This is a genomic window from Caulobacter sp. SRI_008 (assembly GCF_057586355.1).
The window spans coordinates 1-55,991 of the sequence record NZ_JBYCZS010000004.1 but is presented as its reverse complement, the minus strand read 5'-3'; the positions used below and the strand labels follow the sequence as shown (position 1 = coordinate 55,991).

The window sequence follows — 55,991 nt, the reverse complement described above, 5'->3', positions numbered from 1 at the left end:
GCTATCGACGCCCTGGTTGGGGTCGATGCGGCCGCCGGCGCGGGCCAGGCTCTTGCCGTGGTCGCGGCGATCCCAGTGCACGACCGTGAAGTCCTTCTCCCAGCTCTTGAAGTCCTCGGCGAACAGCGAGGTCGCCGCCCCGCCGCCGTGCACGATCAGCAGCACCGGGTTGTCGCGGTTCTCGCCCCGCACCACGACCCACTGCTCGCCGCTGGGCAACTTCACGAAGCCGCTTTCCTGGACGCCCTTCTCCGTGTCGATCCGCAGCCGCTCGGCCGTCTCGTGCTGGAAGAACGCCCGCGTCGCCGCCGCCCCGCCCACGACCGCAACGGCCAACGCCGCCGCCCCGACCGCGCCCCGGCGCAGCCATGTCTTCACCTTGCTCATCTCGCCCCCTCGAATGAAAACTACACGCGTAGTTACATGGGGCCGCAAATGAGATTCTTACAATCGTAAACTTGAAACCTCTCCCATAGGGAGAGGGAGGGGCCCGCCGCGCAGCGGTGGGAGGGTGAGGGGTTACACCGTTGGCCGGAATAAGCGCCGCACAGTCGCGCCATATTCGGTGAGTTTGTTACCTCTCACCCTCCCACGCCTTCGGCGTGGGCCCCTCCCTCTCTCAAAGAGAGAGGGAATAATGTCTTAAGCCCGCTTGGCCTTCGGCTTGGCCAGCAGCCCGTTGACCGCCGTGCGGAAGGCTTCGCCGCGGGCTTCGAAGTCGGCGAACTGGTCGAACGAGGCGCAGGCCGGCGAGAGCAGGACGATGGCGTCCTGGCCGGTGGCGGCGGCGTCGGCATGGGCGGCGGCGACGGCGGTCTCGATGTCGCCGCACTGCTTGACCGGAGCCTTGCCGTCCAGGGTCTTGCCGAACTCGTCGGCCGCCTGGCCGATCAGGTAGGCGCAGGCCACGCGCGGGAACAGGTCCTGAAGGTCCTCGATGCCGCCGGCCTTGGGCACGCCGCCGGCGATCCAGTAGAACTTGGGATAGCTCGACATCGCCTGGCGGGCGGCGTCGGCGTTGGTGGCCTTGCTGTCGTTGACAAAAGCGACCCGCCCGATCTTGCCGACCGTCTCCATGCGGTGGGCCAGGCCCGGGAAGGTCATCAGCCCCTCGACCGCCTGCTGGGGCGGGATGCCGATGGCGATGGCGGCGGCGTAGGCGGCCGCGGCGTTCTGCCAGTTGTGGCGGCCCGGCAGGCTGCGGGCGCGCAGCAGGTCGGCCATCTCGGTGACGCGCTCGCCGGTGGCGTCGTACAGCACGCCCTGCAGGGCGTAGACGCCCCGGCCCATGGCCTTGCCGGCGCTGATCGGCCAGATGGTGCGGCGGTTGGCGGCGGTGATCTCGGTGCAGATCTGCTGGCACCAGGGATCGTCGACCCCGATGATCGCCGTGTCGCCCTTGCCCTGGTTGAGGAAGATGCGGCGCTTGGCGGCGATGTAGCCTTCCATCGAGCCGTGACGGTCGATGTGGTCGGGCGACAGGTTCAGCAGCACCGTGGCGTCGGCGTGCAGGCTGGAGGTCAGGTCCAGCTGGTAGCTCGACAGCTCCAGCACGTAGACAGCGCCGCCGTGCATGTCTTCCAGGCCCAAGATCCCGGCGCCGATGTTGCCGCCGACGCGGGTGTCGCGGCCGGCCTGCTGGCACAGATGGCCGATCAGGGCCGTAGTGGTCGACTTGCCGTTGGTGCCGGTGATGGCGATGATCTTCGGCTTCTTGTGCTCGGGCGCAGCGTTGACCGCGCGGGCGAAGAGCTCGACGTCGCCCAGGATCTCGACGCCGGCTTCCTTGGCCTTGTCGACGGTCCAGTGGGGCTTGGGATGGGTCAGCGGCACGCCCGGCGACAGCATCAGGGCGGCGAAGGCGCTCCAGTCGGCCGTGGACAGGTCGACGACCGGCAGGCCCTCGGCCCGCGCGGCTTCGCGGCTGGCTTCCTTCTCGTCCCACAGCGCGACCTTGGCGCCGCCGGCGATCAGGGCGCGCGCGGCCGTCAGGCCGGTGCGGCCCAGGCCGAACACCGCCACCGTCTTGTCTTCGAACCCACGGACCGGGATCATCGCGCGCCCTCCCCCTTACCGTAGCTTCAGCGTGGCGAGGCCGACGAACGACAGCATCATGGCGACGATCCAGAAACGGACGACGACGGTGCTCTCGGCCCAGCCCAGCTTTTCGAAATGGTGATGGATCGGCGCCATCAGGAAGATGCGCTTGCCGGTCTTCTTGAAGTAGGCGACCTGGATCATCACGCTCAGCGCCTCGGCCACGAACAGGCCGCCGACGATGCCGAGAACCAGTTCGTGCTTGGCGCAGACGGCGATCGAGCCCAGCGCGCCGCCCAGGGCCAGCGAGCCGGTGTCGCCCATGAAGATCTTGGCGGGGGGCGCGTTATACCAGAGGAAGCCCATGCCGCCGCCGATGATGGCGCCGCACAGCACCGCCAGCTCGCCGACGCTCGGCACGAAGTGCAGGTTCAGATAGTCGGCGAACTTGTAGTTGCCGACGAGGTAGGCGATCAGGCCGAAGGTCGAGGCCGCGAACATCACCGGCACGATGGCCAGGCCGTCTAGGCCGTCGGTCAGGTTCACGGCGTTGGAGAAGCCGGCGATCGTGATCGCGGCGAAGGCCACGTAGAACCAGCCGAGATTGATCACCAGGTTCTTGAGGATCGGGAACACCACCGAGGTCTCGAGCCCAGGCGTCATCTGCGACTTCGGGGCGAAGACGATCAGGGCCACGGCGGCGATGATCGAGACGATGAACTGGGCGACCAGCTTCTGGCCGCTGGAAAGGCCGGCGGTCGTCTGCTTGGTGACCTTGGCGTAGTCGTCCATGAAGCCCAGCAAGCCGAAGGCGGCCGTGATGCCCAGCACCACCCAGACGTGGACGTTGCGCAGGTCGGCGAACAGCAGCGAGCCGACGAACAGGCCGGCCAGGATCATGAAGCCGCCCATGGTGGGTGTGCCGGACTTCTCGAGCACGTGGCGCTCGATGCCGTCGGTGCGGATCGGCTGGCCCTTGCCCTGCTTGGCCTTCATCCAGCGGATGAAGCGCGAGCCCATGGCCACGGCCACGATATAGGCCGTCAGCATCGACATGCCGGTGCGGAAGGTCAGGTACTTCAGCAGGTTCAGGACCGGAACGTGCTCGTGACCGCCCCGCGAGAGCCATTCGTAGAGGAAATACAGCATCAGACTTGTTCCCGCCGGCCGAGCGCGGACAGGGCGGCGGCGATAGCGCCGGCCCGAGATCCGTTCGACCCCTTCACCATCACCACGTCGTTCGGCTCTACGGCCGCTACGATCTTTTCCGCCAACTCGGGCGCGGCGTCCGCATAGCCGCCGCGGCGCGTCTGCGGAAGCGCGTTCCACAGCGACATCATTAACGGCCCGGCGCAGAACACCAGATCGATGTCGGCCTGGGCGATCGGCTCGGCCAGCTGCGCGTGGAAGCGCGGGCTGTCGGGGCCCAGCTCCAGCATGTCGGTCAGGGCGACGATGCGACGGCCCGCGACCTTGCGCGCCCCCAGCGTCGCCAGGGCGGCCTGCATCGACACCGGATTGGCGTTGTAGCTCTCGTCGACCAGGGTGAACGCGCCGCCCTCGACGGCCACCGTCTGCTCGGCCCCGCGGCCCTCGATCGGCGCGAACTCGGCCAGGGCCGCCAGGGCCGTGGCGCGGTCGACGCCGAGCGCCTCCAGCATCAGCAGGACGCACAGGCTGTTGGGGCCCCAGTGCACGCCGGTCTGGCGGATCGGGAAGGAAACGGCCTCGCCGTCCAGCTCGGCGACGACGGTCGCGCCGGCGCCCTCGACCACGAAGTCCAGGAGGCGGGCGCTGGTCCCGTCGCGGCCGAAGCTACGGACAGTCGCGCCGGCCTTTTCGGCCTCGCCCTTCAGCAGCTCGAACCACTGGTTGTCGGCGTTCAGCACGGCGACGCCGCAGGGCTCCAGTCCGTCGAAGATCTCGGCCTTCGCCTTGGCCACGCCGATCTCGCCCTCGGCGAAGTTCTCCAGGTGCACCGGGCCGACCGTGGTGATCGCCACCGCGTGCGGGCGGATGAACTTCGACAGCGGGGTGATCTCGCCCGAGTGGTTCATGCCGACCTCGAACACCGCCCGCTCAGTGTGGCGCGGCATGCGGGCCAGGGTCAGGGGCACGCCGATGTGGTTGTTGTACGATTTCACCGAGGCGTGGGCCTTGCCGGCGCGGCGCAGGCCGGCCTCGACCGCGCGGGTGACGCTGGTCTTGCCGACCGAGCCGGTGACGGCGCCGCGGCGGGCCTGGGGCGCGCGCTCGCGGGCGGCGACGCCCAGGGCCTCAAGGGCCGTAAAGGTGTCGGCCACGACGACGGCGGGGCTTTCGACCGGCTGGGAGACCAGCGCGCCGGCCGCGCCCTTGGCGGCGGTCTGGGCGACAAACTCGTGGCCGTCGCGCACCCCGGCCAGGGCGACGAACAGGTCGCCCGGCTCGACCGTGCGGCTGTCGATAGACACGCCGGTCGCGGCGAAGTCGCCGGCGACCTTGCCGCCGGTCGCGGCGGCGATCTCTTCAGCGGTCCAGAGCGCTTCAGGCATCGACGGCCTCCAGCGCGCTCAGGGTCTCGGCCACGTCGTCGAAGGGATGGACGACGCCGGCGACGGTCTGGCCCTGCTCGTGGCCCTTGCCGGCCACCACCAGCACGTCGCCGTCTTCCAGCAGGCTCACGCCGACGCGGATGGCCTCGCGGCGGTCGCCGATCTCTCGCGCGCCCGGGGCGGCGGCGAGGATGGCGGCGCGGATGCTGGCGGGATCTTCCGAACGCGGATTGTCGTCGGTCACGATGGCGACGTCGGCCAGACGGGCGGCGATCTCGCCCATCTGCGGACGCTTGGTGCGGTCGCGGTCGCCGCCGGCCCCGAACACCGCCACCAGCTTGCCCCGCACGTGCGGGCGCAGGGCTTTGAGCACCGTTTCCAGACCGTCGGGGGTGTGGGCGTAATCGACATAGGCCTCGCCCTTGCCGCTGCCCTTGCCGACGCGCTGCAGCCGGCCGGCCGCGCCTTCCAGCTTTTCCAGGGCGGCGAGCACGGCGTCCAGATCCTCGCCGGTGGCTAGCACCAGACCGGCCGCGACCAGCACGTTGCTGGCCTGGAAGTCGCCGGCCAGCGGCAGGCGGACTTCGAACTCGCGGTCCTGGGCGGCGATCTTCAGCAGCTGGCCCCAGGGGGTCGGCTCGCGCGACACCAGCTTCAGGCCCTGGCCCTGCGCGCCCACCGACAGGATGGTCTCGCCCGAGGTCACCGCGGCGGCGGCGAAGGCCGGGAAGGCGTCGCTGTCGGCGTTTAGCACGGCGGTCGCGCCGCGCGGCAGCAGGGCCTCGAACAGGCGCAGCTTGGCGGCCCGGTAGCAGCCCATGGTGCCGTGATAGTCCAGGTGATCCTGGGTGAAATTGGTGAAGCCGGCGGCGCTGATCTTCAGCCCGTCCAGGCGGCGCTGGTCGATGCCGTGCGACGAGGCCTCGACGGCCAGGTGGGTCACACCCATGCCGGCGAGCTTGGCGGCCATCTCGGCGACGTCGGCGGCGTCGGGCGTGGTCAGGCCCGGCGGGGTCAGCTGCTGGTCCGGAACGCCCGGCGCGCTGACGACGACGCCCAGGGTGCCCATGCTGGCGGCGGTCTTGCCCAGCAGGGCGTAGATCTGGCGGGCGAAGCCGGCGACCGAGGTCTTGCCGTTGGTGCCGGTCACCGCGATCACCGTGGCCGGCTGCCGCGCCCAGAACTCGGCGGCGGCCAGGGCGTAGGCGCGGCGGATGTCGCCGGCGTGGGCGGTCGGAACCGACAGGCCAGTCACGTCGTCGGGGGCCAGAACGGCGGCCGCGCCCGAGGCGATGGCGCCGGGAATGAACGTCCGGCCATCGACCTTGCTGCCCGGCAGGGCGGCGAACAGGAAGCCTTCACGCACCTTGCGGCTGTCGGCGGTGACGCCGGCGATGGCCGGGTCCGCGTCGAACGAGCGGTGCAGGATCTGTGAAAGCGTCTTGGTCAAAGTCCCGCCCCTGGCGTCGTGGCTTTCGGCTGTCCGCCGGCGATGGTGAGAAGGTCGGTGCGGCGCTGCACGCCGAGGAACGGCGCGATGCGGTCGATCACGCGGCCGGCGGCCGGCGCGGCGACCCAGCCGCCGGTCGAGAAGCCGAAGGTCTTGGGCGTGCCGTGCGGCTCGTCCATCAGGATCAGCACGAAGTAGCGGTCGGCCTCCATCGGCCCCTCGGTGGGGAACACCGCGGCGAAGGACGAGACCTGGCGCTGGTGGTTGTAGCCGCGGATCGAGGGGTCGTACTTCTCGCCGGTGCCGGTCTTGCCGCCGACGCTCAGGCCCTTGATGTCGGCCGACTTGCCGCTGCCGCCGGTGACGTTGGCTCGCATGATCTGCAGCATCTGCTGCGAGGTCTCTTCCGACAGCACCCGCGCGCCTTCCGGACGCACGCCCGGCGCCAGCTTGCGGATGGTCAGCGGCGGCATGACGCCGCCGTTCAGCAGCGGGCTGAACGCGCGGGCCAGGGCCAGCGGGCTGACGTTCATGCCGTGGCCGAACGAGGTGGAGGCCACCGCGTCGATGTCCCACTTCTTCGGGGTCAGCGGACGGGCCGACTCGCGCAGCTCCACCTTGGCCGGCTTGGTCAGGCCCAGGGCGGCGTAGTACTGGCTCAGGCGCTGGGCGCCGATGCCCTCGGCCAGGCGCGCGGTGCCGATGTTGGACGAGTGCTGGAACACCTCGACCAGGTTCAGGATCTTCCGCGAGGCGTGGTAGTCGTGGATCGTGCGGTAGCCCAGCTTGTAGGGCTCGCGGGCGTCGAAGGTCGAGTTGGGCGTGGCCACGCCGGTGTCGAGGCCGATGGCCACGGTGAAGGCCTTGAAGGTCGAGCCCATCTCGTAGACGGCCGCGGCGGCACGGTTCAGCTTGGCGTCGTCGCTTGCCTTGCCCGGATCGTTCGGGTCGAAGTCCGGATAGCTGGCCAGGCCCAGGATCTCGCCGGTGTGGACGTTGGTGACGATGCCGACGGCGCCCTTGGGGCCGAACTCCAGGGCGGCCTTGCGCAGCTCGTCCTCGAGGGCGGCCTGGACGCGCAGGTCGATCGACAGGGCGATCGGAGCAGCGCCCTCGCCCTTGGCGGCGGCCGTATGGATGTCGTCGTTCAGGGCGCCTTCGGCCCCGGCCAGGCCCTTGCCGCCGCCGTCGACGAAGCCGACGAAGTGCGCGGCCGAGACGCCCAGCGGATAGACGCGGCGGGCCTGGTCCTCGAACTCCACGCCCGGCAGGCCGAGGTTGAAGATGGCGTCCTTCTGGGCCGGATCGAGCCCGCCCAGCAGGAAGGCGCGGCGCTCGCCGAACACGGCCTTGTCCAGGCGCTTGCCCGGCACCTGCGGCAGGGCCTTGCCCAGGGCGGCGCGGGTGGCCTTGGCGTCCCAGACTTCCTTGGGGTCGACGTAGAGGGCGTAGTGGGTCAGGTCGACGGCCAACAGCTTGCCCTCGCGGTCAACGAGGTCGCCGCGCGCGCCTTCCATGGCCGCCAGGTAGCCGCTGTTCTTGTTGGGATTGGAGAACACCGCCGCCCAGGTGGCGCCGATGGCCAGCACCATGAAGGCGCAGGTGAACAGGGCCAGCACGAAGAAGATGCGGATGCTGGTGTCGTCTTCCGGCTTGGCCGCGGCGCGCGAGCGCTCGAAGGCGTGCTCCAGGCGCCAGACGCGCTCGACGACCCAGCGCCAGGCCGGGCCGCCGCCTTGCGGGACGAGGTTGGCGAGGCTCATCGCGGAGCCTCCTCGTTCGGCTGGTCGGCCGCGCCGTCGGGCGCGTCGGCGCCGGCCAGGGCCGCGCTCGGCGCGGGGGCCGGAGCGGCGGCGGTCTTGGACGGCTTGGCCGGGCGGCGGGCGACGTCGATCAGGGCGTCTTCGCTGGTCTCGCGGTCAGCGGCGATCGGGGCCAGCTGCGCGGCCTGGGCCAAGGACTCGATGCGGCGCGGTTGCTCCAGGTGGGCGACCTCAGCCTGCAGCAGGCGCACCTGGACGCGCTCTTCCTCGATCTGGCGCTCGACCGAGGCGATCTCGGCGCGCTCGCGGCCGGCGAAGGCTTTCGCCATGTAGACGCCCAGCACCAGGACCAGCAGCACGCCGACGCCGACCAGGTCGACGACGCGGAAGCCGCGCACGCGGCGATGGAAGACCTCCGAGATCCTCACGCCGAGGCCTCCCAGACGGGGGCCTCGGTGCGGATCGCCGCGCGCAGCTTGGAGGAACGGGCGCGGGGATTGGCGGCCAGCTCGGCCTCGCCCGGCGCGATCGCCTTGGTCGAGATCAGCTGGAAGCTGGGCGGCGCGCCGACGGCGGTCGGCGGCGCGTGGCGCGAGCCGCCCGGCGTGCGGCCGGCGCGCTCGGCCAGGAAATTCTTGACGATGCGGTCTTCCAGCGAATGGAAGGTGACCACGGCTAGGCGGCCGCCCGGCTTCAGCGCGCGCTCGGCGGCGGCCAGGCCCTCTTCCAGTTCGCCCAGCTCGTCATTGACCGCGATGCGCAAGCCTTGGAACGAGCGCGTGGCCGGATGCACCTTGGCGCCCTTGCGGCCGCCCAGGGCGCGCTCGATCACGGCCGCCAGGTCCAGGGTGCGGGTGAACGGCTCTTCAGCCCGACGCCTGACGATGAAGCTGGCCACGCGGCGCGAGGCGTGCTCCTCGCCGTAGACGTAGAGGATGCGGGCCAGTTCGGTCTGGTCCAGGGTGTTGACGAGATCGGCCGCGGTCGGACCGTCATCGCCCATGCGCATGTCCAGCGGACCGTCGCGCATGAAGGAGAAGCCGCGCTCGGCTTCGTCGAGCTGCATGGAAGACACGCCAAGATCCAGGGTTACGCCGTCGACCGACGCATCCCCAAAATAGGCGCTGATTTGCGAGAAACGGTCCTGAATCAGCCGAAAGCGACCATCCGCCGCGGAAAGGTCGGCCGTGAAACGCTGCACCGTCGGATCGCGGTCGAAGGCCGTGACCGAGGCCCCCGTCGCCATGATCGCGCGGGTGTAGCCGCCGGCGCCGAAGGTGCCGTCCAGCACCATGTCGCCCGGCTTGGCGTCCAGCGCCGCGACCACTTCGCCGAGCAGAACCGAGATGTGCGGGGCCGCGCTCATGCCGCGCCTCCCAGGCGCGCGACGCGCTGCTGGGCGCGCAGGGCGGCCAGGCCGTCGCGGGCCAGTTCGCGCTGGGCGGCGCGGTGAGCCTGGAAGGCGTCGCGCGACCAGATCTGGAAGCGCTCGCCCAGGCCGACGACGGTCACGTCGTCGGTCAGGCCGAAGGTGTCGCACAGGACGTCGGGCAGGGTGATGCGGCCAGCGGTGTCGAACGACAGCTTGGCCATGCCGCCCAGGACGCTGGTCTCCAGCGCCGAACGCACAGGATCGCCGAAGGGCAGCTCGTCGATCACCGACTGGTAGCGGTCGAACAGGGCCTTGCCGCCGGCTTCCAGGCAGTCGGCCTCGATGGAGGGGAAGCAGAAGATGCCGTCGAACGGGCCCGAGACGGCGGCGCGGAACTCCTGCGGCACAACGATGCGCCGCTTGCTGTCCAGCTGCTTCTCGAACGTCGAGAGGAACACCCCGCCAACCTCAAAAGCCGTCGCCCCGCCATGGATCGATCCGGCCCGAATGGGTTAACATGGGATGAACTGGGAAACAATGACACCAGGGGCCATTTCGTCAGGAATTCAAAGGCGCTAGCGGTAATATCAGACCGCATAAAATGGTTAATTTCAGAACATACAGACAACCCGATATTTATCCACAGACCCGCGCACAGACGCGGCCCATCCCGGCCCATTTCGGGGCCCGGGGAGTCGCTTGGGATTGCGGTGGAATTAATGGACCAGACGGCCTGTAAGCCGGGTTCTGTGCCGCCCCTGTGTACAGGGACGCGACGATCATTCCTCTTGGCCGTCCATTGCTGGACGGCTCTCGCGACCAACCCGGATCCTCTCGGCCAGTGACGGCCTAGCCGGCGAACCGGCGCGGGATCCCTATTCGGTCTTGCTCCAGGCGGGGCTTGCCATGCCGTCCCTGTCGCCAGGTCCGCGGTGGGCTCTTACCCCACCCTTTCACCCTTCCCGCCCCGTAGGGAGGAGGTTTGCTTTCTGTGGCGCTTTCCCTGGGATTGCTCCCGGTGGGCGTTACCCACCGCCTTGTCACCGTGGAGCCCGGACTTTCCTCGATTCCCGTGAAGGATACCGCGATCGCCCGGCCATCTGGTCCGCGCGCTGTTTGCGGCGCCCAGGCGGCGAGGTCAATCGATCTCGCGCATCCACCCCGCCACCGGGTGATCGCCCAGCGCTTCAATCACGCCCGCGCGCTCGGCCTCGCGCTTGTTCTGACCGAGCTTGAACGTGCCCTCCAGGCGCTCGACGTGCAGCCGGGCGCCGACGATGCCGCGCAGCAGGGCGTCGAACTTGGCGGGCGTCATCTTGTCCCGCGTCCATAGCGGCTTGGGCAGGAGGCGCGCCTCCTCCTGGGCAGACAGGTCGTCGAGCAGGACAATGGTCTCGGCCTCCGACAGCGGCGTGACGAAGCCCTCGGCCTCGACGGAGACGTAGTTCCAGGTCGGGACCTGATCGTCGGTCCCGTACCAGTCGGGGCTGACATAGGCATGCGGGCCCATGGCGACGGCGACGGCGGAGAAGCCGGTGACCACCGCGCCCGCCACGGCGTTCATCCGCGACAGGTGGAAGTCGAGGAACAGGCCGTCGTCGCCCAGGTCGCGCACCACCACCGGAGCGTGGGCCGCGAACGGCCGGCCGGCGACGCTGGCACAGAGGGTGACGAACGAATGCTCGGCGAGGAAGGCGAGCAGCCGCGCGCGATCCTCGACGTGGAAAGCCTTGGCCGGATGCATCAGGCGCCCGCCGCCGCCCGCAGCAGGCCCACCAGCCGCGCCCGGGTCTCGCCGTCGGCGACACCGTCGAAACGGCTCTGCAGCCAGTGGCGCTGGAAGGCGCCGACCACCGTCTCGGTCCACTCGTCGTACTCGCCCGACGGGGCGCAGTCGAAGCCCAGGCGGGTCAGGCCGGCTTGCAGCGCGAAGACGCCCGTCCCCTGCTCGCCCCGGCCCAGCGGCGCGCCCGGCGAGGACGGCGGCTCGACCCACAGGCCATGGCCGCTTTCCGCCAGACGCTTCCAGGGAAACAGCTCGCCCGGATCGATCTTGCGGGCCGGCGCCACGTCGGAATGGCCGATGATGCGGTCGTCGTCGATGGTCCAGCGCGAGCGGATGCCGGCCAGCAGGTTGATCACCGAGGCGATCTGGACGTCGGGAAAGGCGCGGTAGCCGAACTCGTGGCCCGGGTTGACGATCTCGATGCCGATCGAGGACGAGTTGATGTCGCGCACGCCCTTCCAGAAGGCCGCGCCGGCGTGCCAGGCCCGCCGCTCCTCGGCCACCAGGCGAAACACCCGGCCGTCTTCTTCCACCACGTAGTGGGCGCTGACCTTGGCCTCGGGATCGCGCAGGCGCTCGATGGCCGCCTCGCCGCTCTCCATGCCGGTATAGTGCAGCACGACGGTGTCGGGCACGGCCTTGCGGGCGTCGAAATTGGGCGACGGGGCCTCGACGATGGTCATTGCGAGCGGTCCTTGAGAAGCATCAGCAGCGGCGTCACCTGGTTCCTGCGCAGGGCGACGATCAGCACGCCCGCGAGCGCCAGCGCCGCGCCGATCCCCATGCGCAGATCGAAATGGTCGTGGGTGATGGCCACGCCCAGACCGATGGTCATCAGCGGGGTCATCAGGGTGAGCGGAGCGATCAGGTTGGCCTCGTAGCGCTGGATCAGGCCGTAATAGCCGGTGTGGGCGATCACCGACACCACCAGGGCCGAATAGGCGACGGCGGCGACGAACGGCCAGCCGGCCTCGAAGGCCTTGGCCGAGGCGCCGGGCTCCATGGCGAAGCTGGCGGCGGCCAGGATCCACACCGAGGTGAAACCAACCCAGGCCTGAAGCTGCAAGGGCTTCACCCGCTCGATCTGCTTCATCATCACCGCGCCAAGCGAGCCGGCCAGGGCCGAGGCCACGACCAGCCACAGCCCGACCGACAGCGAAAAGCCGTGCGGGTTCCAGATCACGATCATCGCCCCGGCCAGGGTCAGGGCGATGCCGACGCCGCGCCGCCAGTGGATCTTCTCGCCCAGCATCAGCACCGACAGCAGGGTGGTGAACGGCACGCCCGCCTGCACCACCACCGCCGCGGCCGACGGCGAGGCGGTCTTGAAGCCCATGAACAGCAGGGCGAAACCGCCCGCCCCCATCAGCACGCCCACCGCCAGCATCCGCCAGGTCGGCCGCGGCGCGGGCAGCAGCCACGGCAGGGTCACCGCCGCCACCAGACCGAACCGCACCGCCGCATAGAACAGCGGCGGCACGCCCCAGTGGGCGACCACGATCTTGGAGACGATGTTGTTGCTGGCCCAGATCAGGCAGACCAGCACCAGAAGGCCGAAGTCACGCAGGGACATGCCCTCCGCATACTTGGCGACCGGGACCATGCGCAATGAAAACCGACTCGCATTTCGACGCCCCGATTGACGCAGCGTCCAAACGGACGTTTGCTGGTGAACATCGTTCACTTGAAGACAGCGTCCGGACCAACCGGACCGCCATACGGGGACGGAGACACTGATGACGGCTCAAAGCGTCTCGGACTATTTCGACGTCTTGATCGTGGGCGCGGGCCTGTCGGGGATCGGCGCGGCCCATCACCTGACGCGGCGCTGCCCGGGCAAGACCTACGCCATCCTCGAGGCCCGCGACGCCATCGGCGGCACCTGGGACCTGTTCCGCTATCCGGGCATCCGGTCGGACAGCGACATGTACACCCTGGGCTATTCCTTCAAGCCGTGGCGCGAAGCCAAGGCCATCGCCGACGGCCCCTCGATCCTGAACTATGTGCGCGAGACCGCGACCGAGGCCGGCGTCAACGAGCACATCCGCTTCCGCCACAAGGTGCGCCGCGCCGAGTGGAGCAGCGAGACCGCCAGTTGGACGGTCGAGGCCGAGCGGCTCGATACCGGCGAGACGGTGAAGATCACCTGCGGCTTCCTCTATATGTGCGCCGGCTACTACGCCTACGACGCCGGCTACACCCCGGACTTCGAGGGGACGGAGCGCTTCGGGGGCCGCATCGTGCACCCGCAGCACTGGCCGCAGGACCTCGACTACGCCGGCAAGCGGGTGGTGGTGATCGGCAGCGGCGCGACGGCGGTGACCATCGTGCCGGAAATGGCCAAGACGGCCGCCCACGTCACCATGCTGCAGCGCTCGCCGACCTATGTGGTCTCACGGCCCGCCGAGGACGGCCTGGCCAACTGGATGCGCAAGCGCCTGCCGGCCATGACCGCCTACGGCATCACGCGCTGGAAGAACGTGCTGATCACCATGCTGTTCTTCAACCTCTCGCGGAAGAAGCCGGCCAAGACCAAGGAGCGCCTGATCAACCTCGTGCGCGACCAGCTGCCCAAGGACTACGACGTCGAGACCCACTTCACGCCGCGCTACAATCCCTGGGACCAGCGCCTGTGCCTGGTGCCCGACGCCGACCTGTTCGCTGCGATCGGCGACGGCTCGGCCGAGGTGGTCACCGACCATATCGAGACCTTCACCGAGGACGGCCTCCAGCTGAAGTCAGGCAAGACCCTGCCGGCCGACATCGTCGTCACCGCCACCGGCCTGCGCATGCAGCTGATGAGCGGCATGGAGGTGGTCGTCGACGGCCGCGCCGTCGATCTGGCCAAGGGCTTCAGCTACAAAGGCATGATGTTCAGCGACGTGCCGAACCTGGCCTCGGCCTTCGGCTACACCAACGCCTCCTGGACGCTGAAGGCGGATCTCACCAGCGAATATGTCTGCCGCCTGCTGGCCCACATGGACCGCGCCGGCGCCGACTGGTGCATGCCTCACCTCGACGCGCCGGACATGGAGGCCGCGCCCTGGCTCGACTTCTCGTCGGGCTATGTCCAGCGGGCCATGGACAAGTTCCCCAAGCAGGGGACCAAGACCCCCTGGAAGGTGCACCAGAACTACGCCCTGGACCTGGCCGCCCTGCGACTGGGCAAGCTGGAGGACGGGGTGATGCGGTTTGGGCGGAAGAAGGCCAAGGCGGCGGCCTGACCCCCTCCGGCCCTCCGGGCCACCTCCCCCAGAGGGGGAGGATCTTGCCCGACGCCGCGCATAGATGCTCCCCCTCTGGGGGAGCTGTCGGCGAAGCCGACTGAGGGGGTCGCGCAGCGGTGGAACCCAAGGCCCAGCTTGCCGTTCCTGATCAGCGTTCATCGGCCTATGATGGACGATCAGCAGGATGCGGGGGTGCGATGCGCGCGACTTTGACGACGATGGCGGTCCTGGGCGCGGCGGCGTTCATGGCCACGGGCTGCGCGACGGCCCAGCCGAGCTATCCGGCCAAGGCGCCCGTGACCACGACGGCCGGCAAGCCGCCTCCCCCGCCCGCCAAGGACTCTGACGGCGACGGCCGGCCCGACGGCTGGCGCGAGAAGTCGATGGAGATCGGCACCCAGCCGGTCCGCGACGTCGGCCTGTCGAAGAAGAAGATCCCGCCGGTTCTGGAGGAGGCCCTGGCCGATCCCTACAGCCTCAAAGGGCTGAAGAGCTGCGCCAAGCTGACGGTCGAGATCGAGCGCCTGAACGAGGTGCTGGGTCCCGACTACAAGACCGACAACGAGTACACGGAAAACCGCGCCGGCAAGCTGGCCGAGGCCGGCGGCAAGACGCTGATCAACTCGATCATCCCGTTCCGCAGCCTGGTGCGCGAGATCTCCGGCGCGGCTCCGGCCGACCGCCACCTCGAAGCCCTCGGCGACGCGGGCCTCGCCCGTCGCGGCTTCCTGCGCGGCGTGCACCAGAAGCAGGGCTGCAAGCAGCGGTTCTAAATCCCTCTCCCCTTGCGGGAGAGGGTGGCCTCCGAAGGAGGTCGGGTGAGGGGTCTCTCAGAAATCAAACGCCGCGACAGCTGATCGGCCGTCGCGGCGTTTTCATTCGTGCAACCCCTCATCCGACGGCTTCGCCGCCACCTTCTCCCGCAAGAGGAGAAGGCCCCTACGTCAGCCGATAGCCCTTGGCCTCCAGCACCGGCGGCAGGTATTCCCGCCCCAGCGAAAACAGCAGGTCCCGCTCCACGGTGCGGACCATGGCGTCCAGCGGCAGGTCGTTGTCCTCCAGGCCGAACGGGTCCTCCAGCTGGTCGCCCAGGGCGTCGAGGCCGAAGAAGGTGTAGCCGGTCAGCAGCACCAGGACCGGCGTCCACCAGCCCAGGGCATGGGCCAGGGCGAACGGCAGCAGCAGGCAGAAGACGTGTGCCGTCCGGTGCAGCATGAGCGAGTAGGAGAACGGCGGCGGCGTGGTCTTTATCCGCTCGCAACCGCCTTGCACGTGACCCAGCTCGGTCAGCTGGATCTCCAGAACCGACAGATGGATCGGGGTCAGCAGCCCTTCGTCTCGCAGCCGGACGCAGTCGGCGCCGACGGCGGCCAGGATCGCATCGGTCGGATTGGGGGCGGCCGCCAGGGCCGGCAGGTCCCGCCAGCGCGCGATCGCCGCGCGCTCGTCCCCGTCCCTCAGGCGCGCGACCAGTCCGCCGGCGAAAGCGGCCAGACCCAGAAGCAGAGGCTCCCGCGCCGGTTCCGGCAGGCCTTGCGTCTGCCGGGCGAAGCTGCGGGCGGCGATGATCAGCTGCCCCCAGAGCTTTCGCGCCTCCCACCAGCGGTCGTAGCAGGCGTTGTTCCGGAAGCTCATGAAGATCGACAGCGACAGGCCGATCAGGGTGAACGGCACGGCGCTCAACCGCTCCAGCGCCACGGGCCAGCGCTGGGCGACGAGCACCGCCGCGACCGACACCGCCAGCAGCACCACCAGCCGCCCGGCGATCCTGGGCAGGATCGAGCCGCGCAGGGCGAAGGCGATTTCGAACAGGCCCGCGCGGCGGCCGACGATCACCGCCCTACCCCTTCCGCACCACGAACCGCAGCGCCGTGTGCGTGGCAGAGAACCCGCAGACCTTCGTGTCCGACAGGCCCACGCTCCGGGCCGCGCCCAGGACGTCGGTGTCCTTCAGCGGCGCGCCCTTGCCCTTCTGGGAGACGATCCAGATCGCGCCCTTGTCGGCCAGCACGCCCTTGAGGTCCTCAAGGCGATCCAGCTCGGCCAGGTCGTCGGCGGCGAGGAACAGCAGGTCGACCTCTTCGAAGTCTTCCGCCGTCCCCGTCTCAACCTCGACGCGGCCGGCCAGTTCTTCGAGGAATGGCTCGTCGTCGACGCCGTCGACCACCACGCGCATGCCCGGCTTGACGCCCAGCTTGTCCAGCCGCGAGGGCGGGTTGAGGATGGCGTGGACCCACTTCTCGGCCTGGCCGGGATCCAGCGTGAAGCGCGTGCCGTCGCTGAGCACGATGTCGTCGCCCTCGACGCGGATCCCGCGCAGGGCGTGGCCCTGGTAGATGCCGCGCACCGCCCCGCGGAAGATCAGCTTGGGCGGCTCCCACAGGAGCTTGCCGTCGCTTTCGCCGTCGCTGAGCTGGCCCCAGGCCTTGGCTTCCTTACCCATGCCTCAGGCGCCCCGGAACGTGGGCTGGCGCTTTTCGAGAATGGCGTCGACGCCTTCCATGTGGTCCTCGGTGTGGTGGGCGATGGCCTGAGCGGCGGCGCTCATCTCCATCAGGGTGTCGTAGCTCGCCGTCTGGCCGTGCTTGAGCAGACTCTTGGCCATGCGCAAGGCGTGCGGCGGCTGTTGCGCGATCCGCTCGGCCAGCGCCAGCGCTTCGCCCATCAGGTCGGCCGAGGGCACGGCGCGGCTGATCAGGCCCCACTCGGCCGCCTTGGCCGCGTCGATGACGTCGCCGGTGAACAGCAGTTCGGCCGCCCGGCTCATGCCCACGGTGCGCGGCATCAGCCAGGCGCCGCCGTCGCCGGGGATCAAGCCCAGCTTCAGGAAGGTCACCCCGAACTTCGCCGTATCGGCGGCGATGCGGATGTCGGTCATGCAGGCCACGTCGCAGCCCAGGCCGATGGCCGCGCCGTTCACGGCCGCGATCGACGGGACCTCCAGGCCATAGATGGCCCGCACGATCCGGTGGATGTTCTTGCGGTAGCCGTCTCGCACGGCCACGCCGTTGCCGCCGAAGGCGCCCTCGCGGGCCTTCATCGCCTTGACGTCACCGCCGGCCGAGAAGGCCTTGCCGGCGCCGGTCAGGATCACGCAGCGGATCTGCTGGTCGTCATTGATCGCCTCGCAGGCGGCCGCCACCTGGTCGCCGTCGCCCGGCGCGCCCAGGGCGTTCATCGCCTCGGGACGGTTGAGGGTGAGAATGGCGACGTGGCCGCGCTTTTCGGTGAGGACGAGGGGCTGGGACGACATGGGGTTTGGGCGCTCCTGCGGTGTTTTCTGTTTTCCGTTTGAATAGAGGCTTTCGGCTCGCGAGGGAAACCGACCCTGGCGGCTCTCGCGGGACGGGCGGCGCCATCACGCGGCCGTGAGGGTTCGTGCGTGCAGGGACACATTTCTGAAAACCCAAGCGCGAATTCGATTGGCGCGGCCTGAAAGTTCGGGTTGTAGTCTTGTAAGGGACGACAGCGGATTGGCGTAAGTGCAGTGACAAGGTCCCAAGGCCACGCGCTCATCATCGAGGACGAGATCCTCATCGCCCTCGAAGTCGAGGCGCTTCTCGCCGCCCAAGGCTATTCAAGCTTCGACATCGCCGACAGTCCACAGGAAGCGCTCAGTTGCGCCCTGGCCCGCGCGCCCGACCTGATCACCGCCGATTTCCGCATCATCGGCGGCACGGGACTGGAGGCGGTCGAGGCCATCGAGGCCAAGCTGGGCCGCATCCCCACGGTGTTCGTCACCGGCAACGCCGACCAGCTGGCCAACGCCCGCCGGGCCATCGTCGACAAGCCGATCTCACCCCGGCGTCTCGCCGAAGCCTGCCAGCAGGCGCTCGACAGCCGGGCCTGACGAGCCGGACTACGCCTGCTAGTTTCCCTCCCGAATACGGGGAGGACGGCGGATGGCGATCATCGACACCCTAGAGGCGTTGGAGGCGATCTACAGCCCCGCCCCGGTTCCGGCCTCGACGGTCAAGGTCAGCGACCGGCTAACCCCGCACTATCGCGCCCTGGTCGAAGCCTCGCCGTTCCTGGCCCTGGCCACGGTCGGCCCCGAGGGCCTCGACTGCAGCCCGCGCGGCGACGCCCACGGCCTGGTGACCATCGCCGACGACCGCACGCTGATCCTGCCCGACCGCCGGGGCAACAACCGCATCGACAGCCTGCGCAACATCGTCCGCGACCCGCGCGTGGCCCTGCTGTTCCTGATCCCAGGTTCGGGCACCACCTTCCGCGTCAACGGCCGGGCGGTGATCAGCGTCGAGCCCGGGTTGCTCGAGAGCCTGGCCGTCGAGGGCAAGGCCCCGCGCACGGCTCTGATCGTCACCATCGAGGAGTGCTACTTCCAGTGCGCCCGGGCGGTGATGCGCTCGGGGCTGTGGAAGGCCGAGGCCCAGGTCGATCCCAAGTCGCTGCCGACGGCCGGGGCCATGCTGGCCGCCGTCACCGCCGGGGAGGTCGGTGGCGCGGCCTATGACGAGGCCTGGCCCGCGCGGGCCGCCGCGACGATGTGGTGACGACGCAAAGGAACCTCCCCCTGTGGGGGAGGTGATCGCGGAGCGATCGGTGGGGGGGGGCGTGACTGCTGAACTTCCACCAACGCGGAAGCTGAAAACTCCCCCCACCGGCCTTCGGCCGCCTCCCCCAGAGGGGGAGGTTTCCCTCCTACCCCTTCGCCGTCTTCACGTAGCGATCCACCACCTCGCCCAGCACGGTCAGCGGCGTGCCGCCGGTCGAGACCACGGCGTCGTTGAAGTCGCGCAGGTCGAAGCGCGGGCCCAGGGCCGCCTTGGCCTTTTCGCGCAGGCGCAGGATCTCGGTGTGACCGATCTTGTAGGCGCAGGCCTGGCCCGGGCTGGCGCAGTAGCGGTCGACCTCGCTGACCATGGCCGGCTTGGCGCGACCGGTGGTCGAGGTCATGAACTCCACCGCCTGGTCGCGGGTCCAGCGCTTGTGGTGCAGGCCAGTGTCGACCACCAGGCGGGCGGCGCGGAACTGCTGGGCCTGCAGGTAGCCCAGCTGGCCCAGGGGATCGCCCTCGTAGTAGCCGGCCTCGTCGGCGATCTGCTCGGCATAGAGCGCCCAGCCCTCGACGAAGGCGCCAAAGCCCATCAGCGAGCTGATGGTCGGGATCTGGCTGGCCCGCTCGGCCAGGTACGCGCCCTGCCAGGCGTGACCCGGAATGGCCTCGTGGGTGGTCAGGGTCGGCAGGCTGAACTTGGGCCAATTGCCCATGTTTTTCAGGTTGATGTAGTAGATCGCCGGGCGCGAGCCGTCGAGCGAGGCGAAGTTCATATAGCCCTGCGGCGCGCCGTCCTGGATCTCCTTCGGCACGGCCTTGACCATGACGTCGGCCTTCAGGCCCAGGCGCGACAGCTTGGGCATCAGCAGGCGGATCGCGGCGATGCGGTCGTTGAGATAGGCCAGGAGCTCGGCCCGGCCCGCTTCGCTGTCGGCGTAGAGGTAGCGCGGGTCCTTGGTCAGGGCGGTGACGCGCTCGCCGACCGAGCCTTGCGCCAGGTCCTGGCCCTTCAGCAGCACGTCCATGCGGGCGGCGATCTCGCGGCCCTGCTCCAGGCCCAGGGCGTGGATCTCCTCGGCGCCCATGGTCGTGGTGGTGTTGTAGCGCAGGCCCCAGCCGTAATAGGCCTCGCCCTGCGGCAGCTTCCAGACGCCGGCCTTGTCGTCGGCCTTCTCGCGTGCGGCCTTGAGGGCGGCGATCTGGCGGTCGAGCGCCGGATAGACCTCGCCCTCGATGATCTTCGTCGCATCGCCCGCGCGGTCGGCCAGGCCCTTGGCCTTGGCGCGCTCGGCCAGCGAGCCGACCATGCGGCTGTCGGCGGCCTTCTGGGCGCGCATCTCGGTCAGCTGGCCGATGGCGTTGTCGAGGATGAAGCTCGGCGGGATGACGCCGGCGCCGACGTCCTCGGCGATACGGCCGTTCTCCTGGTCGACTACCTTGGCGAAGGCGGCCAGGCGCGAGACGTAGGCGTCGACGTCGGCGGCGGTCTCGATGCCGTGCTGCGAGTTCAGGAACTCCGGCACGAACGAATAGGCCCCGCCCTGCTGGCTGACGACATACGGATTGGCGAAGTCGCCGCCGTAGCTGAAGGCCGCGCCCTCGGCGCCGATCTTCTGGGCCGCCAGCACCGTGTCGCGGATCGTCAGGTCGTGCGGGTTGAGGGTCTTGGGATCGATGGCGGCGATAAGCTTGGCGCGATCCGCATAGGCCGCGACCTGGGCGCGGCGGCCGGCGGCCGAGCTGTCCGACAGCTTGGCCTTCAGGGCCGCGCGGGCGCCCTTGTCGAGGCCCAGGCCCGTGGCGGCCTCGGGCTGGTCGATCAGCATCTCGTCGACGAAGGCGTCGAGCAGCTTGGCCAGCTTCGGGTCGGCGATCGGCCCCTTGGCGGACGTCGCGGCGAAGGCCGGCAGGCCCGAGGCGGCCCCCGAAGCCGCAGTGGCGGCGGCGGCCGAGAGAAGAAGATGACGACGGGACAGGCGCATGGAAGCGGCTCGCTGAAAGGGGCTTTCGAGCGGCCGTAGGCGCGGACCTTCCCCCGCTCAACGACCCTCGACGGGCGGGAGAAGATCATTCCCCCGTCGCCGTGAAAAGCAGCAAGCTTGGACTTAATTCAGGCAGAAACGCAGACGGCCTCGCTCATGAAGCGAGGCCGTCGCAAAACACATCAGGATAAGACCTGCGAGACCTCAGTCGTCGCGGTGAACCCGCTCGCGACGCTCGTGACGCTCCTGGGCCTCGAGGCTCAGGGTGGCGGTCGGACGCGCGTCCAGACGGGCCAGGCCGATGGGCTCGCCGGTCTCTTCGCAGTAGCCGTAGCTGCCGTCTTCGACCCGGCGCAACGCCTGGTCGATCTTGGAGATCAGCTTCCGCTGCCGGTCGCGGGTCCGAAGTTCCAGCGCCCGGTCGGTTTCCGACGACGCCCGGTCGGCGAGGTCGGCATGGTTCTCAGTTTCGGTCTGGAGATGGGAGACCGTTTCGCGAGATTCGCGAAGGATTTCCTCTTTCCAGGTCAGCAGCTTCTGTTTGAAATACTCGAGCTGCCGCTCATTCATGAACGGCTCGTCCTCGGAAGGACGATACGTATTCGGTTCCTTAAGAACAGTGGCCGTCTGCATCAACGCCTCACGCCCCGATGAACTCCGCCCTCAGCGGGCGGTGTGCTTATACCAAAACGATAGCCCCGTTCAATGAACGTCGCATGAGCGGTGCATTCAGGCGCGCGCGCCTGCCTGACACGGCGGCGACGCTGCACGGGGGCGACGAGCTTCGCCGCGCCGGCCGGGGCAATAAAATCGCGGGAATGGGTTCGAGGTTCCATCCCGCCGCTCCTCACGCGCCTTGCGCCACGGAGAGCTTGGCCTCTTCGACGGCCGCGCGGGTCTCGATCTCGTTGAGCAGGCTCTGCAGCTTCGGATCGTCGACGCTCTCGCGGTGCTCGCGGACGGCGCGCTTGAGCTTGTCGATGGTGCTGGAGGAGACCTCCCCGTCCAGCACGGCGATCTTCAGGCCGTCGAGGATGTCCAGAATGTCGTCGGCCCGGCGGATGGCGCGACGCTTGCGCTCCATCGGGTCCATGTTGGCCTGCAGGGCCAGAAGAGCGTCCAGCGAGCCCACCCCGGCCAGGCCGCCGGCCGCGGCCGTCCCGGCCACACCGCTGGCGCCGCCGACGCTGGGCAGGGCGAAGTTCGATCCGCCGCCCGCCGGCCGCGCGCGTGATGCGCCAGCCGCGCCCACGCCTCCCGAGCTCGAAACCTTCATGACGACCGTCGCTCCAAAGCTGGTCTTGAACGCCTACATATAGGGAGTCGGCCTCCCCGATGAGAACTCATATTCGAGATCGGCGCTTGCGGTATGGTTAATGCCGGGCAGAATCTGCCGGACAGGATTGTCGCAGGCTTTTTCGGCCGCCCTTTTCATTGATTTTCCTCACCTTTTCCGTTGGCCCGGTTCTGGCATGGGCCGCGACGGAATTGCGTCCTTCGGTGTGGAAATCCATGCGTCGTTCATTTTTCAGCTCCGTTCTCGCCGGCCTGGCCCTCGCGGCCATGACCGTCGTCGCCGGTCCGGCCGCCGCCAAGTCGCGGATCAAGGACATCGTCTCGTTCGAAGGCGTGCGTGAGAACCACCTGATCGGCTACGGCATCGTCGTCGGCCTCAACGGCACGGGCGACAGCCTACGCAACGCGCCGATGACCAAGCAGAGCATGGAATCGCTGCTCGAGCGCCAGGGCGTCAACGTCCGCGACGCCAACCTCAACGCCAAGAACGCGGCGGCCGTCATGGTCACCGCCAAGCTGCCCGCCTTCGCCGGCGCCGGCTCGAAGATCGACGTCTCAGTCTCGGCCATGGGCGACGCCAAGAGCCTGCAGGGCGGCACGCTGATGGTCACCGCGCTGCAAGGCGCCGACGGCCAGACCTACGCCGTGGCCCAGGGCCAGGTGCAGACCGGCGCCGTCTCGGCCGGCGGCGCTTCTGGCAGCTCGATCAGCCGCGGCGTCCCGACCGCCGGCCGCATCGCCGCCGGCGCCGACGTCGAGCGCGAGACCGGCTTCCAGATGGTGGCCATGAGCGAGCTGCGCATGACCCTGCGCAACCCCGACTTCACCACCGCCCGCCGCATCGCCGACGCCATCAACATCAAGTTCCCCAGCTGCGCCCAGGCCCAGAACCCCACCGTCGTGGCGATCCGCTCGCCGGGCGGCATGGACATGATCAGCTTCATCACCGCCATCGAGAACCTGGAAGTCGAGCCCGACGGCCCGGCCAAGGTGATCATCGACGAGGTCAACGGCGTGGTGGTGATGGGCGACGACGTCCGCATCAGCCAGGTGGCGATCGCCCAGGGCAACCTGACCATCTCGGTCCAGGAGACCCCGGCCGTCAGCCAGCCGGCCCCGTTCAGCCAGGGCCAGACCAAGGTCGTCCCGCAGTCGACGATCAACATCGACGAGGAAAAGGGCAAGAAGCTGATCACGCTGGGCGGCGGCGCGTCGCTGAAGAGCCTGGTCGGCGGCCTCAACGCCCTGGGCGTCACCCCGCGCGACATGATCACCATCCTGCAGGCCGTGAAGGCCGCGGGCGCCCTGCAAGCCGACATCGAGGTGATGTGATGAGCGCCCTCTCCTCCGCCGCCAGCGCTGTGGACGCCTACTCGGCCATCTCCGGGACCGGCGCGACCTCGGCCGCCGAACTGGCCAAGCGCGGCAAGATCAAGGAAACGGCCCAGAAGTTCGAGGCCTCGTTCCTGTCGTCGATGATGCAGTCGATGTTCGAGGGCGTGAAGACCCCCGAACCGTTCGGCGGCGGCCAGGGCGAGGAGATGTTCCGCTCGCTGCTGACCGACGCCATGGCCAAGGAAGTGTCCAAGGCCGGCGGCGTCGGCATCGCCGCCTCGGTCCAGCGCGAGATGCTCAAGATGCAAGGCCTGCAGGAGGTCGCCCAATGATGAGCTCCGCCCCCCTCTCGCCCTCCGACGAGCGCGTCGAACAGCTGATCATCCTGACCGAGCGCCTGACCGACCTGATCGCCAAGCAGGCCACCGCCTTCGAAGCCCGCCGCCCGCACGAGGCCGCCCGCCACGTCGAGGAAACGGCCAAGCTCGCCAACATCTATCGCCACGAGTCGGCGCGGGTGCGCGGCAACGTCGCCGTCGTCCAGGCCGCCACGCCCGAGCGCCGCATGCGCCTGGTGCGCGCCACCGAGGCCTTCGACGCCGTCCTGGCCCGCCAGTCGCGCGCCATCGCCGCGGCCAAGACGGTCACCGAGGGCCTGGTCCGCGCCGTCGCCAACGAGATCGCCGCCCAGCGCCCGCAGGCCGCCGGCTACGGCCCCAGCGCCCAGGGCTCGGCCTACCGCAACAGCGCCACGGCGATCACGCTTAACCAGCGGGCCTGATCTCCCTCTCCCCTTGCGGGAGAGGGTGGCCCCACGGAGCGGGGTCGGGTGAGGGGTGGCACGAACAGAAACGCCGCGAAAGCCGATCAGCTTTCGCGGCGTTTGACGTCTGAGAGACCCCTCATCCGTCAGCTTCGCTGACACCTTCTCCCGCAAGGGGAGAAGGACTTTTACTCCACCCCCGCCACGGCCAGCAGGGCCGCCAGGCCGACCTGCATGCCCTTGAGGGTCTCGCCCTTCTCGACGTCGATCCATTCGTCCAGGGCGTGGGCGCGGCCGCCCTTGCCGCCGGAGCCGATGGTCACGGCCGGGATCCCCAGGCTCATCGGCAGGTTGGCGTCGGTCGAGGAGGCCTCGTGGGTGGGCGTGAAACCCAGGGCCGAAGCCGCCGCGGCGGTGGCCGTGACGATCGCGGCCTTCGGGTCCGTGCCGCCGGCCGGACGCTCGCCGATCACCTTGGCCTCGTACGAGACCTCGCCCGGCTTGGTCGAGCGGGCCGCGTTTTCGCCGGCCACGGCCTTGTCGAGGATGGCCACCAGGGTCCTGTCCAGCTTGGCCAGTTCGTCGGCGCTCTCCGAGCGCATGTCGAACTCCATGAAGATGGAATTGGGGATCGAGTTCACCGAGGTGCCGCCGCCGACCACGCTGGCCGAATAGGTGGTCTTGGGATCAGCCGGGGGTTTCACGGCATAGAGATCGACCACCGACTGGGCCATGGCCGTCATCGGGTTGACCACGCCGAACGCGCCGTAGCTGTGGCCGCCCGGACCCTTGAAGGTGACGCGATAGCGCTTGGAGCCGACGCCGCGGTCGACGATGCGCGAGGGGTCCGAGCCGTCCATCGAGAAGAAGGCGCCGATCCGGCGCTGGTACTTGCCCTTGGTGAAGAGGTGGCGCACGCCGCGCAGGTCGCCCGGCCCCTCCTCGCCGACATTGCCGACGAACAGGATGTCGGACTTCGTCTTGATCTTGGCCGCGTCCAGCGCCCGCACATAGGCCAGCAGCACGGCCAGCGAGCGGGTGTCGTCGCCGATGCCCGGGGCCGACAGCTTCGTGCCCTCGCGCTTGACCTTCACATCCGTGCCTTCCGGGAAGACGGTGTCGAGGTGGGCGGCGATGACCACGAACGGCCCCTTGCCCTTGGTGGCCGTCCCGGGCCGCACGCCCATGACATTGCCCTCGGCGTCCATCTCGACGTCGGTCAGGCCCACGGCCTTGAGCATCTCCAGATAGGCCTTGGCGCGCTTTTCCTCCTTGAAGGGCGGCGCGGGGATCTCGGTCAGGGTGACGATGTCGGCGACGGTGCGCTCATAGTTGGCGTCGAGCTGTTGGACGGCGGCCTTGAAGCCGGCCCCGCCGACGATCTTCTGCACGGCCTTGACCGAGGTGTCGGCCTTCTCGGCGGCGTCGGCCTCGGGGCCGTAGAGCGCGCCGGCGGCGAACAGCGAGGCGGCGAACAACAGCGAACGCGATAGGCGGCGCATGGGCGGGCTCCGATTCTTGCAGTCCGCCGACCAGAGCGACCGCGCCCGCCGATTGGCAATCCACAATTGGAAGAACGGCGGCTCCCAAAAACACCGGGCTCCAAAAACGCCGGACCTCTGGACGAACCGATCTCGCCACCCGACATTGACCTATCGTCAAGGAGATCGGTCATGGCCAAAGCTAAAGTCGCATCCGCGCTCGCGGGCCTGGGTCTCCTGCTGCTCGCCGCCCCGGCCCTCGCCCAGGCGCCGACCGCTCAGGGGACGGGTCCCTTAGGCGTCGGCGGCAAGTGGATGCTCGACCTGCCGCGCTCGCACTTCAACGAGGCCCTGACCGGCGCCGCGCCGCTGAGCGGCGAGCTCGACATCACCAAGGACGACGGCAAGTTCATCGCCTGGACCCTGGTCGAGGAGGACGACGAGGGCGTGGCCGCCATCCAGTTCGCCGACGCGGGCCTCGACGGCTCGCCGACGCGAGCCGTGGTCAACTTCAACTTCGTGACCTTGAGCGTCGATCGCACGGGCCAGTCCAGCGTGGCGGTGATGACCCACGGCCAGACCGGTCGCCGCCAGACCATGCGGGTGGCCCTCTCGGCCCCCGACACCCTGCTGGTCGAGCAGGACGTCGACGGCAAGCCCGGCCCGCCGGACCAGACGCTAATCTTCGTGCGGAAGAAGTAGGACCTCCCCCTCTGGGGGAGGCGGCCGAAGGCCGGTGGGGGGCCGTTTTCAGCTTCCGAGAAGCTGGCCGCTCAGCAGCCACTCCCCCCACCGATCGCTTCGCGATCACCTCCCCCACAGGGGGAGGTTCCTTGATCGTCAGTCCGCGTGAACGCGGTCGACGCGCGGGGCGAACATGTAGCCGGCGTGGCGGACCGTCCGCACCATCTGAGCGCCGCCTTCGGCGCGGCGCAGCTTGCTGCGCAGGCGGCTGATGGTGACGTTGATCTGCTGCGGCGGGGCCTTGCTGCGGGCCTCGGGCGGGCCCTGCTGCAGCTGATCACGGGTCAGGATCTGCTGGGGCTTGGAGACCAGGGTCCACAGCACCAGGAACTCGGCCGACGACAGGTTCACCGACTCGCCGCGCGGATCGAACAGCTCGTGGGTGGCGACGTTCAGGCGCCAGCCACTGAACTGATAGACCGGCGGGGCGGCGATCGGCTCGGGGGCGCGATAGGCCTGGCGGCGACGGACCGCGGCGCGGATGCGGGCGGCCGTCTCGCGCGGGCGGAACGGCTTGGCGATGTAGTCGTCGACGCCCATCTCCAGGCCGACCACCACGTCGCTCTCGTCGTCGACCGCGCTGACCACCACCACGCCCGGAGCCGGGTTGAGGCGGCGCAGCCGGGCGCAGACCGAGAGGCCGGCTTCGTCGGGCAGCAGGATGTCCATCACGACCAGTTCGATCTGGGTGCGGCCAAGGATCTGGTCCATCTCGCGGGCCGAACCGGCCTCGAGCACTTCCAGGTCGAAGCGGCCCAGAAGGGCGGTAATGGCGGCGCGGGAGTCGATATCGGGATCGACGATGAGCAGGCGGGGTCTCACGGGCGTTCTCAGAACATCGCCCGGCCGACAAGCCGGGCAGAATAGCGGGTCTGGCGACGGGACGCTTCGGCCCCGCCCTCCAGGGCGAAATAGGAAAGATCCGAACCGGCGCGCAGGGCGACGTTCAGGGTCACCGCGCCGTTGCGGGCGTTGTCAGCCAGGATCGTGAACGGCGTGCCGCCCGCGAACGTGGCCGTGGTGTCGGCGAACTTGCCGGCCAGGGTCTTGCGATAGCCGACGCGGACTTCCGGCTTGAACCAGACTTCCTTGCCGAACTGGCGACCGAAGACCACGCCGATGTCGCTCGACAGGTTGCTGTACTTGCGCGAGGCGACCGTCAGGTCGAAGCCCTCGCCGCCGCCGTGCTCGCGGCGCTCGCCTTCCCACATGTAGACGTAGTCGAGGCGGGTCTCGGGGCGGATGTAGTTGGCGCCGAAGGTGACCTCGTAGCCGACGCCGGCGAAGGCGTTGGCGGTGAAGCCGTTCCAGGCGGCGGTGTTGCGGAGGATCTCGTCGGCCGCGCCGTCGCTGTCGCTGTCCTCGCTGATGAAGCTGCGGTCGCCGTTGAAGCGGATGTAGCCCGCGCCGCCGCCCAGGTTCAGGCGCCAGCCGCCGACCGAACGGCGCCAGTAGGTTCCGGCCTGGAACACCGAGGCGGTCGTCTCCTCGCCGACCTTGGCGGCGGTGTCCTTTTCCTCGAGGCTGACGAAGGACAGGGTCACGCCCAGCGCGCCGCCGGCGTCGCCCATGGCCTCGTAGCCGGCGACCAGGCCAACGGCCTTGGTGTCCGAGCCCTGCACCGCCCCGTCCTCGATGCGGACCAGGCTGTTGATCTCCTGCACCCAGACGCTGTCGGGACCGTAGCGGTCGGCGCCGTCGGGACGCACCGACGTGGCCGACGACAGCTGCTGCTGCACGGCCTGAAGGCTGGTGAACATGCCCTGGCCGGTGCTGGGCAGCATCTGGTCGTAGAGATTGTAGAAGCCGTCGGCGGTCGACTGGCTGAGGAAGGCGCCGGCGATGCCGTCGTCGTTGCTCAGGGCGGCGAACACCGCCTCGTAGGCCGAGGCCTGGCTGCGGGTCATGCCGGCTTCGGCGGCCGTGCGGCGACGCACGTCGATCAGCACGTCGTTACCTTCCGTATAGGCGCTGGCGACGTAGAGGTAGGGCGCGTCGCCTAGCAGGTCCTGGTCGATGTCGCCGGCGGTCAGGGTTCCGGCCGAGATCACCTTGAAGGTGCTGGCCGTGGTCAGCAGGTTGTTGAAGACCAGGCCCAGGTTTGCGCCGCTGGCGATGGTGGCGGTGTCGACCACCAGCTGGGTCGCCGTGCCCGCCGAGGGATCGACGGTGAACACCAGCTTGGCGTCGGCGCCGAGGGTCAGGCTGGTGGCGTTGATCGTGTTGGTGTTGGTCAGCAGCAGGCCGCCATCGCCGATGTTGATCGACAGCTTGCCGTCGCTGTCGCTGATCTTGGTGACCGCGTAGGCGCCGCCGTCGATGTTGAAGACGTCGGCCCCGTCGCCGAACGAGATCTCGCCGTACAGCGTGCCGTTCAGCAGGTTGATGGTGTCGGCGCCCGAGCCCAGCAGGATCTGGCCGATGATCGTCGGCTCGTCGGCGTCGTCCACGCCGTCGCCGTCGGTATCGGTGTCGGCCACGCCGTCGTCGCCATCGTCGCCGTCGTTGACGCCGGTCTGGGTGATGGTGACGCCGGTGGTGTTGGCCTGCAGGTTGATGGCCACGGCCTTGCCGGTGACCACTTCATCGTCGGCGTCGTCGTTGTCGTCGTCGAGGTCGTAGTCGTCGTCGGTGGCCGTCAGGTAGGCGGCGATCGTGCCGGTGTTGTTGATCGTGGTCAGCGTGCCCGAGCGATCGACGATGGCGTTGGCGGTTCCGGCCTCGCCGTAGAGCGTGGCCAGGATCGTGCCGCTGTTGTTGATCGTGGTCATGGTCGCGCCGGCGTCGATCAGCAGGGCGTAGGCGGCGGAATCGCCCTCGGCCGTGACCGAACCGGTCAGCCCGCCGCTGTTATCGAGGATCCGGGCGATGGCGCCCGAGGTCAGATGCAGGCCCACGGCGTCGGCCTCGTAGGCGCTGGCCGTGATCGAGCCCTCCAGGTTGATCCCGTTGGTGACCAGGGTCTCGTAGCCGGCCGAGCCGCCGATCTGCACGCCGGTGGCGGCCACGCCCGGGTGGATGCCGTAGGCGGCGACCGAGCCGCGGATCACCAGGCCGTAGTCGTAGATGCCGTCGCCGGCCGAGCCGAGGGTGACGGTCTGGGTGTCGGAGCCGATCTGGATCGCCGGCGCGCCGCCATAGACCGCGACCGAAGCGGTGCCTTCCTCGTCGTCGGCGACGCCGTCGCCGTCCTCGTCGTCGGTGGTGTCGTCGTTGGTGTCCTCGGGCGGGGCGTCGAGCACCAGGCCCTTGGTGACGTTGCTGGTCACCTGGATGGCCGAACCGCCCTGCAGCAGGTCGTCGGCGTCGAGCAGGGCCTCGTCGTCGGGATCGGTGTAGCGGCTGGTGTAGCGATAGCCGGTGGCGGTGATCGAGCCCTGCACGATCACCGAGCCGTCGACCTCGCCGTTGACCGCCAGGCCGACGCTGTTGGCGCCCAGCACGCTGATCGAGCCGTCGCTGACGATGTCGCCGGTGATGCTGGCGGTGTTGCGGATACCGTAGCCGTCGTCGCCGGTGACCGCGATCGAGCCGGAATTGAGAATGTCGCCGATCACCGACGATTCCAGGATGATGCCGATCGAGTCGTTGCCCTCGATGGTGATCGAACCCGAGTTCTCGATCGTGCCGGTGAAATCGCCCGAACCAGTCAGGTGGATGCCGTAACGATTGGTCCCCAGCGCGAACTGGCCGTCGTAGTCGCCGTCGCTGTCGGTGTCCTCGTAGTCGTAGTCCTCGGTCAGCGAGATCGTGCCGCCGTTGGTCACCGTCGAGGTGAGGCCGCCGCTGATCAGGATGCCGGTCGAGTTGGAGAGGTCGGTGCTTTGCAGCGTGCCGTTGTTGGTCAGGGTGTTGCTGCTGTCGACGGTGGCAATCGCGCCTTCGGACGCGTAGGTGATCACGCCGTCGCTGGTGATCTTGACGTCGTCGGCCGCGCCGTCGTTGGCGGTCGAGGTCGCGACCGCCTTGGTGCGGCTGCTGCTGGTGATCTCGGTCTCGGCGACGGCGCCGCCGGCATGCAGCAGCATCGGCAGAGCTGCGGCCGACAAGATCAGAAGCTTACGCGACATGGAGGACCCGCCTGATGGAACCTCCGAGCCTTAGGGGCCGTGCATGGCCCAGGCGTGTCTATGAAATTTCCGTCATGCTACGGCGACGCTCACGCCGATACACTTCCGTTTCAAACGGCCCGGAAGGTTGTCGCCAGGGCGCCGGCTCGCCTCCGAAGTGTTGCCGTTCCTGGCCCAAAGCCGCCGTTATTCCGACGCGCGCGCAAGAAAAGGCCGCTCGGGCGCACTCGGCGATTCCAGAGCCGTTGCAGACCGTCCACGCCCTGAAACGGCAAAGAAAAAGCGCGCGGGGCCAAAGCCGCCGCGCGCTTTCACTTATAGAGCCTGGGGGTCCGAGCGGACCCGCCGGGTTTAGAGCACGCCGTCGACGGCGCGCTTGACGCCCCAGGGGTTGGCTTCCTTCAGAGCCGCCGGCAGCAGCACGTCGGGCAGGTCCTGGTAGCAGACCGGGCGCAGGAAGCGCTCGACGGCGCGGGTGCCGACCGAGGTCGAGCGGCCGTCCGAAGTGGCCGGGAACGGGCCGCCGTGGACCATGGCCGGGGCCACTTCCACGCCGGTCGGCCAGCCGTTGGCCAGGATGCGGCCGGCCTTGCGCTCGAGGATCGGCAGCAGGCCGCGAGCGGCCTCGGCGTCTTCGGCGTCGAGGTGCAGGGTGGCGGTCAGCTGGCCTTCCAGGCCTTCGAGCAGCTTGGCGAGGGTGGCGAGGTCCGGCGCACGGACGACGACCGACGACGAGCCGAACACTTCGTGGCTGAGGGCCGGATCGGCGGCGAAGGTCGCCGCGTCGACCACGAACAGGGCGCCCTGGCCCTGGTTGCAGCCTTCGCCGACCAGGCCGCGCGCGGCGACGGTGACGCCCGGACGCGAACCCAGCTTCTCAACGCCCTGCTCATAGGCGCCGAAGATGCCCGGGGTCAGCATGACCTGCGGGTGAGCGGCGGCCAGGGCGGCCGAGGCCGAGGCGATGAAGGTGTCGAGGTCGGGACCTTCCAGGGCCAGGACCAGGCCGGGGTTGGTGCAGAACTGGCCCGAACCCATGGTCAGCGAGCCGACGAACGCCGCGCCCAGAGCCTCGGCGCGGGCGGCCAGGGCGTGCGGGAACAGCACCACCGGGTTGACGCTGCTCATCTCGGCATAGACCGGGATCGGCTCGGGACGGGCGTTGGCGATCTTCATCAGCGCCACGCCGCCGGCGCGCGAACCGGTGAAGCCGACGGCCTTGATCCGCGAGTCGCTGACCAGGGCGCCGCCCAGCTCGTGGGTCTGACCCGTCAGCAGGGCGAACACGCCGGCCGGCAGGCCCGCCTTCTCGACGGCCTTGCTGATGGCCGCGCCGACCAGGGCGGCCGTGCCGGGGTGGGCCGGGTGGCCCTTGAACACGACCGGGCAGCCGGCGGCCAGGGCCGCGGCGGTGTCGCCGCCGGCGGTCGAGAAGGCCAGCGGGAAGTTGCTGGCGCCGAACACGGCGACAGGGCCCAGGCCGATGAAGCGCTGGCGCAGGTCGGCGCGCGGCAGTGGCTTGCGCTCGGGCAGGGCCGGATCGACGCGGGCGCCGAGGAAGTCGCCCTGGCGGACGGTCTTGGCGAACAGGCGCAGCTGGCCGGTGGTGCGGCCGCGTTCACCTTCCAGGCGGCCGCGCGGCAGACCCGTCTCGGCGATGGCGCGCTCGATCAGTTCGTCGCCGATGGCCTCGATCTCGGCGGCGACGCCTTCGAGGAAGGCCGCGCGGGTCTCGAGGTCGGTCTCGCGATAGACGTCGAACGCCGCGTCGGCGGCGGCCAGGGCCGCCTCGATCTGGGCCGCGGTCGGCTCGGGGAAGACGTCACCGAAGTGCTCGCCCGTGGCGGGGTTCAGGCTGCGGAGTTCGGTCATGACGGCGCTCGCGGTTTTGGCGGACGGGAATGGCCCGCATATAGGCCCTTCCCCCGCATTTTGTCAGGTCAATGTTAGCGCAACCATCGCTTATTCGATGGCCCGCCGAGACTATTCGATGAAGGCCGGCGCGATGACCCGCTCGCCCAGCAGGAAGGCGTCGGCCACATGGCGCAGCGGGCTGACGTCGACGTCCGAGGCACCGGCTTCGATCAGTTCGGCGAAGGCGGCGTAGAGGCCCGGATATTCCTCGTCCGGCCCTTCGTGCTTCAGTTCGCCGTCGACCCACAGGCGCGAACCGCCGTGCGACAGCTTCAGTTCGCCGCCGTCGGTCTGGACGATGATGTCCCAGCTCTGCGGGCCGGTCTGCAGGAAGTCGAACTCGGCCCGCACCGGGGCGCCGGTCACGGTGACGAAGCTCAGTTGCGCCTCGACCGGCGACTGGCAGTTCTCCGGCACGTGCAGCACAGCCTTTTCCAGGAAGAAGGCCGGCAGGATGACGGTGGCGATCGACAGGGCGTTGATGCCGGGATCGAAGACGCCCAGGCCGCCGGCCTGCCAGATCCAGGTCTGGCCCGGGTGCCAGACGCGCACGTCTTCCTTCCAGTTGATCTGCACCGACTGGAGGGTCTTGCCCGCCAGCCAGGCCTGGGCCGGGGCGACGGCGCTGGCGTAGCGCGAGTGCCAGGTGGTCTGCAGGGTGACGCCCTTGGCGGCGGCGGCCTCGCGCAGGTCCTCGACCTCGCTCAGGGTCGCGCCCGGGGGCTTTTCCAGCATCACGTGCTTGCCGGCGTCGATGGCCAGGCGGGCGATCGTGTGGCGCACCTGCGGCGGGGTGCAGAGGGCGACGGCGTCGAAGGCGACGTCCGAGGCCAGCAGCTCGGCCAGGTCGGTGAAGTGCGGCACGCCGTCGACGCCGGCGCTGCGGCTGGCCACGGCGGCCAGTTCGAAGCGCGGATCCTTGGCGATCGCGGGCAGGTGCTGGTCGCGGGCGATCTTGCCCAGGCCGACGATGGCGATGCGGATGGTCATCTGGACGAAACACCTGGCGATGGAGAGGACCGCGTCGGCGGCCCGGTCATTAGTCAGACAAATAGCGTGACGGGCGTGGGTGTCAAACGGCGAGCGGGGGACCGGCATCGAATGATCCTTCTCCCCTTGCGGGAGAAGGTGGCGGCCGAAGGCCGACGGATGAGGGGTTTCTCAAATATGGGACGCCTCGCCCGGCCTAACCGCCGCACGCGGCTTCGCGTTCTGAGAGACCCCTCACCCGACCTGCTTCGCAGGCCACCCTCTCCCGCAAGGGGAGAGGGAACGGGTGGGCGATCTCACGCGGTGAACCGCTGAGCTGTGAAGGAGAGCGGAGCGCCCGGGCGACGCCCGGAGGTGTTGTTGTGTGTACCGTTTCGACGAAGCCGTGCGCTCCGCGCGGTCGTTTGGCTGCCGGCTTCCCGGGCGGCGGCGCTCTTAACGCCTTACCAGGACCATCCGCCGGGTTTCCCGTTTGGACGGCGACGAGGAGAGGGGTGCTCTGTAATCCTCGCCCAAGCCGACGGCGGGCGGGCCTGGCCAGCGCCAGGTCCCCGGACGCGACGGATCTTCCCAATCCGCCCCAGTCCCGCTCGATCGCATCCCGCCGCCGCATGGTCGCTGGCCGCGCGCCCCTTCGGTGCGGCGAGACCCAGTGATTATGCGGGTGTTCTGAGCGCGTCTGATCCAGGGCGGTGAGAAAGTTGCAAGGGGTTGGATTGGTTGGGGTTTGATCTGAGGTTTCCGGGGATTGAGTGGGCTCTATCCCCGTCAGCCCACCCCAATCCGTAAAATCCCCGCGAAAGCGGGGACCCAGGCTTTTTCTGAAAGGCATGGTGCTCGACGATAAAACACCTGGGTCCCCGCTTTCGCGGGGATTTTACGGGGGAAGAGGGCCTGCGCTGCGGAAGCTGAGCACGTCACCCAATTGCTCAGACATTTGCCGCGCGCTAAGGTCGCCGAACAGCGTCGTCAGTGACAGAACACCCGTCGGCGCTATATAATGTGAGCGCTATCATCGGCGCGCCGGCGCCATTCGGGCACTTGCGAGCCGCTCGCAAGGCCTTGAAGCCACGCGACCTTCCGTCACCTTGGCCGCCACCACGGCGGTCGTTGACGACCCCAGCCCGGCGGTATAGTCAGACAAATAGTATAAACCTCGCCCGGCGAGGCGATCCAGATTGGATCGACCGAGGAAAAACAGGACCGTCATGACCACCAAGTCCGCGCCCCGCACCCTTCGTTCGCGGGCCTGGTTCGACAATCCCGACAACGTGGACATGACCGCGCTCTATCTGGAGCGCTACCTGAACTACGGCCTGACCCTGGAAGAACTGCAGTCGGGCAAGCCGATCATCGGCATCGCCCAGACCGGCTCGGACCTGTCGCCGTGCAACCGCCACCACCTGGTGCTGGCCGAACGCGTGCGTGAAGGCATCCGCACCGCCGGCGGCATCGCCATCGAGTTCCCGGTCCACCCGATCCAGGAAACCGGCAAGCGCCCGACCGCGGGCCTGGACCGCAACCTGGCCTATCTGGGCCTGGTCGAGACCCTGTACGGCTATCCGATCGACGGCGTCGTGCTGACCATCGGCTGCGACAAGACCACCCCGGCCTGCCTGATGGCCGCGGCCACCGTCAACATCCCGGCCATCGCCCTGTCGGTCGGCCCGATGCTGAACGGCTGGTACAAGGGCGAGCGCACCGGCTCGGGCACCATCGTCTGGAAGGCCCGCGAGATGCTGGCCGCCGGCGAGATCGACAACGCCGGCTTCATCAAGCTGGTCGCCAGCTCGGCCCCGTCGACCGGCTTCTGCAACACCATGGGCACGGCCACGACGATGAACTCGCTGACCGAGGCGCTGGGCATGTCGCTCACCGGCTCGGCCGCCATCCCGGCTCCGTATCGCGACCGCCAGGAAAACGCCTACCACACCGGCCTGCGGATCGTGGACATGGTCAACGAGGACCTCAAGCCCTCGGACATCCTGACCCGCGAAGCCTTCCTGAACGCCATCGTCGTCAACTCGGCGATCGGCGGCTCGACCAACGCTCCGATCCACCTCAACGCCCTGGCCCGCCACGTCGGCGTCGAGCTGACCGTCGACGACTGGCAGGAGAAGGGCGAGAACGTGCCGCTGCTGGTCAACCTGCAGCCGGCCGGCAAGTACCTGGGCGAGGACTACTACCACGCCGGCGGGGTGCCCGCCGTCACCGCCCAGCTGATCAAGCAGGGCCTGATCCACGAAGACGCCCTGACCGTCTCGGGCCAGACCATGGGCGACGCCTGCCGCGACGCCGTGATCGAAGACGCCGACGTCATCCGCACCTTCGACAACCCGCTGGTCGAGCGCGCCGGCTTCGTCGTGATGCGCGGCAACCTGTTCAACTCGGCGGTCATGAAGACCAGCGTCATCTCGGGCGAGTTCCGCGACCGCTATCTGTCCAACCCCGACGACCTGGACGCCTTCGAGGGCGACGCCATCGTCTTCGACGGTCCGGAAGACTATCACCACCGCATCGACGACCCGTCGGTGGGCATCACCGAGAACTCGATCCTGTTCATGCGCGGCGCCGGCCCCATCGGCTATCCGGGCTCGGCCGAGGTCGTGAACATGCGCGCCCCCGACTACCTGATCAAACGCGGCGTCAAGCAGCTGCCCTGCATCGGCGACGGCCGCCAGTCGGGCACCTCGGGTTCGCCGTCGATCCTCAACGCCTCGCCCGAAGCCGCCGCCGGCGGCGGCCTGGCCCTGCTGAAGAGCGGCGACCGCGTGCGCTTCGACCTGCGCAAGTCGCGCGTCGACGTGCTGATCACGCCGGAAGAAGTCGCCCAGCGCCGCAAGGATCTGGAAGCGGCCGGCGGCTACAAATATCCGGAAAGCCAGACCCCGTGGCAGGAGATCCAGCGGGCCATCGTCGGCCAGATGGACACCGGCGCGGTGCTGGAACCGGCCGTGAAGTACCAGCGCATCGCCCAGACCAAGGGCCTGCCGCGCGACAGCCACTAAGGCCGTCACGCACCGCTGAACGAACGAGCCGCCCTGGCCCTGGCCCGGGCGGCTTTTTCATGCCTGCCACCCACACGTAACAGTGATCGACAAAGACCATCGGCGCGACGTTTGGCCAATCGCAACCACCGCGCGAGGCGCATGGTGGACGGGTTCTCAACCGGAGCCCAACCATGCGTCGCCTGCCCGTCCTGGCCCTCGCCCTGCTGCTCGCCTCGGCCGCTCCGGCCCTCGCCCAGCCCCCGCCCTTCCCCGCCTCGTTCAAGGTCAGCGAGATCCCGGCCAACGGCGCGACCATCCACGTCCGCGTCGGCGGCAAGGGCCCCGCGGTCGTGCTGCTGCACGGCTATGGCGAGACCGGCGACATGTGGGGGCCCCTGGCGGCGGACCTGGCCCGCGACCACACCGTCATCGTGCCCGACCTGCGCGGCCTTGGCCTGTCGTCGCGCCCGGCCGGCGGCTACGACAAGAAGACCCAGGCCGGCGACGTGGCCGGGGTGCTGGACGCCCTGAAGATCGACAAGGCCGACCTGGTCACCCACGACATCGGCAACATGGTCGGCTACGCCTTCGCCATGCAGCACCCCGAGCGGGTGACCCGCTTCGTGCTGATCGACGCGCCGGTGCCGGGCATCGGCCCGTGGGAGGAGATCCTCAAGAACCCGCTGCTTTGGCACTTCCGCTTCGGCGGGCCGGACATGGAGCGGCTGGTGGCCGGCCGCGAGCGGATCTATCTCGACCGCTTCTGGAACGAGTTCTCGGCCGACCCGAGCAAGTTCTCCGAAGGCGCCCGCGTCCACTACGCCAAGCTCTACGCCCTGCCCGGGGCCATGCACGCGGGCTTTTCCCAGTTCGCCGCCTTCGACCAGGACGCCGTCGACGACAAGGCGATCCTCGCCGAAAAGGGCAAGCTGCCGATGCCCGTCCTGGCCCTGGGCGGCGAGAAGTCGTTCGGCCTGACCATGGCCGCGGTCATGCGTTTCACCGCCAGCGACGTCACCGAGGGCGTCGTGCCGGCCTCCGGACACTGGATCATGGAGGAGAACCCGACCGCGACGACCAAGCTGGTCGGCGACTTCCTGCGCAAGAGCTAGGATGATCGACTGATAATTCGGCTGATCGCTTCAGAATTCGTCGCCGTTTCTTTCCCATTTTGAGAAAACACGACACCGTAAAGCCCGATACGTATTCGTACGTAGCTGCGAAAGCTCGAATTTCGAGATCTCGATTACTGCCAATTAACGTCGATGTTCGAACCTGAGGTCAGAATATCGGAGGCGGGCGTGCGTTTGATCGAGTTTGACAGCATCCAATCGCAGCGTCGGGTGGGCGGCCAGCTGGTCGTCGCCTGCGTGGCGGCCATGGCGGCGGTCGTGCCGGCCGCGGACTTCGTCGCCGGCACGCCGGTCGCCCTGCCCTTCGCCTGCGCCGCCGCGCTGGCGGTGCTGGCCCTGGCCGCCTTCGGCCTGTGGCGCGACACCCTGCTGCAGCGGACCTGCGCGGCCCTGGCCCTGGTCGGGCAGGTGACGCTGTTCGTGCTGGCCTTCCAGGGAAGCGCCCAGCAGGACGTCGCCCGCATGGCCTTCCTGGCGGCGCTGGCGCTGCTGGTGGCCTATGGCGACTGGCGGATCGTGGCCCTGGCGGCGACCGCCTTCGTCGGCCTCGACGTCCTCGCGCCGCTGCTCGCCCCGCATCGCCTGGCCGCCGACGAGAGCCCGCTGGCCATCGTGCTGCGGGTGGGCATGACCGCCGCCACCGCCTGGTCGCTGATCTGGCTGACGGCCGGGGTCTCGCGCCTGTTCGTCACCGTCACGGCCCGCACCGAGGCGGTGGAGACCGCCGCCCGCGCCGCCGACGAGGCCAACGCCGCCGCCCAGGCCGAACGCGCCGAGCGCGACCGCGCCAACGCCGAGCGCGCCAGGCTCAAGCAGGTGATGGAGGCCGAGCAGACGGAAGTCGTCGAAGCCCTGGCCCGCGCCCTGCGCCAGGTGGCCGGGGGCGACCTGACCTGGCGGCTCGAAACCCGCTTCGCCGCCCAGTACGAGCCGCTGCGACAGGACTTCAACGACGCGCTCGCCAAGCTGCGCGCCGCCCTGGGCGAGATCTCCGGCAACGCCGCCAGCATGAGCGACGGCGTCGCCGAGATGAGCCGCGCCTCCGACGAACTGGCCAACCGCACCGAGGACCAGGCCGCCAGCCTGGTGCAGACCACCACGGCGCTGGGCCAGATCACCACCACGGTCAACGAGACCGCTCAGAACGCCCGCCAGGCCAACGCCGCCGCCGCCCGCGCCCGCGAGGAGGCCGAACTCTCAGACCCCGTGGTCACCGAGGCCGTCGACGCCATGACCCGGATCGAGACCTCGTCGGGCCAGATCGGCCAGATCATCTCGGTGATCGACGAGATCGCCTTCCAGACCAACCTGCTGGCGCTGAACGCCGGTGTGGAAGCCGCGCGGGCGGGCGAGGCTGGCAAGGGCTTCGCCGTCGTGGCGCAGGAGGTGCGGGCCCTGGCCCAGCGCTCGGCCGACGCGGCGCGCGAGATCAAGGCCCTGATCGACGTCTCCAGCCGCCAGGTCAGCGCCGGCGTCGAGCGCGTGGGCAAGACCCGCGAGGCCCTGCGCCGGATCGTGGCCCGGGTGGCCGAGATCGACCTGCAGATCGACGCCATCGCCCGCTCGGCCAACGACCAGGCCCTGAACCTGGGCGAGGTGAACACCACCATGGGGGCGATGGACCGGGTGGTGCAGCAGAACGCGGCCATGGTCCAGCAGACCACCGCCGCCGCCCACGCCCTGAAGGCCGAGGCCGCCGAACTGGCCCAGCGCATCGGCCTCTTCCGCACCCGCGACGACGACGCCGACCTTCGGGCCGCTTGAGGGGAGCGGGGCGATGGTGGGGAAGCAGACTTCGGACGAGGCGGTGCGGTTCACCGGCGCGGACCTGATCAAGCTGTTCGCCGCCACCTACCTGCCGCTGTGCGAGCGGCTGGAGACCTCGGGCGTGATCGACCGCGCACGGCTCGCCGACGTCATGTCGCTCTATGTACGGCCGGGCGAGGACAGCCCCAGCGCGGCCACGGTCGAGGCGTTGCAGATCGTGTTGCGCCGGGCGCGGGTTGCGCCGGATGCGCGCCCGAAGCCGGCGCTGCGGCTGATCCCGGGCGGGCGGGGGTAACGCCCTAATCCTGGTTCTATTGGAAGCCACCCCGACCGAGGTTCCCCGCGAAGGCGGGGATCCAAGCTGACTCTCGGGGTGTAGAGCGGCCGTGGGTCACCTCCGGACTCGGCTTGGGTCCCCGCCTTCGCGGGGATGCTCGGAGAGAGGGGGCGCAAGACCGAAACCTCGCCCAGCCCTACCGCCCCTCCCCGTCCAGCACCTTGCAGAGCGCCGCGGCCAGCATGGCCCAGGGCTCGTCGTGGTCGGGCCCGATGCGGGCGGTGATGTCGCGCGACAGGGCCTTGGGGTCCAGAGCCCCGGCCTCCTCCAGGGTGCGGCACAGCGGCAGGTAGGTGGCGGCGAACAGGCGGACGATGTCCTCGCCGGAGAAGGACGGCGCGTCTTCGGTGGGCGCGCTCATCGCGGCGATTCTGCTGAACTCGGTGACATCGCCCCAGGATGACTGAAGAACGCCGCTCTCGCCTTGATCGCGATCAAAGTAGCGGCGGCCGCGCCGTGGGACGTCGTCTTCTCCAGAGGGGGATGCGATGTCCAATCAGACGGCGCCGGCGCGCCGCGATCTCGAGGCGGGGGCCGACTATCTGCTGAGCAGCGCGGGTCTCTTATGGTCGGTGTTCGACGGCGACGTCCTGCGCGGACTGGTGTTCCTGGCCGTGCTGCGGCTGGCGGGCGATGAGGGCGGCCCCGTGCGGCTGACCGCAGTCGCGCGCTCGCTGCGGATGCCGATCGAGACCACCCGCCGCCACCTGCTGAAGCTGGAAGCCGGCGGCTTCGTGGTCCGCGCGCCCAACGGCGCCGTCGAGGCCCGCCTGCCCGACCGGCCGGACCTGCGCGAGGCCCTGGCCGCCAACAGCGCCAACCTCGCCGCGCTCAGAGCGGCAGCTGAACCGTGCTCTTGACCTCCTCCAGCACGGCATAGGTGCGGGTCTCGCGCACGCCCGGCATCTTGACCAGGATGTCGCCGAGGAAGCTGCGATAGGCGTCCATGTCGCGCACCCGGGCCTTGATCAGGTAGTCGAAGCCGCCGGCCACCATGTGGCACTCCAGCACCTCGGGCGCGCGGCGCACGGCGGCGGCGAAGTCCTCGAACACCTCGCCGGTCGTGCGGTCCAGCACCACCTCGACGAAGATCAGCAGGGCCCGGTCGACCTTGGCCGGATCGAGCAGGGCCGCGTAGCCGGTGATGAAGCCGCGCTCGCGCAGGCGGCGCACCCGGTCGAAGGTGGCGGCCGGCGACAGGTTGCAGCGCTTGGCCAGCTCGGCGTTGGTGATCCGGCCGTCGGCCTGCAGCACGCGCAACAGTCGGCGATCGGTGTCATCTAGAGCGGACATGGAATTTCGTCACTTTCAGCGAAGATTGTTTTGAAAATACCGATAACAAACAAAGCACCTTCGGAGCGAAGAGGCTTACACCCTCAATCGTCCTAGCGAAGCTTCCCCCCGCCGCTTCCCCCAGTCGGCGCGTTTCGCATTGGACCTCCCGCTCGGCGGGAAACCATCGCCGCGCATCCCCCAGCGCCGGCGACGAGCGGAAGGGACGCGCGAGTCCCCCCGAGACGCGTCCCTTCCAGTGCTCCCCTTCCCTCTTCCCTAGAGCCCTCCTAACCTGCGTTCGCCGACCCGCGTCCGCGCCGGTCGCGACGCCCTGTCGCGGAGGTTTTCGGCCCTTTGGAGCGGAAGACGTTTTTCGTCGTTTACGCCGAACAGGATACGGAAGCCAGAACCAACAAACGAAGCACCTTCGATCAGACCCAGGTTACAGCGACGATAAATCATCTCTGAGGAAGCGTCATGACTGGTTGGGACTCCCTGGACGACGGCAAGTACCGTGACGAGAAGGCGGTGATCGCCGACCTGCTGGCCGCCAAGGCCCTGTCGAGCGAAGACCGCGCCGCCGTGCGCGCCGAGGCCGAGGCCCTGGTGCGCGGCGCCCGCCGCTCCGTCCGCAAGCAGGGGGTGGTCGAAAGCTTCCTGCAGGAGTTCAGCCTGGGCACCCGCGAGGGCCTGGCCTTGATGTGCCTGGCCGAGGCCCTGCTGCGCACCCCCGACGACGACACCCGCGACAAGCTGATCGCCGAGAAGATCGGCTCGGCCGACTGGGCCAGCCACCTGGGCGGCAGCGACAGCCTGTTCGTCAACGCCTCGACCTGGGGCCTGATGCTGACCGGCAAGATCGTCGAACCCGACGACGAAGCCAAGAAGGACCTGCCGGGCTTCATCAAGAAGCTGGCGGGCCGCGTGGGCGAGCCGGTGATCCGCGCCGCCGTCGGCCAGGCCATCCGCATCATGGGCGAGCAGTTCGTGCTGGGCCGCACCATCGAGGCGGCCATCAAGCGCGCCGCCGGCGAAGACACCATGTGCTCGTTCGACATGCTGGGCGAAGGCGCCCGCACCGCCGCCGACGCCGAGCGCTACGAGAAGTCCTACGCCGCCGCCATCGAGACGGTCGGCAAGCTGTCCAGAGGCGCCTCCAATGGGGCCGGCCCGGAAAAGGGCCACGGCGTGTCGGTGAAGCTGTCGGCCCTGTGCCCGCGCTACGAGGCCACGCATGAAGACCGCGTCTGGGAAGAGCTCTATCCCCGCACCCTGCGCCTGGCCCTGATCGCGGCGAAGTACGACATCAACTTCACCATCGACGCCGAAGAGGCCGACCGCCTGGCCCTGTCGCTGAAGCTGCTCGACAAGCTGTGCCGCGAGCCGGCCCTGGCCGAGTGGAAGGGCCTGGGCCTGGCCGTGCAGGCCTATCAGAAGCGCTGCGGCGAGGTGATCGCCCGCCTGTCGGCCCTGTCGCAGGAGACCGGCCGCCGCCTGATGGTGCGCCTGGTCAAGGGCGCCTACTGGGACAGTGAGATCAAGCGCGCCCAGGTCGCCGGCCGCCCGGACTATCCGGTCTACACCACCAAGCCCGCCACCGACCTTTCGTACCTGGTCAACGCCAAGGCCCTGATCGAGGCCGCGCCGCACCTCTACGCCCAGTTCGCCACCCACAACGCCCACACCCTGGCGGCCGTGGTGCGCATGGCCAAGAACGCCGGCGTCAAGATCGAGCACCAGCGCCTGCACGGCATGGGCGAGGCTCTGTATAAGGCCGCCGACGACCTCTATGACGGCATCGTCCTGCGCGCCTACGCCCCTGTCGGCGGGCACGAGGACCTGCTGCCCTACCTGGTCCGCCGCCTGCTGGAGAACGGCGCCAACACCAGCTTCGTCCACGCCCTGCTCGACGAGCGGGTGCCGGTCGAGAAGGTGGTGGTCGATCCGATCACCACGGTCGAGGCTCATCCCGACCGCCACGCCAAGATCCCGACCCCGATCGAGGTCTATGGCGAAGGCCGCAAGAACAGCGCCGGCCTGGATCTGTCGGTGAAGGCCGACCGCGACCGCCTGGCCGCCGCCGTCACCGCCATCGACGCCGCCCCGCTGCAATCGGGCCCGCTGATCGGCGGCAAGCTGGAAGCCGGCGGCCCGCCGCTGCCGGTGGTCTCGCCGGTCGACGCCTGCCGCGTGGTCGGCGCGGTGTCGGAAGCCCAGATCCCCCAGATCGACAAGGCCTTCAAGCTGGCCCGCGCCGCGCAAGGCGAGTGGGACCGCGCCGGCGGCCCGGCCCGCGCCAAGGTGCTGCGCGCCATGGGCGACGCCCTGGAAGCCAATATCGAGCGCCTGATCGCCATCCTGTCGCGCGAGGCCGGCAAGACCCTGTCGGACGGCATTGCGGAAGTGCGCGAGGCGGTCGACTTCTGCCGCTACTACGCCGTGCTGGCCGAAAAGCAGTTCGGCGAGCCCGAGGTGCTGAAGGGTCCGGTTGGCGAGACCAACACGCTGGGCCTGGCGGGTCGCGGCGTCTTCGTCTGCATCAGCCCGTGGAACTTCCCGCTGGCCATCTTCACCGGCCAGATCGCCGCCGCCCTGGCGGCCGGCAACGCCGTGCTGGCCAAGCCGGCCGAGCAGACCCCGGTCATCGCCTACGAAGCGGTGAAGCTCTATCACGCCGCGGGCCTGGACCCGCGCCTGCTGGCTTTGCTGCCCGGCCGCGGCGAGACCGTCGGCGCGGCCCTGACCGCCCATGAGGGCCTCGACGGCGTCGCCTTCACCGGCGGCACCGACACGGCCTGGCGGATCAACCAGACGCTCGCCCAGCGCCAAGGTCCGATCGTGCCGTTCATCGCCGAGACCGGCGGCCTCAACGGCATGTTCGTCGACACCACCGCCCAGCGCGAGCAGGTGATCGACGACGTCATCGTCTCGGCCTTCGGTTCCGCCGGCCAGCGCTGCTCGGCCCTGCGCCTGCTGTTCCTGCCCACCGACACCGCCGACCACATCATCGAAGGCCTGAAAGGCGCCATGGACGCCCTGGTCGTGGCGGATCCGGCCGACGCGACCACCGACGTCGGCCCGGTGATCGACGCCGAGGCCAAGGACGCGCTCGAAAAGCACCTTGTCCGCCTCAAGCGCGAGGCCAAGGTGCTGCACGCCCTGGAAGCCCCGGCCGCCGGCACCTTCTTCGCCCCGGTGCTGGCCGAGATCCCGGCCGCCGACTTCCTCGAGCGCGAGGTGTTCGGCCCGATCCTGCACGTGGTGCGCTACAAGCCCGAGGACCTGGAAACGGTCGCCGGCGCCCTGGCGGCCCGCCGCTACGGCCTGACGCTCGGCGTGCACTCGCGCATCCAGGCCTTCGCCGACGAGGTGGTGCGCCTGGTTCCGGCCGGCAACGCCTATGTGAACCGATCGATGACCGGCGCGGTCGTGGGCGTGCAGCCGTTCGGCGGCGAGGGCCTGTCGGGCACCGGCCCCAAGGCCGGCGGCCCCCACGCCCTGCTGCGCTTCGCGGTCGAGCGCGCGCTCAGCGTCAACATCACCGCCCAGGGCGGCGATCCGACGCTGCTCAATCTCTGACCTTGACGACCCCGGCCATGGGCGAGACCCTTCGCCCATGGCCGACGGCTTCGACATCCACATCGACGAAGAGCGCGCTTTCCGGCTCGGGCCGATGGCGGCCATGTTGGACATGTCGCTCGTGGACTATGTGATGTCGCTGATCGACCGCGACATCGCCGCGTCGCCTTTCCGCGAGATCGATCCCGACCCCGCCATCGACGAAGCCATCGCCGACGCCGTAGAGGCCGGCGAAGAAGAGGCCATACCGTGGGAAGTCGTGCGCGATCGTCTGCTCGCGCGTCATAGCTCGACCGACCGCTAGAGCGGATCGACATTCGGCGTTTGAGACGAAAACCTCGTCCCCTCGGGTCGCGCCGCTGGCGCGGCCCGCCCAAGGGCATGCTTGGACAGGCTCAGGATGAGGTTTTTCAGCAGCCCCAGCCAGTAAATGGTCCTCATCCTGAGCTTGTCGAAGGACGAGGACCACGCACCGCGCCTGGAGCCGATCATACCTGGAGCAGCGGTAGACGGCGGCCCGCCGCCGTGCACAATCCCCGGTGTAGTTTCCCGGAGACCTTCCAGCCATGCGTTTCCTGCGATCCACTGCCCTCGCCGCCGCCCTGCTGGTCGCGCCCGCGGTCGCCAGCGCCCAGGTCGAGCCGATCGTCGGCGACTGGTACGGCACGCTGGCGGTGGGGCCGACCAAGCTGCCGCTGGTGTTCCACGTCAAGGCCGACGGCTCTGGCAGCGTCGACAGTCCGGCCCAGCAGGCCCTGGGCCTGCCCGCCACGGCCAGCTTCGCCGACGGCAAGGCCCGCCTGGTCCTGACCGTCCCGGCCGCCGTCTTCGAGGGCCAGCTGTCGGCCGACGGCAAGAGCCTGGCCGGCCAATGGCTGCAAGGCGGCGCCAGCCTGCCGCTGACCATGGGGCGCACCCCGCCCGTCGTCGTCCCGGCCAATCGCCCGCAGACGCCCAAGCCGCCGTTCCCCTATCGCGCCGAGGAGGTGTCGTACCTCAATCCGGCCTCGGGCCTGAAGCTGGCCGGCACCCTGACCCTGCCGCCGGGCCAGGGCCCCTTCCCGGTCGCCGTGCTGATCACCGGCTCGGGATCGCAGGACCGCGACGAGACCCTGTTCGAGCACAAGCCGTTCCTGGTGCTGGCCGACGCCCTGACCCGCAAGGGCGTGGCCGTGCTGCGCGTCGACGACCGCAGCGTCGGCGGCTCGCAGGCGGGCGACCTGCGGACCGCAACCACCGCCGACTTCGCCACCGACGTCGAGGCGGGCGTGGCCTTCCTGCGCGGCCGCAAGGACATCGACCCGGCCCGCGTGGGCCTGATCGGCCACAGCGAAGGCGGGGTGATCGCCCCGATGGTGGCGGCCAAGGACCCGAAGATCGCCTTCGTCGTGCTGATGGCCGGCACCGGCCTGCCGGGCGGCGAGGTGCTGAAGACCCAGTCGCGCGACATCGCCCTGGCCAACGGCGTCCCGGCCGCCAAGGCCGAGGAGCAGGCCCAGCTGGTCGCCGCGGCCAACACCGTGGTGCTGGGCGAGGCCGATCCTAGCAAGGTCAAGCCACGCGTCGTGGCGCTGTTCGTCGAGAAGGGCGCGCCGGCCTCGATGGCCGAGATCCAGGGCCGGCTGTTCAGTTCGGCCTGGTACAAGGCGTTCCTGGCCCTCGATCCGGCGACCTATCTGCGCCAGGTGCGCGCGCCCGTCCTGGCGGTCAATGGCGAGAAGGACCTGCAGGTCTCGGCGGCTGAGAACCTGCCGGCGATCAAGGCGGCCCTGGCCGGCGACAAGGACGTGACGATCCTGGCCCTGCCGGGCTTGAACCACCTGTTCCAGACCGCCGGGACCGGCTCACCGCTGGAGTACGCGCAGATCGAGGAGACGATCGCGCCCTCGGCCCTGGCGACCATCGTCGACTGGACCGTGGCCCGCGCGGCCGCCCCGCCCCATCGGCACGCCGATTAACTTCATCAAATTTGCTTAATCGCTGGACCGGCCCCGAGGGCCTCCGCTAACGTCCCGGCAAATCAGAAGTGGGGAGACACCGGGAATGCTTTCGCGACGCGCGATCCTGGCCGCCGGTGCGGCGAGCCTGACGGCCGGTTCGGCCGCCGTTCCGACCCTGGCCGCGGCGCGCCCGGGCTTCGTGAAGGTCGAAAAGGGCCGCCTTTCCCTGGGCGGCAAGCCCTATCGCTTCGTCGGGGCCAATCTCTGGTACGGCGCCTGGCTGGGAGCCCCGGCCGCCTTCGGCGACCGCGCGCGCCTGACCCGCGAGCTCGACAAGCTGCAGGCGCTGGGCGTCACCAACCTGCGGGTCCTGGGCGCGGGCGAGCGCTCGCCGGCCAAGGTGGCGCTGGATCCCACCTTCCGCGGCCCCGGCGAGGACTACGACCAGGACCTGCTGAAGGGCCTGGACGTGCTGCTGGCCGAGATGGGCAAGCGCGGCATGAAGGCCGTCATCTACGTCAACAACTTCTGGGACTGGTCGGGCGGCATGCCGGCCTATCTGAACTGGACCGGCAACGGGACCTGGTTCCAGCAGGGCGACCCGGCCCACCCCTGGCCGCAGTTCGCCGACTATTCGGCCCGCTTCTATGCCGACGGCAAGGCCAACACCCTCTTCCGCCACTATGTGAAGGCCCTGGTCGGCCGCACCAGCACCGTCACCGGCAAGCCCTATCGCGACGATCCCACCATCATGGCCTGGCAGCTGGCCAACGAGCCCCGCCCGGCCGGCAGCGAAGAGTTCGGCAAGGTCAACCGCCCCGCCTACGACGCCTGGATCGACGGCACCGCCCGCTTCATCAAGAGCCTGGACGCCAACCATCTGGTGTCCAGCGGCAGCGAGGGCGACATGGGGTGCCTCGGCAGCGAGGCCTGCGTGGCCGAGAGCCACAAGACCCCGGCCATCGACTACCTGACCCTGCACGTCTGGCCCAACAACTGGGGCTGGATCTCGATGACCGACCAGCCCTCGACCTACGAGGCCGGCGAGGCCCGCTCGCGCGACTACATCCGCCGCCACATCGCGCTGGCCAAGCGGATGGGCAAGCCGCTGACCATCGAGGAGTTCGGCCTGATCCGCGACGAGCGCGCCTTCGCGCCCGGCTCGCCGGTCACCTTCCGCGACCGCTTCTACAAGATGGTGTTCAGCGAGGTCGAAGCCGACATCAAGGCCGGCGGCCCGATCGCCGGCGTCAACTTCTGGGCCTGGAACGGCGAGGGCCGCGCCCAGCATCCGGACGCCTGGTTCAAGAAGGGCGACCGCTCCTATGTCGGCGATCCGCCGCAGGAGGAGCAGGGCCTGTTCGGGATCTTCGACGCCGACGCCTCGACGGTGGCGCTCATCCGCGACCACGCCAAGGCGGTGAAGGCGATCAAGCGCGCCTAGACACGCTGAGGAAGCGGTAAGCGGATGCTCAACCCTTCCTTCAAAGCTTGGCCTGTAGGGTTCCCGACATAGCGAGCGTCGGGAACCCGAATGAGCACGGTCAATCCGAAGGACCACGACGACCGGGCGAGGCGACGCCGTCGCCTGGCGGCGCTGTGCGACACGCTGCTGGCCTCGCCCTCGCGGGTGAACGGCCTGGCAGCCCGGCTGGCCTTCTGTCTCGCCGTCTGCGCCGCCACCCTGCCCTATTCGCCCTGGATCCCGCCCCTGGCCTGGCTGGCGGTGATGGCGTCCCTGGCGATCGCCGAGCACCGAAACCTGCCGCCGGGCCGGACCCTGTTTTCCTGGCTGCAGAGCGCCGGCTACGCGGCCGCGGCCTTCTACCTGACCTTCTTCGAGACCGGCGCGGCCCAGACCTTCGGCGTCACCCTGTTCGGGGTGGTGATGTTCGAGATCGTGGTCCGCGACTACGCCCGGCCCCGACGCCTGGCGATCAACATGTCGCCGATGGTGGCGGCGATGCTGCTGGTGCAGACCGTGGCGGCCATCTTCCTGATCCGCGCCGACCAGCCCTGGCGGCTGGCCACGGTGCTGGCCACCTCCTACGTCGTGTTCCGCGCCCTGCGCACCGTGCAGGTCGACCTGGCCCGCGCCCGCGCCGAGCTGGCCGACGCCTCGGGCCGCGCCCAGGCCGACGCCCGCACCATCCGCGAGGCCCACCGCATCGCCCTGATGGCCGAGGCCATGGCCGGGGTCGGCCACTGGCGCGCCGACATCGCCAGCGGCGAGATCACCTGGTCGGAAGGCGTCTTCCGGATCTTCGGCCTGCCGCCGGCGCCCGTCGCCCCGGGGCTGACCGAGCAGCTGACCTTCTTCGACCTGTCCGAGCGCGACGCCCTGGAGACCCAGTTCCGTTCGGCCGCCGTCACCGGCGAGCCGTTCGAGACGAGCCTGCGGCTGACCCGCACCGACGGCGCGCTGCGCCACGTGGTCTGCCACGGCGCGGCCGAGCTTGGCCCCGACGGCCAGGTCGAGACCCTGTTCGGCGCGGTGATGGACGTCACCGAGGCCCACGTCAGGGAAGCCGCCCTGCTGGACGCCAAGCTACAGGCCGAAGCCGCCGCCGAGGCCAAGGCCGAGTTCCTGGCCAATATGAGCCACGAGATCCGCACGCCGCTGACGGCCATCAACGGCTTCACCGCCCTGCTGGGCGAGCTGGACGACCTGCCGCCGACGGCCGACGCCTATGTCCGCCGGGTCGACACCGCCGGCCAGGCCCTGCTGGCCGTGGTCAACGACATCCTCGACTTCTCCAAGCTGGAGGCCGGCCACGTCGCCCTCTCGCCCGCCCCTTTCGCGCTGGAGCCGTTCCTCGACGACCTGGCGGCGATGTTCGCCGAGCAGGCCCGGGCCAAGGGCCTGGCGCTGGTCGTCGAGATCGACCCCGACGCGCCGGCCGTGCTCAGCGCCGACGCCGGCCGCCTCAGCCAGATCGCCGTCAACCTGCTGGGCAATGCGGTGAAGTTCACCGAGGCCGGCGAGGTGCGGATCAGCGCCGCCTTCCGCGACGGCCTGCTGCACGTGGCGGTGTCCGACACCGGCTGCGGCGTGCCGGCCGACAAGCGCGAGCGCCTGTTCCAGCGCTTCTCTCAGGTGGACGGCTCGATCAGCCGCCGGCACGGCGGCACGGGTCTGGGCCTGTCGATCTGCAAGGGCCTGGTCGAGCTGATGGGCGGCGACATCGAGATGGTCCCGGCCGACGGCGGCGGCTCGGTGTTCCGCTTCCACGTCCGCGCCACGCCCGCCGACCTGGCGGCGAGCGACGCGCCGGCGCGAACGGCGACGAACGACGGCCCCGCCGCCCAGGTGCTGGTGGTCGACGACGTCGACGCCAACCGCGAGCTGGTGCGGGCCATGCTGCAGGCGATCGGCCACGAGGTGATCGAGGCGGCCAGCGGCGCCGAGGCCGTGCTGATGGCGTCGGACCGGCCGTTCGACCTGATCCTGATGGACCTGCAGATGCCGGGCATGGACGGCTTCGCCGCCGCCCGGGCGATCCGTGGACCGATCTCGGCCAATCGCCAGACGCCGATCATCGCGCTCAGCGCCGACGTCCTGCCCGAACATGTCGGAGCCACGGCGGCGGCGGGCATGAACGGCCACATCGGCAAGCCGATCTCGGCCATGGAGCTGATCGGCGCGGTCGAGCGCTGGTCGGGCGTGCGGCTCGACGCGGCGGAAGCGGAGTTGGCGGAGGCCTGAGGGCGGGCGGCGCTATCGCCGCGCAGCCGCCTTGGCCTTTTCGAACTTGGCGGCCCGACGCTTCAATTCCTGATCGGTTAGCCAATCCAGGAAGCGCGTGAGGACATTCTCCGCGCGGCGCGGATGGGCCTGATCGATGCTGCGCTGGAAGTCGTGGGCGTCGTCGATGGCCCGGCGGAGGATTTCTCGGTGGGCGGCTTCCACCGCATCGAACACCTGCCTTGACCTTTGCTGGGCCTCGGCTGGATCGAGGTCGGCGGATATCTGGGAAAAGTCCAGTTCGACCGTCTGCCCCTCCCGGTATTTGGCGGGCAGGTTGCGGATATCGAAGTCTCCGCGCGCGTCCTCGCCCTCACAGTTGTAGCCCGGCGTCAGGGCGTACCAGTAGGTCTGGGGCTGGGCGCCCTTCCAGCTGTGATAGATCTTCACGTCCTTGTGGCTGAGCACCAGCTTGCGTTTGTTCACGCCCATCGCGCCCTCCCCCGGCCTGGATCGCCAACAAGCGCGAAAACGGCGCCGGCCGCAACCCTGCCGCGCAAACGAAAACGCCGCCCCCGGGAGACCCGGAGACGGCGCTTTGATCGGCGAACCGGCGGAGCGGATCAGGGCTCCGAAAGCCCCGTGTCGCCCTCGTCGGTGAGGTTGAACTCGTACCAGACGCCGTTGAGGACGCCGAAGGCCAGGGCCAGGCCGAGGCCGAGGATCCAGGTGAAGTACCACATGCTCGTTCTCTCCTCTCAGTACAGGGCCGGGTCGGTCTTCAGGGCGGCGCTGCTCGTGCGGCCCCAGAGCACCCGGTAGACGAAGGCGGTGTAGGCCAGCACCACCGGCAACAGCAGCACCACCACGATCAGCATGGTGAACAGCGTGGAGTGGCTGGACGAGGCGTTCCAGACCAGGAAGCTGGAATGGGCGTCGACCGTGCTGGGCAGGATGAACGGGAACATCGACAGGCCGCTGGTGGCGATGATGCCGGCGGCCGAGGCCGAGGATCCGCCGAAGGCCAGGCCTTCCTGCCGCTTCAGCAGGCCGAAGGTCGCGAAGGCCGCACCGACGAAGCCAAGCACCGGGGCGATGACCATCCAGGGATAGCGGACGTAGTTGTCGAACCAGGCGCCCGGGGCCGCCACGGCCGTGGCGCGCAGCGGGTTGGAGGGTCCGGCCGGATCGACCACGCCCTCGACCCGGAAGCCGAGCTTGCTGGCCAGCAGGCCGCCGAGCGCGAACAGCACGATGCTGGCGACGCCCGCGACCAGGCCGAACTTGCGGGCGCGGTCGACGATCGGGCCCCGCTCGGCCTTCACCGACAGCCAGGCCGCGCCGTGCAGCACCAGCATGCTGGTCGACAGCAGGCCGCAGACCAGGGTGAACGGCGTGAAGAGTTCGAAGAACGAGCCGTGATAGGTGCTGCGCAGGTCGCTATCGAGCTTGATCGGCGCGCCTTGCAGCACGTTGCCGACGGCGACGCCGAACACCAGGGCCGGCACGAAGCCGCCGACGAACAGCGACCAGTCCCAGAACGAGCGCCACTTGGCCTCCGGCCGCTTGGACCGGTACTTGAAGCCGACGGGTCTGAGGATCATCGCCGACAGCACCAGGAACATGGCCAGGTAGAAGCCGGAGAAGGTGGCGCCGTAGACCATCGGCCAGGCGGCGAAGATCGCCGCCCCGCCGGTGATGAACCACACCTGGTTGCCTTCCCAGGTGGCGCCGATGGTGTTGATCACCGTGCGCCGCTCGTCGTCGTTGCGGCCGACAAAGGGCAGCAGGGCGGCCACGCCCATGTCGAAGCCGTCGGTCAGGGCGAAGGCGATCAGCAGCACGCCCAGCAGGCCCCACCAGATCAGGCGGAGGGTCGGATAGTCGAGGGGGAGTTCCATGATGCGAACCTCCTTAGGCGACGGCTTCGGCGACGACAGGCGCACCGGAGTCTGTTGGGAAGGCTTCCTGTTCGGCGAACGGACCCTTCTTGATGGTCTTCAGGATCAGCCCGACCTCGACCACCGCCAGGGCGCCGTAGAGCAGGGTGAAGCCGATGATGCTGGCCAGCAGCTGCGGCACGCTGAGGCTGGAGGGCGACAGGAAGGTGGGCAGCACCCCGTCCACGGCCCAGGGCTGACGCCCGACCTCGGCCAGAACCCAGCCCAGCTCCGTGGCGATCCACGGCAGCGGGATGGCCAGCACTGCCAGGCGCAGGAACCACTTGGTGTGATGCTTGCGCAGGGTGACCAGCACGAAGGCGGTGGCGAAGAGGGCGATCATCAGCAGGCCCGTGCCGGCCATGATGCGGAAGGCCCAGAACATCACCGGCACGTTGGGCACGGTGTCCCAGGCGGTCTTGGCGATCAGCTCCTTCGAGGCCGTGCGCGGGTCGGCGACATGGCGCTTGAGCAGCAGGGCGTAGCCGAGATCGCGACGGTTCAGCTCGAAGACGGCCCGGGCCTCGATGTCCTTCGGATTGGCCTTCAGCTTCTCCAGCGCGTCATAGGCGACGACGCCGTGCTCGATGCGGTCCTGCGCCGAGGCCACCAGTTCGAAGATGCCTTCGACCGGCTTGTCGATGCTGCGCGTGGCGATCAGGCCCAGCACATAGGGGATCTTGACCTCGGCGTGGGTCTTGCGGTCGGCGAGGCTGGGGATGCCGAAGGCGGTCAGGCCGGCCGGGGCGGGCTCGGTCTCCCACATGGCCTCCAGGGCCGCGAGCTTCATTTTCTGGTTGTCGGTGAGGGCGTAGCCGCTCTCGTCGCCAAGCACGACGACCGACAGGGCGGACGCCAGGCCAAAGGCGGCGGCGACGGTCATCGACCGCTTGGCCACGCCCGTCCACCGGCCCTTCAGCAGGTAGAAGGCCGAGACGCCGAGCACGAAGACGGCGGCGATGGTGTAGCCGGCGCTGACGGTGTGTACGAACTTGGCCTGGGCCACCGGGTTGAAGATCACCGCCTTGAAGTCGGTCACCTCCATCCGCATCGTGTCGGGATTGAAGGCCGCGCCGACCGGGTTCTGCATCCAGCCGTTGGCGATCAGGATCCACAGGGCCGACAGGTTGGTGCCCAGCGCCACCAGGAAGGTGACGAGCAGGTGGGTCACCGGCTTCAGCTTGTCCCAGCCGAAGAACATCAGCCCCACGAAGGTGGCCTCGAGGAAGAAGGCCATCAGGCCCTCGATGGCCAGCGGGGCGCCGAAGATGTCGCCCACATAGTGCGAGTAGTAGGCCCAGTTCATGCCGAACTGGAATTCCATGGTGACGCCGGTGGCGACCCCAAGGACGAAGTTGATGCCGAACAGGGTGCCCCAGAACTTGGTGACCGTGCGCCAGATCGGGCGCTTGGTCATGACGTAGACCGCCTCCATGATGAACAGCATGAAAGACAGCCCCAATGTCAGGGGCACGAAAAGGAAATGGTACAGGGCCGTGAGGGCGAACTGCAGGCGGGATAAATCGACGACGGCGGGATCCATGGGTAGCTCCGGGGTCGAACGGCGATCGGTCGCGCCGGACGAGCATCTCGCCTTAGGCGTGTCGGCGGAAGGGGTCTTTGATCCCGATCAAGGCCGCCCTCCGATGGAGCGCTAGACCCCGCTCATGACCGCCCGCTCCCCCGTCGAGACCGAGATCCTCACGCTCGCGCGCCCGTGGCTGCGCGGCTTGAACAAGATGACCGCGAACGGCGGCCGATCGGCGGTGCTGTGGCGGCTGGCCGACGTGGCCGGGGCGGCGGGTTTCGCCGCGGGCCTGGCCTTCGGCATCGACGCCCTGACGCGGAGCCTGAACGAGGCCCTGCCCTTCCTGGCGCTGGCCCTCGGCTCGGCCCTGGCGCGCGGGGCGATGGCGGCGCAGGCCGGCAAGGCGGGGGCGGAGGCCGCCGCCCAGGCCAAGGCCCACGCCCGTCGCGAGGCCGCCGCCTCGCTGCTGGCGCCCGGCGCGCCGCGCGGCGGGGCCGCCGTCACCGCCGTCATGGAAGGGGTCGAGGCCCTGGACGGCTATGTCTCGCGCTTTGCGCCCGCCCGCAGCGCCTCGGCGATCGCGCCGCTGCTGCTGATCGCCCTGACCGCGATCGCCAGCCCAGTCTGCGCCGGCATCCAGCTCTTCACCCTCTTGCCGTTCATCGCCGCCATGGCGCTGGCCGGCATGGCCGCCGCCGACGCCTCGCGCCGGCAGTTCCTGGCCCTGGAGCGGCTGTCCAGCCTGTTCCTCGACCGGGTGCGGACCCTGCCGGTGGTGCTGGCCTTCCAGGCCGAGGGGCGGGTGACGGCGGGGCTCGCGCAGGCGGCGCTGGACCTTTCCAAGCGCACCCAGGCGGTGCTGCGGGTGGCGTTCTTCTCGTCGGCGGCGCTGGAGTTCTTCGCCGCCCTGTCGGTGGCGCTGGTGGCGGTCTATTGCGGCTTCAACCTGCTGCGCCTGCTGCCCTTCCCGGTTCCGGAGACGCTGGACCTCAAGCGGGCCTTCTTCGCCCTGGCCCTGGCGCCCGAGGTCTACGCCCCGATGCGCAGGCTGGCCGCCGCCTATCACGACCGCCAGGCCGCCGAAGCCGCCGCCCTGACCCTGGCCCGCATGCCCACGCCCGCCCCGGCCGCCGCGCCGCTGGCCCTGACGAAGGCGCCGAACATCCGCTTCCAGGGCGTCGGCGTGACCTATGCCGGCGGCGAGGGCGCGGTGTTCGAAGGCCTCGACCTGATCGCGCCCGGCGGCACGATCACCGCCCTGCTCGGCCCCAGCGGCTGCGGCAAGACCACCGTGCTGAACCTGCTGACGGGCCTGGCCCCGCTCACCGCTGGCGAGGTGCGGGTCGGCGACGCGAAGCTGTCGGACGCCGGCTCCTTCGCCGCCAACCTGGCCTGGGCCGGGCAGTCGCCGCTGTTGCTGGCCGGTTCGCTGGCCGACAACCTGGCGCTTGCCCGCCCGGGCGCCTCCCACGAAGACCTGGAAGCCGCCGCCCGTCGCGCGGGCCTGTCCGACCTGCTGGACCGCCGGGGGGGCCTCGATGCGCCGCTCGACGAGCGCGGCGGCGGACTGTCGGGCGGCGAACGCCGGCGGCTGGGCATCGCCCGCGCCCTGCTGAAACCCGCACCGATCCTGCTGCTGGACGAGCCGACCGCCGATCTCGACGCCGCCGCCGAGGCCGCGATGATCGCCGCGATCAAGGAGGCCGCCGCCGGCCGCACGACCCTGATCGCCACCCATTCGGAGGCCCTGGCCGCCGTCGCCGACCAGGTGGTGCGCCTGTGAAGACCGCCAGCGCCCTCTCGAAACTCGTCGCCGAGCAGCGCCGCCGCCAGGCCAAACCGCTGATCCTGGCCGCCGCCTGCGCCGCCGTGGTTGGCGCGGCCTCGACCACTCTGCTCGGCCTGTCGGGCTGGTTCATCACCGGCGCGGCCCTGGCCGGAGCGGCGGGTCTGGCGACGGCCCAGGCCTTCAACGTGCTGCTGCCCAGCGCCATGATCCGCCTGCTGGCCATACTGCGCACCGGCGCCCGCTACGGCGAGCGGCTGCAGGGCCACGCCGCGGCGCTGGACGCCCTGGCCGCCATCCGCCCGCGCCTGTTCGCCGCCCTGGCCGCCGCCCCGCCGCGCGAGGCCCTGGCCGTCTCGCGCGGCGAGGCCGCCGCTCGCCTGGTGCAGGACGTCGACGCCGTCGAGACCCGCTTCGTGCGGCTGTCCGCCCCCTGGGGCGCGGCCGCCGGGGTCGGGCTGGCGGTGGCGCTGTCGGCGATCGCCGGGATCGGCCCCGCCGTCGCCATCGCCCTGGCCGTCGCCCTGCACCTGATCCTCGCCCGGCTTCTGACCCGCAGGCTCAGCGCCCCGGCCGGCGCGGCGATCCAGGCGGCGGCGGGCGAACTGAAGGAAGCCCTGGCCGCCTTCGCCGCCGCCGCGCCGGAGCTGAAGGTCTATGGCGTGCAAGGTCCCGCCCTCGACCGCATCGCGCAGCTGGGCGGCAGGCTCGACGCCCTGAAGGTGCGCGCCGTGCGGGCGCAGGGCGTGCTGGCCCTGTCGGAAG

49 protein-coding genes and 1 other RNA gene (1 of these 50 running past the window's edge) are annotated in these 55,991 nt (G+C 69.6%); 20 read left to right on the top strand and 30 right to left on the bottom strand.

Translation table 11 applies throughout. The features are described 5' to 3' along the window. The 13 genes from AC2YHT_RS05015 to AC2YHT_RS04955 form a co-directional block, all read right to left on the bottom strand. A protein-coding gene (locus AC2YHT_RS05015) for an alpha/beta fold hydrolase (RefSeq protein ID WP_487288482.1) crosses the window boundary here: on the bottom strand, window positions 1–387 show its start. The gene continues 735 nt to the left of window position 1, outside the view; 387 of the gene's 1,122 nt are visible here — the first part of the coding sequence; it begins with the start codon at window positions 385–387; its stop codon lies beyond the left edge, outside the window. Between the two features lie 255 nt (window positions 388–642). Further along, on the bottom strand, window positions 643–2,055 hold the full coding sequence (gene murD, locus AC2YHT_RS05010) for a UDP-N-acetylmuramoyl-L-alanine--D-glutamate ligase (protein ID WP_487288481.1): 1,413 nt from the start codon (window positions 2,053–2,055) through the stop codon (window positions 643–645). Window positions 2,056–2,070: 15 nt separating this feature from the next. Further along, a complete protein-coding gene (mraY, locus tag AC2YHT_RS05005; RefSeq protein WP_110121402.1) occupies window positions 2,071–3,186 on the bottom strand; it encodes a phospho-N-acetylmuramoyl-pentapeptide-transferase in 1,116 nt (371 codons plus the stop codon). After that, window positions 3,186–4,571 (bottom strand): UDP-N-acetylmuramoyl-tripeptide--D-alanyl-D-alanine ligase, encoded by a 1,386-nt coding sequence (locus tag AC2YHT_RS05000; RefSeq protein WP_487288480.1) that lies wholly within the window; start codon window positions 4,569–4,571, stop codon window positions 3,186–3,188. Before AC2YHT_RS05000 ends, mraY begins: the two co-directional genes overlap by 1 nt. After that, window positions 4,564–6,021 (bottom strand): UDP-N-acetylmuramoyl-L-alanyl-D-glutamate--2,6-diaminopimelate ligase, encoded by a 1,458-nt coding sequence (locus AC2YHT_RS04995; protein ID WP_487288479.1) that lies wholly within the window; start codon window positions 6,019–6,021, stop codon window positions 4,564–4,566. The genes AC2YHT_RS05000 and AC2YHT_RS04995 overlap by 8 nt, the downstream gene beginning before the upstream one ends. Continuing rightward, the gene (locus tag AC2YHT_RS04990) at window positions 6,018–7,784 is read right to left on the bottom strand and encodes a peptidoglycan D,D-transpeptidase FtsI family protein (protein WP_110121399.1); all 1,767 of its coding nucleotides are present in this window, start codon (window positions 7,782–7,784) and stop codon (window positions 6,018–6,020) included. The genes AC2YHT_RS04995 and AC2YHT_RS04990 overlap by 4 nt, the downstream gene beginning before the upstream one ends. After that, window positions 7,781–8,212: a cell division protein FtsL gene (gene ftsL, locus AC2YHT_RS04985; RefSeq protein ID WP_487288478.1), complete on the bottom strand. Its 432-nt coding sequence runs from the start codon at window positions 8,210–8,212 to the stop codon at window positions 7,781–7,783. The genes AC2YHT_RS04990 and ftsL overlap by 4 nt, the downstream gene beginning before the upstream one ends. Then, on the bottom strand, window positions 8,209–9,150 hold the full coding sequence (gene rsmH / locus AC2YHT_RS04980) for a 16S rRNA (cytosine(1402)-N(4))-methyltransferase RsmH (protein ID WP_487288477.1): 942 nt from the start codon (window positions 9,148–9,150) through the stop codon (window positions 8,209–8,211). The genes ftsL and rsmH overlap by 4 nt, the downstream gene beginning before the upstream one ends. Further along, complete coding sequence (locus AC2YHT_RS04975) at window positions 9,147–9,614, bottom strand: division/cell wall cluster transcriptional repressor MraZ (RefSeq protein ID WP_487288476.1); 468 nt, start codon at window positions 9,612–9,614, stop codon at window positions 9,147–9,149. Before AC2YHT_RS04975 ends, rsmH begins: the two co-directional genes overlap by 4 nt. Window positions 9,615–9,876: 262 nt before the next feature. After that, an RNA gene (gene rnpB / locus AC2YHT_RS04970) (RNase P RNA component class A) lies at window positions 9,877–10,260 on the bottom strand. A 34-nt stretch (window positions 10,261–10,294) separates the two neighbouring features. Next, window positions 10,295–10,900 carry an FMN-binding negative transcriptional regulator gene (locus AC2YHT_RS04965; protein WP_487288474.1) on the bottom strand — a complete coding sequence of 202 codons (606 nt, stop codon included), beginning with the start codon at window positions 10,898–10,900 and terminating at the stop codon, window positions 10,295–10,297. Then, entirely contained in the window at window positions 10,900–11,625 is a 726-nt protein-coding gene (locus AC2YHT_RS04960; protein WP_487288473.1) for an N-acetylmuramoyl-L-alanine amidase, read from the bottom strand. Before AC2YHT_RS04960 ends, AC2YHT_RS04965 begins: the two co-directional genes overlap by 1 nt. Further along, window positions 11,622–12,515 (bottom strand): DMT family transporter, encoded by an 894-nt coding sequence (locus AC2YHT_RS04955; protein WP_110121396.1) that lies wholly within the window; start codon window positions 12,513–12,515, stop codon window positions 11,622–11,624. Before AC2YHT_RS04955 ends, AC2YHT_RS04960 begins: the two co-directional genes overlap by 4 nt. Before the next feature lie 163 nt (window positions 12,516–12,678). Between AC2YHT_RS04955 and AC2YHT_RS04950 the strand changes: the two genes are divergently transcribed. Further along, entirely contained in the window at window positions 12,679–14,166 is a 1,488-nt protein-coding gene (locus tag AC2YHT_RS04950) for a flavin-containing monooxygenase (RefSeq protein WP_487288472.1), read from the top strand. Window positions 14,167–14,366: 200 nt separating this feature from the next. Continuing rightward, window positions 14,367–14,942, top strand: a complete 576-nt coding sequence (locus tag AC2YHT_RS04945; protein WP_487288471.1) for a hypothetical protein — start codon at window positions 14,367–14,369, stop codon at window positions 14,940–14,942. A 166-nt stretch (window positions 14,943–15,108) separates the two neighbouring features. Here the strand turns inward: AC2YHT_RS04945 and AC2YHT_RS04940 are convergent, their stop codons facing one another. Genes AC2YHT_RS04940 through AC2YHT_RS04930 form a run of 3 tightly spaced genes read right to left on the bottom strand, consistent with a single transcriptional unit; the run spans window position 15,109 to window position 17,422 of the window. Continuing rightward, entirely contained in the window at window positions 15,109–16,005 is an 897-nt protein-coding gene (locus tag AC2YHT_RS04940; RefSeq protein ID WP_487288470.1) for a bestrophin family protein, read from the bottom strand. 4 nt (window positions 16,006–16,009) lie between these two features. Continuing rightward, the gene (locus AC2YHT_RS04935) at window positions 16,010–16,612 is read right to left on the bottom strand and encodes a DUF3052 family protein (RefSeq protein ID WP_487288469.1); all 603 of its coding nucleotides are present in this window, start codon (window positions 16,610–16,612) and stop codon (window positions 16,010–16,012) included. Between the two features lie 3 nt (window positions 16,613–16,615). After that, window positions 16,616–17,422: a crotonase/enoyl-CoA hydratase family protein gene (locus tag AC2YHT_RS04930; RefSeq protein ID WP_487288467.1), complete on the bottom strand. Its 807-nt coding sequence runs from the start codon at window positions 17,420–17,422 to the stop codon at window positions 16,616–16,618. Between the two features lie 234 nt (window positions 17,423–17,656). On the opposite strand from AC2YHT_RS04930, the gene AC2YHT_RS04925 reads away from it, so the two are divergent. Beyond that, entirely contained in the window at window positions 17,657–18,019 is a 363-nt protein-coding gene (locus AC2YHT_RS04925; RefSeq protein WP_233245331.1) for a response regulator, read from the top strand. A 52-nt stretch (window positions 18,020–18,071) separates the two neighbouring features. Then, complete coding sequence (locus tag AC2YHT_RS04920; protein WP_487288466.1) at window positions 18,072–18,686, top strand: pyridoxamine 5'-phosphate oxidase family protein; 615 nt, start codon at window positions 18,072–18,074, stop codon at window positions 18,684–18,686. A gap of 148 nt (window positions 18,687–18,834) precedes the next feature. On the opposite strand, the gene AC2YHT_RS04915 is transcribed toward AC2YHT_RS04920, so the two are convergent. The 3 genes from AC2YHT_RS04915 to fliX all read right to left on the bottom strand — a co-directional run bounded on the left by AC2YHT_RS04915 (window position 18,835) and on the right by fliX (window position 21,949). Continuing rightward, window positions 18,835–20,673, bottom strand: a complete 1,839-nt coding sequence (locus AC2YHT_RS04915) for a DUF885 domain-containing protein (protein WP_487288465.1) — start codon at window positions 20,671–20,673, stop codon at window positions 18,835–18,837. Window positions 20,674–20,877: 204 nt separating this feature from the next. Next, the gene (gene dksA, locus AC2YHT_RS04910) at window positions 20,878–21,306 is read right to left on the bottom strand and encodes an RNA polymerase-binding protein DksA (RefSeq protein WP_110121381.1); all 429 of its coding nucleotides are present in this window, start codon (window positions 21,304–21,306) and stop codon (window positions 20,878–20,880) included. A 214-nt stretch (window positions 21,307–21,520) separates the two neighbouring features. Further along, window positions 21,521–21,949: a flagellar assembly regulator FliX gene (fliX, locus tag AC2YHT_RS04905; protein WP_110133270.1), complete on the bottom strand. Its 429-nt coding sequence runs from the start codon at window positions 21,947–21,949 to the stop codon at window positions 21,521–21,523. 236 nt (window positions 21,950–22,185) lie between these two features. Here fliX and AC2YHT_RS04900 point away from each other — a divergent pair, with 236 nt between their 5' ends. Genes AC2YHT_RS04900 through AC2YHT_RS04890 form a run of 3 tightly spaced genes read left to right on the top strand, consistent with a single transcriptional unit; the run spans window position 22,186 to window position 24,085 of the window. Next, complete coding sequence (locus AC2YHT_RS04900) at window positions 22,186–23,301, top strand: flagellar basal body P-ring protein FlgI (RefSeq protein WP_487288463.1); 1,116 nt, start codon at window positions 22,186–22,188, stop codon at window positions 23,299–23,301. After that, entirely contained in the window at window positions 23,301–23,636 is a 336-nt protein-coding gene (locus AC2YHT_RS04895; RefSeq protein ID WP_487288462.1) for a rod-binding protein, read from the top strand. Before AC2YHT_RS04900 ends, AC2YHT_RS04895 begins: the two co-directional genes overlap by 1 nt. Continuing rightward, entirely contained in the window at window positions 23,636–24,085 is a 450-nt protein-coding gene (locus AC2YHT_RS04890; RefSeq protein ID WP_487288461.1) for a flagellar basal body protein, read from the top strand. The genes AC2YHT_RS04895 and AC2YHT_RS04890 overlap by 1 nt, the downstream gene beginning before the upstream one ends. 170 nt (window positions 24,086–24,255) lie before the next feature. On the opposite strand, the gene AC2YHT_RS04885 is transcribed toward AC2YHT_RS04890, so the two are convergent. Next, window positions 24,256–25,569 carry a M20/M25/M40 family metallo-hydrolase gene (locus AC2YHT_RS04885; RefSeq protein WP_487288460.1) on the bottom strand — a complete coding sequence of 438 codons (1,314 nt, stop codon included), beginning with the start codon at window positions 25,567–25,569 and terminating at the stop codon, window positions 24,256–24,258. 171 nt (window positions 25,570–25,740) lie between these two features. Between AC2YHT_RS04885 and AC2YHT_RS04880 the strand changes: the two genes are divergently transcribed. Then, window positions 25,741–26,250 (top strand): hypothetical protein, encoded by a 510-nt coding sequence (locus AC2YHT_RS04880; protein WP_487288459.1) that lies wholly within the window; start codon window positions 25,741–25,743, stop codon window positions 26,248–26,250. Between the two features lie 138 nt (window positions 26,251–26,388). Here the strand turns inward: AC2YHT_RS04880 and AC2YHT_RS04875 are convergent, their stop codons facing one another. From AC2YHT_RS04875 to AC2YHT_RS04860, 4 genes are all read right to left on the bottom strand, one after another. After that, window positions 26,389–27,114, bottom strand: a complete 726-nt coding sequence (locus AC2YHT_RS04875; protein ID WP_110119828.1) for a response regulator — start codon at window positions 27,112–27,114, stop codon at window positions 26,389–26,391. Between the two features lie 8 nt (window positions 27,115–27,122). Then, complete coding sequence (locus AC2YHT_RS04870; protein ID WP_487288458.1) at window positions 27,123–30,362, bottom strand: autotransporter domain-containing protein; 3,240 nt, start codon at window positions 30,360–30,362, stop codon at window positions 27,123–27,125. A 351-nt stretch (window positions 30,363–30,713) separates the two neighbouring features. After that, window positions 30,714–32,234, bottom strand: coding sequence for an aldehyde dehydrogenase (NADP(+)) (locus AC2YHT_RS04865; protein WP_487288457.1), 1,521 nt, complete (start codon window positions 32,232–32,234; stop codon window positions 30,714–30,716). 111 nt (window positions 32,235–32,345) lie between these two features. Beyond that, on the bottom strand, window positions 32,346–33,266 hold the full coding sequence (locus AC2YHT_RS04860; RefSeq protein ID WP_487288455.1) for a Gfo/Idh/MocA family protein: 921 nt from the start codon (window positions 33,264–33,266) through the stop codon (window positions 32,346–32,348). Window positions 33,267–34,474: 1,208 nt separating this feature from the next. Here AC2YHT_RS04860 and AC2YHT_RS04855 point away from each other — a divergent pair. The 4 genes from AC2YHT_RS04855 (at window position 34,475) to AC2YHT_RS04840 (ending at window position 39,451) form a co-directional block, all read left to right on the top strand. Then, window positions 34,475–36,274, top strand: a complete 1,800-nt coding sequence (locus AC2YHT_RS04855; protein WP_487288453.1) for an IlvD/Edd family dehydratase — start codon at window positions 34,475–34,477, stop codon at window positions 36,272–36,274. Window positions 36,275–36,447: 173 nt separating this feature from the next. Beyond that, entirely contained in the window at window positions 36,448–37,368 is a 921-nt protein-coding gene (locus AC2YHT_RS04850; protein ID WP_487288452.1) for an alpha/beta fold hydrolase, read from the top strand. A 195-nt stretch (window positions 37,369–37,563) separates the two neighbouring features. Further along, window positions 37,564–39,153 carry a methyl-accepting chemotaxis protein gene (locus tag AC2YHT_RS04845; protein WP_487288646.1) on the top strand — a complete coding sequence of 530 codons (1,590 nt, stop codon included), beginning with the start codon at window positions 37,564–37,566 and terminating at the stop codon, window positions 39,151–39,153. Window positions 39,154–39,166: 13 nt separating this feature from the next. Further along, window positions 39,167–39,451 carry a hypothetical protein gene (locus tag AC2YHT_RS04840; protein ID WP_487288451.1) on the top strand — a complete coding sequence of 95 codons (285 nt, stop codon included), beginning with the start codon at window positions 39,167–39,169 and terminating at the stop codon, window positions 39,449–39,451. Window positions 39,452–39,629: 178 nt separating this feature from the next. Here AC2YHT_RS04840 and AC2YHT_RS04835 read toward each other — a convergent pair whose 3' ends face one another. After that, the gene (locus AC2YHT_RS04835) at window positions 39,630–39,854 is read right to left on the bottom strand and encodes a hypothetical protein (RefSeq protein WP_487288450.1); all 225 of its coding nucleotides are present in this window, start codon (window positions 39,852–39,854) and stop codon (window positions 39,630–39,632) included. A 127-nt stretch (window positions 39,855–39,981) separates the two neighbouring features. On the opposite strand from AC2YHT_RS04835, the gene AC2YHT_RS04830 reads away from it, so the two are divergent. Next, window positions 39,982–40,353, top strand: coding sequence for a helix-turn-helix domain-containing protein (locus AC2YHT_RS04830; protein WP_487288448.1), 372 nt, complete (start codon window positions 39,982–39,984; stop codon window positions 40,351–40,353). Here AC2YHT_RS04830 and AC2YHT_RS04825 read toward each other — a convergent pair. Further along, window positions 40,325–40,786, bottom strand: coding sequence for an Lrp/AsnC ligand binding domain-containing protein (locus AC2YHT_RS04825; RefSeq protein WP_110119836.1), 462 nt, complete (start codon window positions 40,784–40,786; stop codon window positions 40,325–40,327). The genes AC2YHT_RS04830 and AC2YHT_RS04825 overlap by 29 nt on opposite strands. Window positions 40,787–41,245: 459 nt before the next feature. Between AC2YHT_RS04825 and putA the strand changes: the two genes are divergently transcribed. The 5 genes from putA (at window position 41,246) to AC2YHT_RS04800 (ending at window position 49,993) form a co-directional block, all read left to right on the top strand. Beyond that, window positions 41,246–44,347 (top strand): bifunctional proline dehydrogenase/L-glutamate gamma-semialdehyde dehydrogenase PutA, encoded by a 3,102-nt coding sequence (gene putA, locus AC2YHT_RS04820; protein WP_487288447.1) that lies wholly within the window; start codon window positions 41,246–41,248, stop codon window positions 44,345–44,347. Between the two features lie 37 nt (window positions 44,348–44,384). Continuing rightward, window positions 44,385–44,651, top strand: a complete 267-nt coding sequence (locus AC2YHT_RS04815) for an antitoxin (RefSeq protein ID WP_487288446.1) — start codon at window positions 44,385–44,387, stop codon at window positions 44,649–44,651. A 262-nt stretch (window positions 44,652–44,913) separates the two neighbouring features. After that, window positions 44,914–46,305, top strand: a complete 1,392-nt coding sequence (locus AC2YHT_RS04810; protein WP_487288445.1) for an alpha/beta hydrolase family protein — start codon at window positions 44,914–44,916, stop codon at window positions 46,303–46,305. An 85-nt stretch (window positions 46,306–46,390) separates the two neighbouring features. Beyond that, a complete protein-coding gene (locus tag AC2YHT_RS04805; protein WP_487288443.1) occupies window positions 46,391–47,731 on the top strand; it encodes a glycoside hydrolase 5 family protein in 1,341 nt (446 codons plus the stop codon). 90 nt (window positions 47,732–47,821) lie between these two features. Next, window positions 47,822–49,993, top strand: coding sequence for a hybrid sensor histidine kinase/response regulator (locus AC2YHT_RS04800; protein ID WP_487288441.1), 2,172 nt, complete (start codon window positions 47,822–47,824; stop codon window positions 49,991–49,993). A 12-nt stretch (window positions 49,994–50,005) separates the two neighbouring features. On the opposite strand, the gene AC2YHT_RS04795 is transcribed toward AC2YHT_RS04800, so the two are convergent. The 4 genes from AC2YHT_RS04795 to AC2YHT_RS04780 form a co-directional block, all read right to left on the bottom strand. After that, the gene (locus AC2YHT_RS04795) at window positions 50,006–50,464 is read right to left on the bottom strand and encodes a hypothetical protein (RefSeq protein WP_487288440.1); all 459 of its coding nucleotides are present in this window, start codon (window positions 50,462–50,464) and stop codon (window positions 50,006–50,008) included. 131 nt (window positions 50,465–50,595) lie between these two features. Beyond that, complete coding sequence (gene cydX, locus AC2YHT_RS04790; protein WP_110119140.1) at window positions 50,596–50,715, bottom strand: cytochrome bd-I oxidase subunit CydX; 120 nt, start codon at window positions 50,713–50,715, stop codon at window positions 50,596–50,598. Window positions 50,716–50,730: 15 nt separating this feature from the next. Beyond that, window positions 50,731–51,873, bottom strand: a complete 1,143-nt coding sequence (gene cydB, locus AC2YHT_RS04785; RefSeq protein ID WP_487288439.1) for a cytochrome d ubiquinol oxidase subunit II — start codon at window positions 51,871–51,873, stop codon at window positions 50,731–50,733. A gap of 13 nt (window positions 51,874–51,886) precedes the next feature. After that, window positions 51,887–53,455, bottom strand: a complete 1,569-nt coding sequence (locus tag AC2YHT_RS04780) for a cytochrome ubiquinol oxidase subunit I (RefSeq protein ID WP_487288438.1) — start codon at window positions 53,453–53,455, stop codon at window positions 51,887–51,889. Between the two features lie 124 nt (window positions 53,456–53,579). On the opposite strand from AC2YHT_RS04780, the gene cydD reads away from it, so the two are divergent. After that, complete coding sequence (cydD, locus tag AC2YHT_RS04775) at window positions 53,580–55,223, top strand: thiol reductant ABC exporter subunit CydD (RefSeq protein ID WP_487288437.1); 1,644 nt, start codon at window positions 53,580–53,582, stop codon at window positions 55,221–55,223. Next, window positions 55,220–55,991, top strand: a 772-nt coding sequence (locus AC2YHT_RS04770; RefSeq protein WP_487288436.1) for an ABC transporter domain-containing protein, incomplete at its 3' end; no start/stop codon positions are given. The genes cydD and AC2YHT_RS04770, both read left to right, overlap by 4 nt.

What these genes read in the sequence shown, in the direction of transcription:
- murD (WP_487288481.1), bottom strand. Translation starts at nt 2,055, where the DNA reads ATGATCCCGGTCCGTGGGTTCGAAGACAAGACGGTGGCGGTGTTCGGC.
- mraY (WP_110121402.1), bottom strand. Translation starts at nt 3,186, where the DNA reads ATGCTGTATTTCCTCTACGAATGGCTCTCGCGGGGCGGTCACGAGCAC.
- AC2YHT_RS05000 (WP_487288480.1), bottom strand. Translation starts at nt 4,571, where the DNA reads ATGCCTGAAGCGCTCTGGACCGCTGAAGAGATCGCCGCCGCGACCGGC.
- AC2YHT_RS04990 (WP_110121399.1), bottom strand. Translation starts at nt 7,784, where the DNA reads ATGAGCCTCGCCAACCTCGTCCCGCAAGGCGGCGGCCCGGCCTGGCGC.
- rsmH (WP_487288477.1), bottom strand. Translation starts at nt 9,150, where the DNA reads ATGAGCGCGGCCCCGCACATCTCGGTTCTGCTCGGCGAAGTGGTCGCG.
- AC2YHT_RS04965 (WP_487288474.1), bottom strand. Translation starts at nt 10,900, where the DNA reads ATGCATCCGGCCAAGGCTTTCCACGTCGAGGATCGCGCGCGGCTGCTC.
- AC2YHT_RS04960 (WP_487288473.1), bottom strand. Translation starts at nt 11,625, where the DNA reads ATGACCATCGTCGAGGCCCCGTCGCCCAATTTCGACGCCCGCAAGGCC.
- AC2YHT_RS04955 (WP_110121396.1), bottom strand. Translation starts at nt 12,515, where the DNA reads ATGTCCCTGCGTGACTTCGGCCTTCTGGTGCTGGTCTGCCTGATCTGG.
- AC2YHT_RS04950 (WP_487288472.1), top strand. Translation starts at nt 12,679, where the DNA reads ATGACGGCTCAAAGCGTCTCGGACTATTTCGACGTCTTGATCGTGGGC.
- AC2YHT_RS04945 (WP_487288471.1), top strand. Translation starts at nt 14,367, where the DNA reads ATGCGCGCGACTTTGACGACGATGGCGGTCCTGGGCGCGGCGGCGTTC.
- AC2YHT_RS04935 (WP_487288469.1), bottom strand. Translation starts at nt 16,612, where the DNA reads ATGGGTAAGGAAGCCAAGGCCTGGGGCCAGCTCAGCGACGGCGAAAGC.
- AC2YHT_RS04930 (WP_487288467.1), bottom strand. Translation starts at nt 17,422, where the DNA reads ATGTCGTCCCAGCCCCTCGTCCTCACCGAAAAGCGCGGCCACGTCGCC.
- AC2YHT_RS04920 (WP_487288466.1), top strand. Translation starts at nt 18,072, where the DNA reads ATGGCGATCATCGACACCCTAGAGGCGTTGGAGGCGATCTACAGCCCC.
- AC2YHT_RS04915 (WP_487288465.1), bottom strand. Translation starts at nt 20,673, where the DNA reads ATGCGCCTGTCCCGTCGTCATCTTCTTCTCTCGGCCGCCGCCGCCACT.
- dksA (WP_110121381.1), bottom strand. Translation starts at nt 21,306, where the DNA reads ATGCAGACGGCCACTGTTCTTAAGGAACCGAATACGTATCGTCCTTCC.
- fliX (WP_110133270.1), bottom strand. Translation starts at nt 21,949, where the DNA reads ATGAAGGTTTCGAGCTCGGGAGGCGTGGGCGCGGCTGGCGCATCACGC.
- AC2YHT_RS04900 (WP_487288463.1), top strand. Translation starts at nt 22,186, where the DNA reads ATGCGTCGTTCATTTTTCAGCTCCGTTCTCGCCGGCCTGGCCCTCGCG.
- AC2YHT_RS04895 (WP_487288462.1), top strand. Translation starts at nt 23,301, where the DNA reads ATGAGCGCCCTCTCCTCCGCCGCCAGCGCTGTGGACGCCTACTCGGCC.
- AC2YHT_RS04890 (WP_487288461.1), top strand. Translation starts at nt 23,636, where the DNA reads ATGAGCTCCGCCCCCCTCTCGCCCTCCGACGAGCGCGTCGAACAGCTG.
- AC2YHT_RS04885 (WP_487288460.1), bottom strand. Translation starts at nt 25,569, where the DNA reads ATGCGCCGCCTATCGCGTTCGCTGTTGTTCGCCGCCTCGCTGTTCGCC.
- AC2YHT_RS04880 (WP_487288459.1), top strand. Translation starts at nt 25,741, where the DNA reads ATGGCCAAAGCTAAAGTCGCATCCGCGCTCGCGGGCCTGGGTCTCCTG.
- AC2YHT_RS04870 (WP_487288458.1), bottom strand. Translation starts at nt 30,362, where the DNA reads ATGTCGCGTAAGCTTCTGATCTTGTCGGCCGCAGCTCTGCCGATGCTG.
- AC2YHT_RS04865 (WP_487288457.1), bottom strand. Translation starts at nt 32,234, where the DNA reads ATGACCGAACTCCGCAGCCTGAACCCCGCCACGGGCGAGCACTTCGGT.
- AC2YHT_RS04860 (WP_487288455.1), bottom strand. Translation starts at nt 33,266, where the DNA reads ATGACCATCCGCATCGCCATCGTCGGCCTGGGCAAGATCGCCCGCGAC.
- AC2YHT_RS04855 (WP_487288453.1), top strand. Translation starts at nt 34,475, where the DNA reads ATGACCACCAAGTCCGCGCCCCGCACCCTTCGTTCGCGGGCCTGGTTC.
- AC2YHT_RS04850 (WP_487288452.1), top strand. Translation starts at nt 36,448, where the DNA reads ATGCGTCGCCTGCCCGTCCTGGCCCTCGCCCTGCTGCTCGCCTCGGCC.
- AC2YHT_RS04840 (WP_487288451.1), top strand. Translation starts at nt 39,167, where the DNA reads ATGGTGGGGAAGCAGACTTCGGACGAGGCGGTGCGGTTCACCGGCGCG.
- AC2YHT_RS04835 (WP_487288450.1), bottom strand. Translation starts at nt 39,854, where the DNA reads ATGAGCGCGCCCACCGAAGACGCGCCGTCCTTCTCCGGCGAGGACATC.
- AC2YHT_RS04830 (WP_487288448.1), top strand. Translation starts at nt 39,982, where the DNA reads ATGTCCAATCAGACGGCGCCGGCGCGCCGCGATCTCGAGGCGGGGGCC.
- AC2YHT_RS04825 (WP_110119836.1), bottom strand. Translation starts at nt 40,786, where the DNA reads ATGTCCGCTCTAGATGACACCGATCGCCGACTGTTGCGCGTGCTGCAG.
- putA (WP_487288447.1), top strand. Translation starts at nt 41,246, where the DNA reads ATGACTGGTTGGGACTCCCTGGACGACGGCAAGTACCGTGACGAGAAG.
- AC2YHT_RS04815 (WP_487288446.1), top strand. Translation starts at nt 44,385, where the DNA reads ATGGCCGACGGCTTCGACATCCACATCGACGAAGAGCGCGCTTTCCGG.
- AC2YHT_RS04810 (WP_487288445.1), top strand. Translation starts at nt 44,914, where the DNA reads ATGCGTTTCCTGCGATCCACTGCCCTCGCCGCCGCCCTGCTGGTCGCG.
- AC2YHT_RS04805 (WP_487288443.1), top strand. Translation starts at nt 46,391, where the DNA reads ATGCTTTCGCGACGCGCGATCCTGGCCGCCGGTGCGGCGAGCCTGACG.
- AC2YHT_RS04800 (WP_487288441.1), top strand. Translation starts at nt 47,822, where the DNA reads ATGAGCACGGTCAATCCGAAGGACCACGACGACCGGGCGAGGCGACGC.
- AC2YHT_RS04795 (WP_487288440.1), bottom strand. Translation starts at nt 50,464, where the DNA reads ATGGGCGTGAACAAACGCAAGCTGGTGCTCAGCCACAAGGACGTGAAG.
- cydX (WP_110119140.1), bottom strand. Translation starts at nt 50,715, where the DNA reads ATGTGGTACTTCACCTGGATCCTCGGCCTCGGCCTGGCCCTGGCCTTC.
- cydB (WP_487288439.1), bottom strand. Translation starts at nt 51,873, where the DNA reads ATGGAACTCCCCCTCGACTATCCGACCCTCCGCCTGATCTGGTGGGGC.
- AC2YHT_RS04780 (WP_487288438.1), bottom strand. Translation starts at nt 53,455, where the DNA reads ATGGATCCCGCCGTCGTCGATTTATCCCGCCTGCAGTTCGCCCTCACG.
- cydD (WP_487288437.1), top strand. Translation starts at nt 53,580, where the DNA reads ATGACCGCCCGCTCCCCCGTCGAGACCGAGATCCTCACGCTCGCGCGC.